48 protein-coding genes and 1 riboswitch (2 of these 49 cut by a window edge) are annotated in these 57,671 nt (G+C 59.6%); of the genes, 25 read left to right on the plus strand and 23 right to left on the minus strand.

What is annotated here, in order from left to right; translation table 11 throughout:
• Positions 1-705: the final stretch of an energy-dependent translational throttle protein EttA gene (gene ettA, locus AAAX35_RS07025; RefSeq protein WP_349117174.1), read on the plus strand. Its footprint begins 975 nt before the window's first position; the window shows 705 of its 1,680 coding nt (coding positions 976-1,680); the start codon falls outside the window, past its left edge; the stop codon is at positions 703-705.
• 214 nt (positions 706-919) lie between these two features.
• On the opposite strand, the gene AAAX35_RS07030 is transcribed toward ettA, so the two are convergent.
• Entirely contained in the window at positions 920-2,227 is a 1,308-nt protein-coding gene (locus AAAX35_RS07030; protein ID WP_349117175.1) for a hypothetical protein, read from the minus strand.
• Positions 2,228-2,367: 140 nt separating this feature from the next.
• The gene (locus tag AAAX35_RS07035) at positions 2,368-3,321 is read right to left on the minus strand and encodes a hypothetical protein (protein ID WP_349117176.1); all 954 of its coding nucleotides are present in this window, start codon (positions 3,319-3,321) and stop codon (positions 2,368-2,370) included.
• A 203-nt stretch (positions 3,322-3,524) separates the two neighbouring features.
• Here AAAX35_RS07035 and AAAX35_RS07040 point away from each other — a divergent pair, with 203 nt between their 5' ends.
• The 5 genes from AAAX35_RS07040 to AAAX35_RS07060 all read left to right on the plus strand — a co-directional run bounded on the left by AAAX35_RS07040 (position 3,525) and on the right by AAAX35_RS07060 (position 10,340).
• The gene (locus AAAX35_RS07040) at positions 3,525-5,504 is read left to right on the plus strand and encodes an NAD(+) synthase (protein ID WP_349117177.1); all 1,980 of its coding nucleotides are present in this window, start codon (positions 3,525-3,527) and stop codon (positions 5,502-5,504) included.
• A gap of 118 nt (positions 5,505-5,622) precedes the next feature.
• The gene (locus tag AAAX35_RS07045) at positions 5,623-6,786 is read left to right on the plus strand and encodes an aminotransferase class I/II-fold pyridoxal phosphate-dependent enzyme (RefSeq protein WP_349117178.1); all 1,164 of its coding nucleotides are present in this window, start codon (positions 5,623-5,625) and stop codon (positions 6,784-6,786) included.
• 200 nt (positions 6,787-6,986) lie between these two features.
• The gene (locus AAAX35_RS07050; protein ID WP_022094138.1) at positions 6,987-7,937 is read left to right on the plus strand and encodes an L-lactate dehydrogenase; all 951 of its coding nucleotides are present in this window, start codon (positions 6,987-6,989) and stop codon (positions 7,935-7,937) included.
• A gap of 126 nt (positions 7,938-8,063) precedes the next feature.
• Positions 8,064-9,224 carry an Mbeg1-like protein gene (locus AAAX35_RS07055; protein WP_349117179.1) on the plus strand — a complete coding sequence of 387 codons (1,161 nt, stop codon included), beginning with the start codon at positions 8,064-8,066 and terminating at the stop codon, positions 9,222-9,224.
• Between the two features lie 111 nt (positions 9,225-9,335).
• Positions 9,336-10,340, plus strand: a complete 1,005-nt coding sequence (locus AAAX35_RS07060; RefSeq protein ID WP_022094136.1) for a nucleoid-associated protein — start codon at positions 9,336-9,338, stop codon at positions 10,338-10,340.
• A gap of 255 nt (positions 10,341-10,595) precedes the next feature.
• On the opposite strand, the gene dapD is transcribed toward AAAX35_RS07060, so the two are convergent.
• The 3 genes from dapD to dapA are packed head-to-tail and all read right to left on the minus strand — an operon-like array spanning position 10,596 to position 14,397.
• The gene (gene dapD, locus AAAX35_RS07065; RefSeq protein WP_082437754.1) at positions 10,596-11,315 is read right to left on the minus strand and encodes a 2,3,4,5-tetrahydropyridine-2,6-dicarboxylate N-acetyltransferase; all 720 of its coding nucleotides are present in this window, start codon (positions 11,313-11,315) and stop codon (positions 10,596-10,598) included.
• Between the two features lie 39 nt (positions 11,316-11,354).
• Positions 11,355-12,095 (minus strand): 4-hydroxy-tetrahydrodipicolinate reductase, encoded by a 741-nt coding sequence (gene dapB / locus AAAX35_RS07070; RefSeq protein ID WP_349117180.1) that lies wholly within the window; start codon positions 12,093-12,095, stop codon positions 11,355-11,357.
• Positions 12,088-14,397 (minus strand): 4-hydroxy-tetrahydrodipicolinate synthase, encoded by a 2,310-nt coding sequence (gene dapA, locus AAAX35_RS07075; protein WP_349117181.1) that lies wholly within the window; start codon positions 14,395-14,397, stop codon positions 12,088-12,090. The genes dapB and dapA overlap by 8 nt, the downstream gene beginning before the upstream one ends.
• Before the next feature lie 65 nt (positions 14,398-14,462).
• Positions 14,463-14,631, minus strand: a riboswitch (Lysine riboswitch).
• 144 nt (positions 14,632-14,775) lie between these two features.
• On the opposite strand from dapA, the gene AAAX35_RS07080 reads away from it, so the two are divergent.
• Positions 14,776-15,963, plus strand: coding sequence for an N-acetyldiaminopimelate deacetylase (locus AAAX35_RS07080; protein ID WP_229090624.1), 1,188 nt, complete (start codon positions 14,776-14,778; stop codon positions 15,961-15,963).
• 2 nt (positions 15,964-15,965) lie between these two features.
• Positions 15,966-16,289, plus strand: a complete 324-nt coding sequence (locus tag AAAX35_RS07085; protein ID WP_195544160.1) for a hypothetical protein — start codon at positions 15,966-15,968, stop codon at positions 16,287-16,289.
• Between the two features lie 93 nt (positions 16,290-16,382).
• Here AAAX35_RS07085 and AAAX35_RS07090 read toward each other — a convergent pair whose 3' ends face one another.
• The 5 genes from AAAX35_RS07090 to AAAX35_RS07110 form a co-directional block, all read right to left on the minus strand.
• Complete coding sequence (locus AAAX35_RS07090; RefSeq protein WP_349117182.1) at positions 16,383-17,702, minus strand: MFS transporter; 1,320 nt, start codon at positions 17,700-17,702, stop codon at positions 16,383-16,385.
• Between the two features lie 50 nt (positions 17,703-17,752).
• A complete protein-coding gene (locus tag AAAX35_RS07095; RefSeq protein WP_195544162.1) occupies positions 17,753-19,174 on the minus strand; it encodes a M20/M25/M40 family metallo-hydrolase in 1,422 nt (473 codons plus the stop codon).
• A gap of 110 nt (positions 19,175-19,284) precedes the next feature.
• Positions 19,285-19,728 (minus strand): DUF126 domain-containing protein, encoded by a 444-nt coding sequence (locus AAAX35_RS07100; RefSeq protein ID WP_195544163.1) that lies wholly within the window; start codon positions 19,726-19,728, stop codon positions 19,285-19,287.
• 14 nt (positions 19,729-19,742) lie between these two features.
• Entirely contained in the window at positions 19,743-21,020 is a 1,278-nt protein-coding gene (locus AAAX35_RS07105; protein ID WP_195544164.1) for an aconitase X, read from the minus strand.
• Between the two features lie 21 nt (positions 21,021-21,041).
• The gene (locus tag AAAX35_RS07110) at positions 21,042-23,363 is read right to left on the minus strand and encodes an NAD(P)/FAD-dependent oxidoreductase (protein ID WP_349117183.1); all 2,322 of its coding nucleotides are present in this window, start codon (positions 23,361-23,363) and stop codon (positions 21,042-21,044) included.
• A 222-nt stretch (positions 23,364-23,585) separates the two neighbouring features.
• Here AAAX35_RS07110 and AAAX35_RS07115 point away from each other — a divergent pair, with 222 nt between their 5' ends.
• The 3 genes from AAAX35_RS07115 (at position 23,586) to AAAX35_RS07125 (ending at position 25,968) form a co-directional block, all read left to right on the plus strand.
• Positions 23,586-24,029, plus strand: a complete 444-nt coding sequence (locus tag AAAX35_RS07115) for a DUF3426 domain-containing protein (protein WP_195544165.1) — start codon at positions 23,586-23,588, stop codon at positions 24,027-24,029.
• Positions 24,030-24,076: 47 nt separating this feature from the next.
• Positions 24,077-24,499 carry an XRE family transcriptional regulator gene (locus AAAX35_RS07120; RefSeq protein WP_118081799.1) on the plus strand — a complete coding sequence of 141 codons (423 nt, stop codon included), beginning with the start codon at positions 24,077-24,079 and terminating at the stop codon, positions 24,497-24,499.
• Positions 24,500-24,570: 71 nt separating this feature from the next.
• On the plus strand, positions 24,571-25,968 hold the full coding sequence (locus AAAX35_RS07125; protein ID WP_195544166.1) for a serine/threonine-protein kinase: 1,398 nt from the start codon (positions 24,571-24,573) through the stop codon (positions 25,966-25,968).
• 39 nt (positions 25,969-26,007) lie between these two features.
• On the opposite strand, the gene AAAX35_RS07130 is transcribed toward AAAX35_RS07125, so the two are convergent.
• Together AAAX35_RS07130 and AAAX35_RS07135 are read right to left on the minus strand one after the other, a co-directional pair.
• Positions 26,008-27,141, minus strand: coding sequence for a hypothetical protein (locus tag AAAX35_RS07130; RefSeq protein WP_349117184.1), 1,134 nt, complete (start codon positions 27,139-27,141; stop codon positions 26,008-26,010).
• A gap of 234 nt (positions 27,142-27,375) precedes the next feature.
• The gene (locus tag AAAX35_RS07135) at positions 27,376-28,008 is read right to left on the minus strand and encodes an MOSC domain-containing protein (protein WP_349117185.1); all 633 of its coding nucleotides are present in this window, start codon (positions 28,006-28,008) and stop codon (positions 27,376-27,378) included.
• Between the two features lie 234 nt (positions 28,009-28,242).
• Between AAAX35_RS07135 and AAAX35_RS07140 the strand changes: the two genes are divergently transcribed.
• Together AAAX35_RS07140 and AAAX35_RS07145 are read left to right on the plus strand one after the other, a co-directional pair.
• Entirely contained in the window at positions 28,243-29,499 is a 1,257-nt protein-coding gene (locus tag AAAX35_RS07140; RefSeq protein WP_349117186.1) for an ATP-grasp domain-containing protein, read from the plus strand.
• An 84-nt stretch (positions 29,500-29,583) separates the two neighbouring features.
• Entirely contained in the window at positions 29,584-30,330 is a 747-nt protein-coding gene (locus AAAX35_RS07145) for an aspartate/glutamate racemase family protein (protein ID WP_040358337.1), read from the plus strand.
• Positions 30,331-30,453: 123 nt separating this feature from the next.
• Here the strand turns inward: AAAX35_RS07145 and AAAX35_RS07150 are convergent, their stop codons facing one another.
• From AAAX35_RS07150 to AAAX35_RS07170, 5 genes are all read right to left on the minus strand, one after another.
• Entirely contained in the window at positions 30,454-31,200 is a 747-nt protein-coding gene (locus tag AAAX35_RS07150; protein ID WP_349117187.1) for an energy-coupling factor transporter transmembrane component T, read from the minus strand.
• Complete coding sequence (locus AAAX35_RS07155; RefSeq protein ID WP_349117188.1) at positions 31,193-32,944, minus strand: energy-coupling factor transporter ATPase; 1,752 nt, start codon at positions 32,942-32,944, stop codon at positions 31,193-31,195. The genes AAAX35_RS07150 and AAAX35_RS07155 overlap by 8 nt, the downstream gene beginning before the upstream one ends.
• Before the next feature lie 107 nt (positions 32,945-33,051).
• The gene (locus AAAX35_RS07160) at positions 33,052-33,624 is read right to left on the minus strand and encodes a hypothetical protein (RefSeq protein WP_117840202.1); all 573 of its coding nucleotides are present in this window, start codon (positions 33,622-33,624) and stop codon (positions 33,052-33,054) included.
• A gap of 400 nt (positions 33,625-34,024) precedes the next feature.
• Entirely contained in the window at positions 34,025-36,001 is a 1,977-nt protein-coding gene (locus tag AAAX35_RS07165; RefSeq protein WP_349117189.1) for a C69 family dipeptidase, read from the minus strand.
• A gap of 408 nt (positions 36,002-36,409) precedes the next feature.
• On the minus strand, positions 36,410-37,327 hold the full coding sequence (locus tag AAAX35_RS07170) for a diacylglycerol kinase family protein (protein WP_055309791.1): 918 nt from the start codon (positions 37,325-37,327) through the stop codon (positions 36,410-36,412).
• Positions 37,328-37,425: 98 nt separating this feature from the next.
• Between AAAX35_RS07170 and rnd the strand changes: the two genes are divergently transcribed.
• The 9 genes from rnd to AAAX35_RS07215 all read left to right on the plus strand — a co-directional run bounded on the left by rnd (position 37,426) and on the right by AAAX35_RS07215 (position 46,443).
• Positions 37,426-38,559, plus strand: coding sequence for a ribonuclease D (rnd, locus tag AAAX35_RS07175; RefSeq protein ID WP_006234315.1), 1,134 nt, complete (start codon positions 37,426-37,428; stop codon positions 38,557-38,559).
• A gap of 64 nt (positions 38,560-38,623) precedes the next feature.
• Complete coding sequence (locus tag AAAX35_RS07180) at positions 38,624-39,328, plus strand: zinc metallopeptidase (RefSeq protein ID WP_349117190.1); 705 nt, start codon at positions 38,624-38,626, stop codon at positions 39,326-39,328.
• Between the two features lie 130 nt (positions 39,329-39,458).
• Positions 39,459-40,895, plus strand: a complete 1,437-nt coding sequence (gene xseA / locus AAAX35_RS07185; protein WP_349117201.1) for an exodeoxyribonuclease VII large subunit — start codon at positions 39,459-39,461, stop codon at positions 40,893-40,895.
• A gap of 42 nt (positions 40,896-40,937) precedes the next feature.
• Positions 40,938-41,204, plus strand: coding sequence for an exodeoxyribonuclease VII small subunit (gene xseB, locus AAAX35_RS07190; RefSeq protein ID WP_006234311.1), 267 nt, complete (start codon positions 40,938-40,940; stop codon positions 41,202-41,204).
• A 49-nt stretch (positions 41,205-41,253) separates the two neighbouring features.
• The gene (locus tag AAAX35_RS07195) at positions 41,254-41,589 is read left to right on the plus strand and encodes a histidine triad nucleotide-binding protein (protein WP_117820684.1); all 336 of its coding nucleotides are present in this window, start codon (positions 41,254-41,256) and stop codon (positions 41,587-41,589) included.
• A 41-nt stretch (positions 41,590-41,630) separates the two neighbouring features.
• On the plus strand, positions 41,631-41,984 hold the full coding sequence (locus AAAX35_RS07200) for a LysR family transcriptional regulator (RefSeq protein WP_349117191.1): 354 nt from the start codon (positions 41,631-41,633) through the stop codon (positions 41,982-41,984).
• 657 nt (positions 41,985-42,641) lie between these two features.
• Entirely contained in the window at positions 42,642-43,802 is a 1,161-nt protein-coding gene (locus AAAX35_RS07205) for an MFS transporter (protein WP_349117192.1), read from the plus strand.
• Between the two features lie 120 nt (positions 43,803-43,922).
• Positions 43,923-45,101 (plus strand): acetate kinase, encoded by a 1,179-nt coding sequence (locus AAAX35_RS07210; protein ID WP_006234305.1) that lies wholly within the window; start codon positions 43,923-43,925, stop codon positions 45,099-45,101.
• 163 nt (positions 45,102-45,264) lie between these two features.
• On the plus strand, positions 45,265-46,443 hold the full coding sequence (locus tag AAAX35_RS07215; protein ID WP_349117193.1) for an acetate kinase: 1,179 nt from the start codon (positions 45,265-45,267) through the stop codon (positions 46,441-46,443).
• 353 nt (positions 46,444-46,796) lie between these two features.
• On the opposite strand, the gene pta is transcribed toward AAAX35_RS07215, so the two are convergent.
• Positions 46,797-47,777: a phosphate acetyltransferase gene (gene pta, locus AAAX35_RS07220; RefSeq protein ID WP_055309798.1), complete on the minus strand. Its 981-nt coding sequence runs from the start codon at positions 47,775-47,777 to the stop codon at positions 46,797-46,799.
• A gap of 231 nt (positions 47,778-48,008) precedes the next feature.
• On the opposite strand from pta, the gene glf reads away from it, so the two are divergent.
• Both glf and AAAX35_RS07230 read left to right on the plus strand, forming a co-directional pair.
• Positions 48,009-49,211: a UDP-galactopyranose mutase gene (gene glf / locus AAAX35_RS07225; RefSeq protein ID WP_349117194.1), complete on the plus strand. Its 1,203-nt coding sequence runs from the start codon at positions 48,009-48,011 to the stop codon at positions 49,209-49,211.
• Entirely contained in the window at positions 49,204-50,235 is a 1,032-nt protein-coding gene (locus AAAX35_RS07230) for a glycosyltransferase family 2 protein (protein ID WP_022094096.1), read from the plus strand. Before glf ends, AAAX35_RS07230 begins: the two co-directional genes overlap by 8 nt.
• Positions 50,236-50,611: 376 nt before the next feature.
• On the opposite strand, the gene AAAX35_RS07235 is transcribed toward AAAX35_RS07230, so the two are convergent.
• The 5 genes from AAAX35_RS07235 to ppk1 form a co-directional block, all read right to left on the minus strand.
• A complete protein-coding gene (locus tag AAAX35_RS07235; protein WP_349117195.1) occupies positions 50,612-51,613 on the minus strand; it encodes a P1 family peptidase in 1,002 nt (333 codons plus the stop codon).
• A 101-nt stretch (positions 51,614-51,714) separates the two neighbouring features.
• The gene (locus AAAX35_RS07240; RefSeq protein WP_349117196.1) at positions 51,715-52,296 is read right to left on the minus strand and encodes a Maf family protein; all 582 of its coding nucleotides are present in this window, start codon (positions 52,294-52,296) and stop codon (positions 51,715-51,717) included.
• Positions 52,293-52,835, minus strand: coding sequence for a DJ-1 family glyoxalase III (locus AAAX35_RS07245; RefSeq protein WP_055287259.1), 543 nt, complete (start codon positions 52,833-52,835; stop codon positions 52,293-52,295). Before AAAX35_RS07245 ends, AAAX35_RS07240 begins: the two co-directional genes overlap by 4 nt.
• A 179-nt stretch (positions 52,836-53,014) precedes the next feature.
• On the minus strand, positions 53,015-54,343 hold the full coding sequence (gene rlmD / locus AAAX35_RS07250; RefSeq protein WP_349117197.1) for a 23S rRNA (uracil(1939)-C(5))-methyltransferase RlmD: 1,329 nt from the start codon (positions 54,341-54,343) through the stop codon (positions 53,015-53,017).
• A gap of 98 nt (positions 54,344-54,441) precedes the next feature.
• A complete protein-coding gene (gene ppk1 / locus AAAX35_RS07255) occupies positions 54,442-56,847 on the minus strand; it encodes a polyphosphate kinase 1 (RefSeq protein WP_349117198.1) in 2,406 nt (801 codons plus the stop codon).
• 555 nt (positions 56,848-57,402) lie between these two features.
• Here ppk1 and AAAX35_RS07260 point away from each other — a divergent pair.
• Positions 57,403-57,671, plus strand: part of the annotated coding region (locus AAAX35_RS07260) for an arginine deiminase family protein (RefSeq protein ID WP_349117199.1) (this coding region is incomplete at its 3' end). 62 nt of the annotated region lie beyond the right edge of the window; 269 of its 331 annotated nt are in view.

Below are 57,671 nucleotides of genomic sequence, written 5' to 3' on the forward strand. Positions count from 1 at the left end.
GCCCATCATCTGCACAAGGAGTTCGATGGCCGCGTGCTCATCGATGACCTTTCGTTCACCCTGCCGCGCAACGGCATCGTGGGCGTCATCGGCCCCAACGGTGTCGGTAAGACCACGCTGTTCAAGACGATTGTGGGTCTGGAGCCGCTGACTTCGGGCGAGCTTGAGGTGGGCGAGACCGTCAAGATCTCCTATGTCGACCAGAACCGCTCCGGCATCGACCCCGATAAGAACCTATGGGAGGTCGTCTCGGACGGCCTGGACCACATGATGGTCGGCGAGACCGAGGTTCCGAGCCGCGCTTATGTGGCGAGCTTTGGCTTTAAGGGCCAGGACCAGCAGAAGCGCGCTGGCGTACTTTCCGGTGGCGAGCGCAACCGTCTGAACCTGGCGCTCACGCTCAAGCAGGGCGGCAACCTGCTGCTCCTCGACGAGCCTACGAACGACCTCGACGTCGAGACGCTGTCCTCGCTCGAAGCGGCGCTGCTCGAGTTCCCGGGCTGCTCGGTGGTCATTAGCCATGACCGTATGTTCCTGGACCGCGTCGCCACGCACATTCTGGCGTGGGAAGGCACCGACGAGAACCCGGGCAACTGGTATTGGTTCGAGGGCAACTTCGAGGCCTATCAGGCCAACCGCATCGAGCGCCTGGGCGAGGACGCGGCCCAGCCGCATCGTATCCACCGTAAGCTGACGCGCGACTAGATCGTTACGCGGTTTTCCAAACCGCGTAACTGCTCGACGCTGCGCGGGTCGCAAGCACCCCATCTTGCCGTTCAAGCCGTCGCTCGCGTACCGAAGTACGCGTCGCTCCTCTTTCACGGCAACCTGGGGCACTTGCGGCCCGCTCGCTGTTGGTTACGCAACATCAACAAATAAAAACGGCTCAAATCCTGATTTGGATTTGAGCCGTTTGTCGTTACTGCTCGGGTTCTTCGACTTTATCGATGGCCCAGGTGGATCCGAGGCCACCGGTGGTGTTGCGGCGAATGCGCACGGTGACTTCGTGGCGCTCGCCGGCCTGCGTATAGTGCAGGGGGAAGCTTGCACGGTTTCGCGCGGCCTCGATGGTACCGAGCTCGCGGGCGATCCAGTAGTACTCGCCGATGATGCCGAGCGTGTCGGCGCCGTAGGGGAGATAGGTCGACAACTGGTGCAGAAGCGGGCCGGGGCAGAAGACCTCGGTTGCGAAATCGACGGGGAAGTCCTCGGGGATGGCGGGCGCTGCAGGTGCGGGGGTTGGGGCCGCTGCGGGTGCCGGAGCCGGTGCCGGTGCGGGAATTTGGTCGCAAGCAGAGGTGGGCACGGATTCGATGACGGGTGCGGGCTCCGGCGTCGTTTCCGGCTTGATTGTGGAATCTGCGGGCTTCACGGTGACGGGCGCGTCTGCAGCTGCAGTTTCAATCTCAACCTGCGTTGCGTTCTCGTTCTCGATGCTCGGCTTTGTCTCGACCGGCGTGGATGCCATGGTGGTGATGCCGGCGTTGGCGTTCTCGGGGTCATAGACGACCGTGAGCGAGATGGCGGGCTGCGGCGTCTCGGGCTCCGGCGCCGACTCGGTAGCGTCTTGATCTGCGGGCTCGTCGGACTGATCGTCCTCGGCCTCGTTGCCAAAGACATCGCTGTTTTGGAACGTAGGCGTCTCGGGTTGGTCAGCAGCTTCTTTGGTTGTCGACTTGGGCGCTTCATTGAGCTCCACAGTGGCTTCCTGCTCGGATATGACTTTGGGATCGGTCGTGGCGGCGATTTCGGTTTCGGCTTCTGCCGTTACCTCAATAGCGACTTCGATCTCTGTCTCGGGCTCGGGTTCCGGCGCGGCTTCAACCATGGTTTCTGGCTTGGGACGTTTAACGTGCTTGGGACGCACGGCCTTGAGGTCCTTCTCACCGCGCTTTTTCTTTTTGTAGGACTGCTTAGCGCCCTTGGCTGCCTTGGGCTTGTCCTCGCCCTTGGCAAGGGCGGCATCCCAAGCCTCGTTGGCGATGACGGTGGCATACAGGCGGCCGCCCTTAAAGACGGTCAGCTTAATGCAGTCGTCGAGCTCCTCGAGCAGCTCGCGCGTGGACTCGAAGCCCAGGTCATAAGCGGTCATGTCGCCAGCGGCGAGTGCCTCCTCGACCTGCGTCATAAACGTTTGCTTGCCGCATCCAATCGCATCGCGCAGCAGGCGATACAGATAGATGTGGTTGCCCAGCGAAAGCGTGGGCCTAACTATTGTCTTGCTCATGGCAAATCTCCTCTTTACACATGTAAAGCATCTTACCATCGCATGGCGTTCGCCATGGCGGCGCCCAAGGCAAACGGGCGCGAACCGCTTTCGATTCGCGCCCGTTGTACAGGTCGGTTATCTATGAGAGGCAAATGTGCTTAGTTGCCCGATGCCGTACCTTGGCTCGAGTTGTCAGATGCCGTGCCGGACGCAGTTCCGCTCGAGCTGTTGGTGTTGCTACTGTCTGCTGCACCCGTTCCCGACGTGGTGTCGCTCGTCTGGTCGCCCGTGCTCGGCTGAGAGCCGTCAGTCGTTTGGCTTGAGTCGGTCGTGCCGGACGGCGTGCCACTGTTGGCCGTGGAGGAGTCGGTGCCCTGCGATTGGTTTTGGGTGTTCGAGGACGAATTGGCAGAGGTGGAACTGTCTTGCGTGTCGTCCGCCTGTGCCTGCTGATCTTGCGACTGGGTGTCGCCATTTGCATCGCTCTCGGTCGTGCGCGACGACAGGATTGGCTCGGGACGCTCACCCAGACCCTCACCGGCAGTGGTGATAAGGATGGCGCCGGCGCAGGCGATGACCGCGACGATGGCGATGGCGATCGAGAAGACGATGACCTTCTTTTGCGTCTGGCTGCGCTCGGCTGCCGCCTTGGCGCGCAGGCTGTTGGGGGCGACGCGCGCCGTGGTCGCGCGTCCCGCAACCTGGCGCATCTCCTGCGTGGTCGCGGCGCCACCTAGGTGCTCCTCGACATCGGGCTCAACGGGCTCGTAGGCGCCGGCAGGGTAGTCGACAGCGGCATGCGTGCCCTTGATTGCTTCGGCGCTGGCAGAGATAAAGTGGCGGTAGACCTGCGAGGACACAACAGTGATGACTGAGCTCACAGCGGCACCAATCACCGAGCCGGCAATGCCGATCTTTGAAGCAAGCGCCACGCTCGTGGCGGCGGCTGCGGCGCCGGCGACGATCTGGGGAATGGAAATGTCGTCGAACAGGCCCTTTTTGGGCGCGATGGCCATGGTCTGTCCGATGGAATGGTTTTCGTGAACGCCGTTGTTGAGCGCGGCCGGTGTCATGACGCGCGTGCGCGGCGCGTCGGTGTACTTGGTTGTCATACGGGGCCCTCCCGGTGTAAATCTGCTTCGTTTCATTCAGCCATCAGGGTACCCACCAGATGTGAATCGTACGTGACATTTAACAGATACCATCAACTCATCAATAGCTCACCAAGTTGGTGGGATGCGGTTACACTCGGCGGTTGAACTACAATAGGGCTAGCTAATTGTTGTGAATGGCGTCTACGCACAGGAGCATTCTTATGAATCTTCACCTTTCTCAGTCTGATGGCTTTTTGCGTGTGGCGGCGGCGTCGCCGCGGATTCGCGTGGCCGATGTCGAGGACAATGCCGAGGTTGCGCTGGCGGCTGTTCGCGATGCTGCCGAGCGCGGCGTTCGCGCGCTGGTACTGCCCGAGCTTAACCTGACCGGCTATACCGCGGCCGACCTGTTCCATAACCGCACATTACTGCATGCCTGCGAGACCGCACTGGCACATATTCTCGATGAAACCCGCGAGCTGCCGATTGTCTTTACCATCGGTCTTCCCGTTGCAGTTGCCGAGAATATCTACAACTGCGCCGCCGTGTGCTGCGCGGGCGAGCTTTTGGGCCTCACGGCTAAGAAGTATCTGCCCAACTATGGCGAGTTCTATGAGCGTCGCTGGTTTGCTCCGTCGCCTGCGGATCCCGTGTGGGTTGAATTTGCCGGTCAGGGTCCGGTTCCGCTGGGTTCGGGGCTTGTCTACCGCTGCTGTGATGAGGGTGCCGAGGATATGGTGCTGGGCGTTGAGGTTTGCGAGGACCTGTGGGTACCGGCGCCGCCTTCGACCGAGATGGCGCTTGCCGGTGCGACGGTGATCCTCAATCCGTCGGCTTCGGACGAGATTATCGGCAAGGCGGATTACCGCCGCAGCCTCATTTCCAACCAGAGCGCGCGCCTGTATTGCGCCTATGCCTACGCGGACGCGAGCGAGGGCGAGTCCACGACCGACATGGTCTTTGCGGGCGAGAACCTCGTCTACGAAAACGGCTCCAAGCTCGCCGCGACCAAACTGCTTACCTGCGATATGGCCATCGCCAACGTTGACCTTGACCGCCTGGTTGCTGAACGCCGTCGCTCGACGACATGGACGCGCGTGGACGATGCGCCGGAGGCCGTGACCGTCGAGTTCTCGTTTGAGGGCTCGCTCGCCGAAGAGCCTGTCCTGCGCGATGCGCTCGGCATAGACCGTGTCTTCCCCCGCGCGCCCTTCGTGCCTGCCGACCATGGTGACCTGGCTGAGCGCTGCGAGACCATCCTCGACCTGCAGACCGCGGGCCTCAAGACCCGCCTCGCCCACACAGGTACCAAGGCTGCAGTCATTGGTCTTTCGGGCGGCCTGGACTCCACGCTGGCCCTGCTTGTGACCGTGCGTGCCTTCGATGCACTGGGGCTGCCGCGCACAGGCATCACTGCCGTGTCCATGCCCGGCTTCGGCACGACGCATCGCACCAAGTCGAATGCCGAGTCGCTCGCCCGCGACCTGGGCGTGAGCTTCCGCGAGGTTTCGATCCACGCGGCCGTGGAGCAGCACTTCAAGGACATTGAGCATGATCCGGCTGTCCAAGACGTGACCTACGAGAACAGCCAGGCCCGCGAGCGTACGCAGATTCTGATGGATCTGGCCAACCAGGCTGGCGGTTTTGTCATTGGCACGGGCGACCTGTCGGAGCTGGCGCTCGGCTGGGCTACCTATAACGGCGACCACATGAGCATGTACGCCGTCAACGCGAGCGTGCCCAAGACGCTTGTGCGCCATCTGGTACGCTATGCGGCCGATGTGTTTGGCGGGCGCATTGCCGAGGTCTTGCTCGATATCCTCGATACGCCGGTGTCCCCCGAGCTTCTGCCGCCCACGGGCGACGGCGAGATTGCGCAGAAGACCGAGGATTTGGTGGGCCCGTATGAGCTTCACGATTACTTCCTCTATTACCTGCTGCGTTTTGGCTTTGAGCCGGGCAAGATCTACCGCATGGCGCTCAAGAGCTTCGAGGGCGTCTACGACGCCAAGACCGTCCACACGTGGCTACGTACGTTCTATCGTCGCTTCTTTGCCCAGCAGTTTAAGCGCAGCTGCCTGCCCGATGGTCCCAAGGTGGGCTCGGTGACGCTCAGCCCGCGCGGCGATTGGCGTATGCCAAGTGACGCCAGCTCACGTTTGTGGCTTGCGCAGATCGACGCGCTCAATGCAATTGACTAAGGTTGGCTAAATTGAACCAATACGGGGGTTGCAAGCGTTACACTTTTGCAATCTGATGGCCCGTATCGCGCGGCGCTCTTGTCGGAGCGCCGCGTTTTTCATATCGAAAGGTGGCACCATGCAGGCATCGCAGCGTCTCGACCGCTTTGGCGCGGAGGTCTTCGCCTCGCTCAACAACAAACTGCTCGCGCTGAAGGCTCAGGGCAAGACCATTTACAACATGAGCGTGGGCACGCCCGACTTTAAGCCGTACGACCACGTGGTCGAGGCGCTCACGCAGGCAGCCCAAGATCCCGAGATGTGGAAGTACGCCCTGCGCGACCTGCCCGAACTCAAGCAGGCCGTGTGCGATTACTATGAGCGTCGCTTTGGTGTCTCCGGCATTACGCCGTCCATGGTGCAGTCGTGCAACGGCACGCAGGAGGGCGTGGGCCATTTGGGCCTGGCCCTGCTCGATCCGGGTGACACTATTTTGGTTCCCGATCCGTGCTACCCGGTCTTTGAGGCGGGTGCCAAGATCGCCGATGCCAAGCTCGAGTACTATCCGCTGGTTGCCGAGCACAATTACCTGCCCTATGTGGCGGGCATCGATCCCGAGGTGGCCGACCGTGCCAAGTACATGATCGTGTCGCTGCCCGCCAACCCGGTGGGCTCGGTGGGCACGCCCGAGATCTACGAGGAGATCATCGCTTTCGCCCGCGAGCACGACCTGTTGATCGTTCACGATAACGCATACTCGGACATCGTGTTCGACGGCGAGCCGGGCGGCAGCTTCTTGCAGTATCCCGGCGCGCTCGAGGTGGGCGTCGAGTTCTTCTCGCTCTCCAAGTCGTTTAACGTCACCGGTGCGCGCATCGGCTTTTTGGTCGGCCGAGAGGACGTGGTCTCTGCCTTTGCCAAGCTGCGCGGCCAGATTGACTTTGGTATGTTCTTTCCGATCCAGAAGGCCGCCATCGCGTGCCTGAACGGTCCGCGCGATGAGGTCGAGGCGCAGCGTCTGAAGTACCAGGAGCGCCGCGATGCCCTGTGCGACGGTCTTGAGGGCCTGGGCTGGGAGCGACCCAACGCGCATGGCTCTATGTTTGTGTGGGCCAAGCTCCCCGGTGGTCGCACCGATTCCATGGCGTTTTGCGAGGAGCTTATGGAGAAGGCCGGCGTTGTGGTGACGCCGGGCGCGAGCTTTGGTCCTTCGGGCGAGGGGCATGTGCGCATGGCGCTGGTCCTGCCGCCCGATCAGATTGCTTTGGCTGTCGAGGCCATTCGCGAGGCGGGCCTGTATTAGAAAGCTTTTCGGCTCGTCAATAGTTCGAAACCGATTTCGTGCAGTTATTTTACGAATTCTGCAAACAATTTCGGTAAACGGTCGATTTTTGGCTGCGAATAGGGGCATAATCAAAGTCCCGATTGGATGTATTGGGATTACGACAAGCCGCTCGGGTCGTTCCCGGGCGGCTTGTTTGTGGAGAGAGATGGGAGTTTCTAATGGTTAACGAGAAGAAGGTCGCTATTGTCGGCTGCGGTTTCGTCGGTTCGTCTTCGGCGTTCGCACTGATGCAGAGTGGTCTGTTCTCCGAGATGGTCCTCATCGACGTGGACAAGAACCGTGCCGAGGGTGAGGCCCTGGATATCGCGCACGGCATGACGTTTGCCGAGCCGATGAAGATCTACGCCGGCGATTATTCCGATGTCGCCGACGCCGCCATGATCGTCGTCACTGCTGGCGCTGCCCAGAAGCCCGGTGAGACCCGCCTGGACCTGGTCAACAAGAACGTCAGCATCTTCAAGTCCATTATTCCCGAGATTAAGAAGTCCGGCTTCGACGGCATTCTGTTAATCGTCTCCAACCCGGTCGATGTTCTGACCTACGCCGCCATCAAGATGTCCGGCCTGCCCGAGGGCCACGTCATCGGTTCCGGCACCGTGCTCGACACCGGCCGCCTGCAGCAGATGCTTGGTGCCCACGTCGAGGTTGACCCGCGCGATGTCCAGGCCTATGTCATGGGCGAGCACGGTGACTCCGAGTTTGTCGCTTGGTCCAGCGCTCAGGTTGCCGGCGTTCCGCTGAACACCTTCTGTGAGCTTCACGGCCACCTGGAGCATGAGGCTGCCGAGAAGCGCATCGCCGAGGACGTCAAGAACTCCGCCTACACCATCATCGAGAAGAAGCACGCCACCTACTATGGCGTCGCCATGGCCGTCAAGCGCATCTGCACCGCCGTTATGCGCGATGAGCAGACCGTTCTGCCTGTCTCCTCGCTCATGGTGGGCGAGTATGGCCTGTCCGATCTTGCCATCTCCATGCCGACCGTCGTTGGCCGCGACGGCGTTGTCTGCCGCGTCCCCGTGCCGCTGAACGATGACGAGCAGCATGAGCTCACCGTCTCCGCCAAGGCCCTCAAGGACATCATCGACAGCGTCGATTTCTCCTGCTAAATCAAGCTCGCTAGAGCGAAAAGCTACAATGAAGGCGTCCGGGTCCACACGGCCCGGGCGCCTTTTGGTGCAAAGTAACCTGACCCCAATGCACCATCCCAATACACCATAGTTGATGGGAGGGCCATGTCGGATTCGCCTAATTTTTTGACCTATGCTCAGACGGCGTTTGATCCGTTTGAGGAGCGGCCGTTCTGCGCGGTGGACAGCCTGGTCTTTGCGTGGTTGTCCTATTTGCGTTTGCCGGGTGATATGGCGGAGCTGACGAACTGGCAGGGCCTAGACGTACGCGAGCTGCTGCGTGCCGAGTGCTATCGGGACATGATTGACGACTTGTGGGATCCAGAGGGGAGCAGGGCCTTGTTGGAGGCCGTGGCAGCAAATCCCAGATACCGCGGCGTGCACGTTTGCGGCTATCGTGCCGTGAGCGATGTGGTGGCGACGGAGCAGTTTGCAGCCATGGCGTTCCGGTTTCCGGCGGGGTTTAGCTATCTTTCCTTCCGGGGGACCGACAGCACGATTGTGGGCTGGAAAGAGGACTTTAACATGGCGTTCCGGTGTCCTGTGCCGGCCCAGGAATCCGCGGCGCGTTATGTGGACGAGGCGGCGGATGCGATCGACGGGCCGCTTTTGTGCGGAGGTCATTCCAAGGGTGGAAACCTTGCGGTGTACGGTGCGGCGATGTGCTCCGATGTCGCTCGTGAGCGAATTGAACGGGCATATTCCCATGATGGTCCGGGCTTCGTCGAGGAGTTTCTGAACGGCGACGCTTTTGCCGATCTTTCCGGTCGAATCGACAAGACGCTACCTCGGTCGTCGATCTTTGGCATGATGTTCGAGACACAAGAGGACTATGCCATCGTTGAGAGCACCGAGTTCAGCCTGCTGCAGCACAATCCCTTTAGCTGGGTGGTTGATGGTCGCGACTTCGTGTACTGTGAGCGCCTGTCCGCCGGTGCTCGATATGTTGATGGCTCCATTCGCGAGATGCTGCTTGCAGTGTCGCCTGGCGAGCGTGAGCGTTTTGTAGATGCGTTGTTCTCCGTGTTTGAGGCAACGGGTGCTGAGCGGTTTGCGGATATCGCTGGGAATCTGCGCGAGAGCCTGCCCGTGATGCTCCAGGCTGCGCAAGGCTTTGACAAGGATACGCGACGCTTTGTCTCGCAGACCATCGCGGCAATCCTAAAATGTGCGCTTCTGCCCAAACGTCCCCAGATCGACATGCCCGCTGCCGGCAAGAGCTTGGCAGAACAGCTCGAGGCTTGGCAGTCCGAGCTCCTGCGCTAGCCATTGGTGCAAAGCAACCTGTCCCCGATGCACCAATCTTCGATACGCTTGGGGCAGGCTCGACCGCTATACTGGTTCGTGCTCAATTCGATCTAGAACGGAATGCCGTATATGAAAATCAATCACGCAATCCTGCATATCCTGGACTTTGACTCGGCCGTCAACGTTATGAGCCAGCGCGAGCTCGATATCGAAAGCCGTACCGTGCGCAATTTTGTAACCACGCATCTGCGCCGCGCACGCACCTCGGCCGACAATAAACGCGCCACGTTTGCCGAGAACTCCGCATTCGGCGGCGAGCTCAAGGGCTATTTCTTTGGCGAGCGCGAGTTCGTGGACCTGTCGCAGCAGATTGCGGAGTTTATCTCCTCCGAGCTCACCAAAGCCGAGAAAGCCGAGTCTACCGATGTGCTCGTGGCTGATTTTGACGACGATGAGGATGCCCGCTGGTTTGCCGTGATGCTGCTGGGCTCCAAGCAGGCTTTTATGCACGAGGTGGGCCGCGAGGAGGGGGAGGTGCGCAACGACATCGCGCGCCACTACGCTATTCTGCCAAACCCCTCGCAAAAGGTTCCAAGCTATGCCATCGTGCGTGCGAGCACCATGGAGATCGGCTACGTGGACAAGAAGCGCAAGATTGCCGGCGAGGACCGTATGCTTATCCCCGATGGCCTGCTGCAGTGCGACACGGGCGTATCGGGCAAGGAGGTCATCGACACCGTGACGCGTGTGGTCGAGGAAGTCGCCGAGGAGCACGGTGCCAATACGGCCGTGGCGCTCGCCAAGGTTAAGGCTGCCGTTGCCGAGAAAGTCGAGGATGACGAGGAGCTGCCGCCTTGGGATATCGTCGATGAGGTCTTTGAGGACGAGCCGGTCATCAAGGAGAGCGTGCGCGCGGCACTGACCGAGGAGAAGGTGCCTGAGCGTGTGCCCGTGGAGCGCAAGCAGGTCGAACGCGCGGCGGTGCGCAATCATAAGATCCGTACCGACACGGGTATCGAGATCAGCTTCCCGGCCGAGATGGGTTCCAACTCCGAGTACATCGAGTTCGTCAATGAGCCTAACGGCCTCATCTCCATCGAGCTCAAAAATATCGGTAGCATCGAGAATCGATAAGTTGCGTTGCGCCTACAGCGAGAAAGCAAAGGCCGAAGCCCTTCGGGACTTCGGCCTTTTTTGTTTTCGGCTTGGTTGCTGACATTGCGCCGCAGGTTGGGCATACGTCAGCGAAAACGCCCCAGAGCGAGCAAGGTGACGTGAAAGAGGAGGGCATTGACCTTTTGGTCATGCCCGACGATTGAACGTCAGATTGCCGCTCTGGGGCGTTTGCAGCGTCGACTAGTTACGCGGTTTGGTGAAAACCGCGTAACCCTAGAGTTGACGTAAGCCCTCTTCCAGGCCGGTCTTGCTGTCGGTCTTCTCGTCGCGCATCTTGATGACGCGGGCGGGGACACCGGCCACGACGGCGCCGGCGGGGACGTCCTCGACGCACACGGCACCGGCAGCCACGACGGCGCCCTTGCCCACGCGCACGCCCTCCAAGACCACGGCGTTGGCGCCGATCATGACATCGTCTTCGATGATGACGGGCGTGGCGCTGGCGGGCTCCACAACGCCTGCCAGCACGGTGCCGGCGCCGATATGGCAGTTCTTGCCCACGGTGGCGCGGCCGCCCAGCACGGCGCCCATATCGATCATGGAACCCTCGCCGATAACGGAGCCGATGTTGATGATGGCGCCCATCATGATGACGGCACGGTCGCCAATCTCGACGCGGTCGCGGATGATCGCGCCCGGCTCGATGCGGGCGTTGATGCCCTTAAGGTCGAGCATGGGCACGGCGGAGTTGCGACAGTCGTTCTCCACATCGTAGTAATCGATGGAATCGGCGTTGGCGTCCAAGATGGCTTTAAGCTCATCCCAGTCACCAAAGACGGTCTTGCCACGACGACCGCCGTAGACATGTGCGTCGCCCCAGGCAACCTTCATGCCCGGCTTCTCGCGCACGTACAGCTTGACGGGCGTCTTTTTGGGCGCGGTGGCGATGTAGTTGATAATCTCCTGTGCATCCATCTCGGCTGCGTTGCTCATTTGCTATCTCTCCTTTGGGTGGATTCGGTTGATACCTGGTTAGGCAAACATGACCTGGTCGAACGTATAGAAGCCGGGTTCGCGGACGACGAGCTTCTGCGCGGCTGCCAGGGCGCCGTTGACAAAGATCTGACGGCTCGTGGCGCGGTGGGTGAGCGTGACTTCCTCGTCCTGGCCAAAGAAACCCACCTCGTGTACGCCAGCTACGGTGCCGCCGCGCATCGAGTGCATGCCGATCTCCTTGGGGTCGCGCGCTCCGCACATGCCCTCGCGGCCATAGACGGGGTGGTAGCCTGCCTCGGGTTCAGCTTCGACGACGGCGTCGAGCAGCAGCTTGGCGGTGCCACTGGGGGCGTCGACCTTTTGGTTGTGGTGAGCCTCGACAATTTCGCAGTCAAAGCCGGGCAGCTCACGCGTGGCCTGGGCCACTAGATGACGCAGGGCTGCGATGCCGATGGAATAATTGCCCGCGTGCATAACGCGGGTGTTCTGGCCCAGCTCGCGCAGACGATCCATCTGCTCGGGGGTGTAGCCTGTGGTGCCCGAGACCAGCGCCGCGCCCGTGCGCTCGACATAGGCGACGACGGCTTCGAAGGTCACGACGTTCGAGAAGTCGATAATCACATCGGCAGCCGGTGCGTTCTCGAGTTCGCTCAAATCGAAGCCAATCTGGGCCACGATATCAAAAACGGGTTGACCGGCGGCGTCGACAACGCCCTCGGCGGTGGTGCGGATGAGCGAGCCCATGCGGCCCGTTCCCATAATGACAGTCTTAATCAAGCAGACCAGCTCCCTTCAGGGCATCGGTAAGTGCAGAGCGCGTGTCGTCTGCCATGGGGCACAGCGGCATGCGGTAGTTTGCCTCGATCATATCCATCTGAGCGAGCGCCTCTTTGACGGGGATGGGGTTGACCTCACTAAAGAGGGCATTGATGAGCGGCTGGCCGGCAATTTGGATATCGCGGGCACGTGCCACGTCACCGTCCAAATAGGCGCGGCACATGTCATGCACGAGCTGCGGCTGAACGTCTGCCCACACGCTGATGGTGCCCGAGGCGCCCAGGCTCATGAGCGGCACGGTAAGCGCGTCCTCGCCCGAGTACATGCGGAAGTCGTCTGACAGCAGGTGGGCGATCTTGGCCGCGTAGGCGACGTTGCCCGAGGCCTCCTTGATGCCCATGATGTTGGGGTGCGCGGCCAAGCGCTCTACGTTGCGCTCGCTGATACCGCAGCCGCAGCGGCCGGGGATGTTGTACAGGATGCAGGGGATGTCAACGGCATCGGCGACGGCCTTAAAGTGCTGATAGATACCCTCTTCGTTGGACTTGTTGTAGTAGGGGGTAATGAGCAGCAGGCCGTCGGCTCCCAAGCCCTGGTAAGTAAGCGACTTGGTGAGCATGGTCTGCGTGGAGTTGGAGCCCGAGCCGGCGATGACGGGGACGCGTCCTGCAACATGCTTGACCACGGCGGCGACGACGGAGTTGTCCTCGTCATCGGTCATCGTGGCGCTCTCACCGGTGGTGCCCAGGGTGAGAATGGCGTCGGTGCCATTTTGCAAGTGGAAATCGATAAGGCGCTCGAGCGCGTCAAAGTCGACACTGCTGTCCTTTTTAAACGGCGTAACCAGGGCGACGATTGAGCCCTCGAGATTGCGGATGTCCATGTTCTTCTCCTTCGCCTCCGCGATCTGGACGCGTTTGTTCCATTGGGCGGCGACTGCTAGGCGCTCGTCCTGAGCGCGACGGCGGGCACTTTCGGCGCGCGACTTGGCCAGCAGCTCTCGGCCGCACGGCAGCACGTCGAGCGTGGCAAAGTAATCGCCCGGGCGCTCGGCGCGGCGGATGAGGTCGGCCGCGCCATCGGGGCGCAGCAGGACCTCGGCCGAGCGCAGCCGTCCGTTGTAGTTGTAGCCCATGGAGTAGCCATGCGCACCGGTATCGTGGATTACAAGCAGGTCACCCATGTCGATATGCGGTAGCTTGCGATCGATAGCGAACTTGTCGTTGTTCTCGCATAGGTTGCCCGTGATGTCATAGGTGTCCGTGACGGGCGCCGTGGCCTTGTCGGCGCCGCCCGGCTGACCCATCACTGTAATGTGGTGGTAGGCGCCATACATGGCAGGGCGAATCAAATCGACGGCGCTTGCATCGACACCGATATAGTCCTTGTAGATCTGCTTCTCGTGGATGGCCTTGGTGACCAGACAGCCGTAGGGGCCCATCATAAAGCGGCCCATCTCGGTGCAGATGGCCACATCGCCCATGCCGGCGGGAACCAGGATCTCGTCGTATGCCGCGTGTACTCCCTCGCCGATGGCGTGAATGTCGTTGGCCTGCTGCTCGGGCAGATAGGGGATGCCGACGCCGCCGGACAGATTGATGAAGGCGACATGCGCGTCGGTCTCGCGCTCCAAGCGCACGGCAAGCTCAAAGAGGATGCGCGCGAGCTTGGGGTAGTAGTCGTTGGTGACGGTGTTGCTGGCAAGGAATGCGTGGATGCCAAAGTCCTCGGCGCCCTTGGCCTTGAGCATGCGGAACGCCTCGAAGAGCTGCTCGGTGGTCATGCCGTACTTGGAATCGCCGGGGTTATCCATGATGCCATTGGAGAGCTGGAACAGGCCGCCCGGATTAAAGCGGCAGCTGACCGTTTTGGGGATGGGCCCCGCAACACGCTCAAAGAACTCGATGTGGCTGATGTCGTCAAAGTTGACGATGGCGCCCAGCTTGTCGGCGAGCTCAAAGTCGGCAGCTGGCGTGTCGTTGGACGAGAACATGATGTCGTGTCCCGTGATGCCCAGCGAGCGGGCGATCATGAGCTCGGTATAGCTCGAGCAATCGCAGCCGCAGCCGTATTCGTTGAGAATGGAGATGAGCGCCGGGTTGGGGTTGGCCTTGACGGCAAAGTATTCCTTAAAGCCCGGGTTCCATGCAAAGGCGTCGCGCACTTCTTGCATGTTGCGGCGGATGCCCGCCTCGTCGTATAGATGAAACGGCGTGGGGAACTGCTCGACGATATGCTCGAGTGTCTCCTTGTCCACAAACGGCTGCTTGGCCGCATATGCCTCGTTGGGGGTCAATGCCATGTCCCGTAAACCTCGCTATCCAGACGGCGCCATCTGCGCATCGAATCCGCATAGCGTGGACCCAATGTCCGGATAGCGCTCCCGCATTGCTGCAGACAGTCCTGTGGGTGTTTCCCGCAGGCCCACCAGGTTGTTCGTGCCCGAAAAACCCAGTTCGGCGGGTTTCGCCTCCCCACGGGGTCAAAGCCTGCCGGCTCGCCCGCGGCTCTTCGTGCCCGCGCCTCTATCAAGTGGTAACGACCCTATCACGTTGCACTTTACCAAACAAGAGTATTCGTATATAACGTTTAAAAAATGCAGCAATATGCTGGAAACATGTGTGCCACAATCCTGTATCACAATAAGTTGCAACAGATGTGCCTCACGAAGGGATTCTCTATGACCGAGCTCCAAGAACTCCGTCGCTATCGCCGCGATCTCCATCGCATTCCGGAGCTCGATTTCGATCTTCCGCAGACTATCGCCTATATCGAGGGCGTGTTGGCGCCGCTCGCTTGCGAGGTGACCCATCCGTGTCCCAGCTGCGTCTGCGCTTTCTTCGACGCTGGCGTTGGTGCCGCGCGTGCCACGGCGATTCGCGCCGATATGGATGCGCTGCCCATCGCGGAGGCGACGGGAGCGGCCTTTGCCTCGATCCATCCCGGCAAGATGCACGCTTGCGGACATGATGGACACATGGCCATGGCACTTGCCGCCGCGACGTATGTCGACCGTACGATTCGCGAGCAGCCGGGCGCCATGAGGCGCAACGTGCTCTTTGTGTTCCAGCCGGCCGAGGAAACGACCGGTGGCGCCAAGACGGTGTGCGAGAGCGGCGTGTTCGAGCGCTACGGGGCAGATCGCATCTTCGGGTTCCACGTATGGCCCGACCTGCCTGCAAACACTTTGGTGAGCTGCTCCGGTCCATTGCTGGCGCGCTCGAGTGAGACGCACGTGCGCATTCACGGGACAAGTATCCATATCGCCAAGACTTACGGCGTTCCCGTAAACGAATCACACGATGCGGCGCTGGCGGCTGCCAAGTTCTTGGTCGCCGAGCGCGAATTGATGGACGAGTTGGGTGCCGACGAGCCCTGCATTGGTAAGTTCGGCCTGCTGCAGGCCGGCACCGTCTGCAATGCGGTGGCGGGGGAGGCCCATGTTGCCGGCAGCCTGCGTGTGTTTACAGACGACATGTTCGACCGTGCACGCGAGGGCGTGCACCGCGTGCTTGATGAGGCATGCGCTGCAACGGGCTGCACGTACGATCTCGACTTTGCCGAGGGCTATCCGCCGGTTGACAACGACCCCGAGCTATTTGCCAATGTCGCGCCTGCTTTGCCCGAGCTGCAGCTCGTGGATGAGCCTTTGCTGATTGCCGAGGACTTCGCTTTCTATCAGCGCCATCTGCCGGGTGTGTTCTTCTTGCTGGGCACGGGTGTGCCAGAGGGGCAAGAAAACCCGATTGACGCTGATGGCTGCCCAGCCTATGCGATGAGTGCCCTTCACACCGATACCATGCTCTTTGACGAGGAAGTCCTGCTCAAAGGACTCGATGTCTACAAACGATTGCTTGACTTGGAGTGACGATGGAACGACGTCGACAGTCTGCCGTGTATAGTCCGGGTGGGTGCGGGTGCGGCTTGCTGCTGCTCCCGGTTATTGCTGTGAGCATTGGCGTGATGTTTGCGCTTGCTGGACTGGCGGCAGCGGCACTTGTGCTGTTGATTGTGGCCATTGGCGTGACGATTTGGCTCTGCCGCAATCGCGAGCAACGCCGTGCCGACGGTAACACCAATGTCGGCTGGGTCGTCTTCCTGATTATTGCGTACCCGCTGAGCATCAGTTACTTGGCGTTCTTTATCCTGCTGCTCATCAGCACCTTTACTGGGGAATCCATCACGGTGGGGTAGGCTTCGACAAGCTTCTTGAGGATGAAACGAAAAAGGGGTCGGATGGGCGCTTTGCCCATCCGACCCCTTTCGCACGGTAGTTAATTCGGTCTCCTACTTTGCTGCCTCGCGGCGAGCGACCTCGTCGATCAAGATGGCATCGCCGTGCTTGGCGGCGGCAATGCTCGCGGCCATAAACATGCCCATTGCCGTGATGTAGGCGAAGAGCATCGACGGCGCCACGTCCATAACGATGCCGGAGAGAATCGGTGTCGCCACCTGAGCCGCCATGCTCACGGTGTAGTAGTAACCGGAGTAGCGACCCACGCTTTGGGAGCTGCAGCACTCCAGAATCATCGTGTACACGCACAGGTCCACGCCGCCCAGCGCAACGCCCATCAACAAAAAGACGCCGTACAGCACGGGCGAGAAACCGGGTGCCAGCCAAAGAAGCGCGGGGCATAAAACCATGATGACGGCGGTGCCCAGGGCGACCTTTTTACGGCCGATTTTGAGCGAAAGATTTGCCAGGGGTACGTAGCTTAGCAGCGCGCCTGCAATCGTCACGATATTGATGATGGCATAGGAACCGCCCTCCATGCCGTAGAACATATCGGCATAACGGCTGATATTGGTGGTCATGGCGTTATAGCTCATGTAATAGAAAAACGTTGCGGCGAGCAGCATGATGATGGAGCGGCGTACGCCGGCGTCTGCAATGCGATTTTTACCGCCGGCCTCGGGGGAGTCATCTTTGTCAATCTGATCCTCGTCGATGCCCATGGACAGCGATTTCTCGCGCATCTTTTCGACGAGGGCGGGCTCACGGACAAAGACGCCGTAGACAACGGCCGACACGAGGATAAAGACGGCCTGCAAGATAAAGAGCGGGAGATAATCGGGTTTGTCGGCCTTGGGAACCATGACCGAGATGGCGACGAGCATAAGGCCCGTTCCCGCATAGCCGACGATCTTTTCGATTGAGTCCGCCTTGGTTCGAAGTGGGCGAGGCGTAATATCGGCCACAATGGCAACCGTCATGGTGCGGTAGGCGCATATTGCAAAAAGCGTGAGGATAATCGCGCCAATGAGCAGAGGTAGGCTGCCCATGTTGTTGGCGATCGCGATGAGCGGGACGGAGAGCATTGCCACCGCGGAGCCGCCCAAGATAAAGGGCGTTCGACGCCCGAGTTTGCTTGCGCAGCGGTCCGAGAGGATGCCAAAGAGCGGAAGCAGGAACAGGCCAAAGACATTATCGATGGCCATGATCGCGCCGGTGAGCGAGTTGGATAGGCCAAAGGTCCCTGTGAGCATCTTGGGAACGATGCCGTCGTAGACCTGCCAAAAGCTGATCATGCCCATAAAGGGTAGGGAGGCGAGGGCGACGGCCTTGGTGTCGAGCCGGGCCGCCCGCTTAAGATTTGGTTGGGTCATGCTGGTTCTCCTGGTCGGTAAAAGCGGAGAGGGTGCTATCGGCCCCCGTTCTACAGTTGTTCAAGGTTGGCGAGAAACGCCACATAGAATTCGATGCCGCGCTTGTAGACGTCGACGCCGATGCGTTCGTTGGCGGCATGGATGAGCTTGCGCGCCTCGCCCGAGTAGATAAAGCCGCAGAAGCGGTAGACGCGACCGCAGATCTCGTTGAACTCGCGCGAGTCGGTACAGGAGTTCTGCACGTAGGGAGCAAAGCCGGCCTCGGGATAGACACCCGACACGCAGCGATGGATGTAGTTGAAGGCGGCATCGTCTTCGTAAGTCGAGATGGGCGCGGGCTCGGTGTAGGGAATCGCCTCGTTGATTTCGACGGTGACATGGTCGGGGCTTACGCCCGAGGCGCGGCACTGCTGGGCGGCGAGCTTGCGGGCGCGCTCAACGGCATCGGCGATGGTCTCGAACGGAGCGATGCGCACGTTGAAGTTGGCGCGAGCAACTGGTGGCAGCACATTGTGCGCATTGGAGCCTTCGAGCTGCGTGAGCGCATAGGTTGTGCGCAGCATGGCCGAGGTCTCGGGGCTGGCGGCCATAATCTTGGTAACCGCGGGGCGCGTGAGCCACAGGTTGCCAAAGATTGCCTGATACGTCGCGCTGCTACGGGCACCCAACTCGGTCAGTGTGGCCTCGACGGCGGGCGTGAGCTGCGGCTTGCCGGGGTTGGCCGAGATAGTCTCGCATACACGGCAGAGAAGACGGCAGGCATCGTTTGCCGCAGGCGTAGAGGCATGGCCGCCGTCGGCGCGCGCCGTGACGGTAAGGTCGACGTGGCCCTTCTCGGACACGCCTACCATGGCAACGGGTTCGGTGACGCCGAGCGGGGCGTCGGTTGCCACGGCACCACCCTCATCGAGCACCATGTAGGGATGGATGTTATGCTCGCGAAGCCACTGCACTGCATGGGTTGCAGTAGGTGCGGCGATTTCCTCGCCATCGCTCGAGAAGAACCAGACATCGCGCGGGGGAACGAAGCCCTGGGCAATCAAATGCTCGGCGGCCTCGAAGAAAGCCGAGACGATGCACTTGGTGTCGAGTGATCCGCGGGCCCAGATCTCGCCGTCGAAGATCTCGGCTCCAAAGGGATCGTGCTTCCAGTCTTGGCCCTCGACGGGCACGACGTCCTGATGCGCCATCATGACGATGGGGTCCAAGGCGGAATCGGCGCCAGGCCAACGCAGGAGCATGCCAAAGTCGTCGACGCGTGTGAGCTCGGCGACTTTAAAGAAATGCGGATAAAGTCGCTGAAGCGTGGGAATCCACTGGCTGAAGGGCTCATCATCGCGCTCGGCGATGTTCTCACGCGAAACGGTGGGGATGCGCAGCAATTCGCAAAAGCGCTCGACGGCTGCCTCGTCTGCCTTGTAGGTGCCTGCATCAAGAGGCGCGCCCTGTGCGACCGATACCGATGCTCCCATGGTGGGACTCCTTTCGTGTTGTATATCGAATACGTCAAGATTATCGCCCGCACCGCGCGTGGGAAATGGCGAAACACGTTGTTCATTTGCGGGCGGCGGGTCGGATAGCCTTAGCCGACGATGACCGTGCCGTCTTCGGTCACGGTGATGGCGTCTCCCGTCGACACAGCATCGAGAAACTCATCGCCCAGGTTGTCAATGGTGGGCATGGGGGTGTCGGTCCATACACCCGAGAGGATCGCGCCAGCGGCGGCAAGGCTGTCAATGGGTTTGGAAAACAGCAGGCATGCGGGTTGGCGCCCCATTTTGGTGGCGCAGAAGAGCACCATGCCGCCTGTGGTGGAGCCGATAGTCTGCGGAAGACACAAGGCACATCCCGCCAAAGGTTTGCCGTACAAGTCGGGATTGTTTTGGTCGGAACACGTGGCCTTTTTGTCGCCAAACATCAGTGCCTTCTGAAACGATGCGAGTGTGTTGAGCCCTCCGTGAGAGACAAGTGCCTTGGCGTGGGCAGTTCCGGGGACAACGACGCGGCCGTGAAAGATTTTTTCCATGAGGAGTCGCCTTCCTATTTGATTGGTTTTCCGGTGGTGACGTAGGCGAGCACCTCGTCGTCGGTGTAGTAGCGCGATGCCGAGTACGTACGCAACTTGTTGGAGTTGGTGATGATGGGCATGATGCCGCACAGCGGGTTGTTGGTGTACATAAGCGGGCAGATGCTCGAGACGACGGCACCGGTAGTCGAGAGGCGTCTGTATGCCGCAGTCTTGCGGAAGGCGTCTGCCACGGATGGGGCGGCGGTCAGTACGGTGGGTACTTGCACGCGGCACTTGCCGGAGGCGCTCAGCCCATCGCAGATGGCGTCTGCCCAATGGGCGAGTTGTGCAGACGAGAGGTGGGGGCAGCCGATGAAGGCAAGCTTGGGGCGCGCGCCCGGGTTCTTCCACATAACGGGGTAGCTCGAGCGGATGCGTTCCAGCTCGGCGTCGTCAATGCGATAGATTTGGGCGTCTGGTGCTATGAGGTGTTCGCCTTGTTCGACGGCCTCGGGCGTGATGCCGTCCACGTGGTAGAGCCCGACAGCGCCGTTCGATGCGCTGGCGGCGCCCATGTCCTTAAGGTAGTCCTGCGTGCCGGGTGTGAGTTCGCGGCCAAGCCAGCGGTCGAGGCCTTTAATGTAAGGGACGTCTTCCATCACCTTCATGCCAATGGCGCTGCCAAGCACTTGCGCTTCGGGCTTGCGCTTACAGTCGACTTCGATGATCCAGGTCGCCTTGCGGCCCTCATCGGTGAGCAGGCCGAATTCCGGGACAAAGCCGGCAATTGAGCCGAACATCTCGATGATGCCGGAGTTGCGATTGCAGCGAGCGCCCAGCACGGAGTTGGCAAAGACCACGGCGCTGCTTTCTGCCCAGCTTAGGATGTCGCCACGCCGAGGTCGATTGCCAACCTCGGGCTGGTAGCAGGTGCAGGTGAAAGCATCGTTGTCCAATAGACCCATGCTGCGCAGCTGTGCCTCATAATCGTCTTGTTTGGAATACATAATCTTGAACAGCAGCTTTTGCAGCGGGTTGGCCGGGACGGCGGGGTCGAGGGGCCTCGGGTCGACCGAGAATGACTGACCGGACAGGGCGCCGTCTTTCAGCAGCTCATCCATAAGGTCATAGACTGGACCGAGCATGGAGAGGCCAAAACTTGTGACAAGATGACCGTTTGCGCCGGTCACGGGAACCATACGCTCGGCGCCAAAGCATTCGCCGTACATAACGAGGGTCTTGACCACTTTGGCCATGGCGGGGCCCTTGGCGCCATCGAGCAGGGCTTGTTGTTGGGAGGTCAGGTTCATCTGTGAGCCCATCCTTTCGTGTTAGATATTGGTGCCGAGTCGGTATGCCGCACGGACCGCTTCGAGCACACGGCCGGGCGCAAACCCATCGCCGATGTTATGCAGCTCGTCAGCGGCGTGCGTCTGCTGCAGTTTGTAGAACAGCGCGTCGTCGGGGTGTCCGCCGCAGGCAATGATTACCAAGTCGCAGGTTAGCTCGAGTGACTTCCAGTCGTTGCCGATTTTGGGTGCAAGCGGGTTTTCGACGTTCTCGGGCAAGACCGGTGACCACGAGACGTAGGGGTCGGGAACGTTTTTGTGGCAGTTGCGACTCAAGTGGAGACGCGCACACCTCGATGGGGCTCCAGACTCGCGTTTGCCGCCGACTTCCGCGCGCTCGACGCGTGTCATATTGAGGAGCCGCACATTGCGTCCCCTGAGCGTATGGAGTAGGTGGCCGCGATTTGCCGTGCAGGCGCCCTGCATCATGTGAGGCAGCATTTCAATTACGCTGACCTGTGGTATGCCGTGTTCGACGGTGAGCCATTGGGCAACCTCGCAGCCCACGGCCCCTCCGCCAATGATGGTGACGGTTTTGGCGTTGCCAAGCAGCGCGGGTTGGCGCAGTAGCTGCGTTGCCAGCACGGCATGACCCGATGCTGCAAGCTCCGTAAGACCGGGGATGGGCGGTATTGCATTGGAAGTGCCTGTCGCGCACACGATTGCGTCGAAGCCTGCTTTTGCAAGATCTTCGGCGCGTGCTGCCCGTCCAAGTTCGAGTGTCAGGTTCCCGTTGGGTTTTTCTGCCTGCTCGCGCACCTGTCGAACAAGATATGATCGGTAGTTATCGAGGTCGAACTTGATCCGGGCGGCGCTGGCGGAGAGGAGTTTTCCTCCAAGTTCATCTTCGGCATCGATGAGCTTTACGTCGTGGCCACGACGCGCGGCGATTAGCGCACAGACCATCCCAGCGGGTCCGGCTCCTATCACCGCTATGCGTTTGGGTTCTTTGGCGGGAGCGGGTGTCTGGGGCATGAGGTATTCAAAGCTGCAGCGTGGATTGACGGCACACTGCGGATGGCCCCCTTCGACAAACTCGTTGAGGCATCCTTCCTGGCATCCGATGCAGGGGCGAATATCTGTCACGCGACCGGCGTACGCCTTGTTAGGCCACTCGGGATCCGCAAGCAGCGGGCGTCCGAGCATGATCATATCGGCGTCGCCATTGCGAAGGGCGCGTTCGGCAATGTCGGGGTAGCCCAACTTACCCACCGCGACAACGGGTACGGGAAGGCCGGCATTGGAGCGGATATTGTCGGCGGCAAAGCGCTCTCGAACGGCGCGCGCCACGGGAACGAAGCAGCCTGCGGGCATGCTCGCAGGCGGGTGGGGCATCCACCAGTTGTCATAGCAACCAAGGTCGACGTCAAAGATGTCTACTCCCGCCGCCACGAGCTCTTCCATATAACCCAGGGTCTGTTCGACTGTGCGGCCGCCGCGCATGCGTCCCAGATAGGTCGAATTCATGACCTGCTCGTCATAGGTTTCCTCGAGTGCAAGCGAAAGGTCGATGCGGTACATGATGGGGTAGTCGGGCCCAACGCGGCGACGGATTTCTTTGATCATATCGAGGCCAAACTGACGCCAATCGGCATAACGTCCGAGCTTGCGATGGTTAAAGGCGGGGTTTCCGAGCTGCTCGATAAGATAACCCTCGTGCCCGTGCAAATAGACGCCATCGATGCCCATGGCATGAGCATCGGCCGCCGCTTGGCCGATATTGTTTACGATACGGCGCAGCTTTTGGTCCGAGAGGCGCATGCATGGAATGGCGGGGATGTAGTAGTTAGGCAAGAAACTCGCCGAGACCGGAAACTTCTTTTGCGTGATGAGGCATTGCGGGTTGCCCACGCGGCCGAGTCCGGCCGTAAGCTGGACAAAAATGCGCGATCCGAAGGCATGGACACCTTGGGCAAGGTCGCGCCAGCCTGCCATAACGGTTCGGCTTCGATCGATGCGCGGGAAATAGGTGAGCTTGTCCAGCTCGGTGACCGTGGTATCGATGCCGTGGCTTACCGGCACGAGTCCTGTTGTGATGAGGCCGCAGCCGCCTTTGGCGCGGGCGAAAAAGTACTGCAGCATCATGCCACTGGGGCGGCCAGTTTCCTCGCACATGTCGATATTGCCCATCGGTGCCATGACAATGTGGTTTTTGACGGTGAGCTTGTTAATTTTGATGGGAGAGAAGAGCTTGTCAAAAGGATAGAGCTCTTGTGTCATGCGGGACGATCCGCAACCGGAATTTTTGGCGGGCCAGCTGTCGAATGAGTCGACGAGTTGCTGCACCAGTACGTCTTTTCCCAATGAGGTTCCTTTCAGATGTTGACAAGGTAACAAAGCAGTTTACGTCTAAATGTTTAATAGTCAACAACAAAGGTATGAGTTCGGTGAAGGAAAAAAGACTCAATGAGCGTCGGATGGCAAGTTGTGTCGCGACATTAGCTCCCAGCTAATGAATTTGAACTCGCTGCCTCCTACGATGTGCTGTGTGCCGGCACGGTAGCCGGATCGTGGGAAGGATGCATAATGGCAAAAGAGGGAAAGAAGCCGATCGGCAAGATCATTCTGGGTGTCATCGTGGTGCTTGTTGTTGCCGGCGTCGTAGGTTCTATGGGCGGTAACTCGTCTGATTCGTCTACGGGTGATGCAGCAAAGCCTGCCGAACAGACTCAGCAAGTCGAGGAGCAAAAAGAGGCACAAGAACCCTATACGGTTTCGGATGAGGCCGGGGATGCGTCTAATCAGTTCGCGTATAAGATCACTGGCACATTGACCAATAATACGGATAAAGAGCAAAGCTACATTCAGATTGAGTATGTTCTGTATGACGCAGACGGCAATCAGGTGGGAACGGCTCTTGCGAACACCAACCATCTCAAAGCGGGCGGCACCTGGAAGTTCGAAGCGATGAGCACGGTATCTCCCGACCAGGTTGCCAGCTGGGAACGTTCTGACGTGAGCGGTTTTTAACTAGAATTAAAAACATGGTTACTATGCGAGCTGGGGGGTGAGGCCATATGCCCGATAAGAAGCTAACCGAAGAGTTGCTCAACGAGCTGCTCGATGCTCCGAGTATCGAGGGCTATATCAAAGAGCACGACTTTACCGCCCCGTCGCTTTCGGGGTATCTGAAACAGCTTTTGGAAGAAAAGGGGCTGGAGCGTTCGCGCGTGGTGCGTATGGCCGACCTCAACGAGACGTTTGGCTATCAGATCTTTACCGGTGCGCGGCATCCGAGCCGCAATAAGGTGCTGCAGATTGCCTTTGCCATGGCGCTGACGCTCAAGGAGACCAACCGCGCCTTGACGGCGGCGGGCGTCAATGTCCTCAACTGCAAGGACCGCCGTGACGCCATCATCATTTTCTGTATCGATCGTGGCTGCAGCCTGCAAAAGGTGAACGAGGAGCTGTATCGCTTTGGTGAAGAGACGGTGAGCTAACAGCTAGCTGCCGGCGGAAGCGGTGTTCACGATATTTAGAACGTGCAGGGCACGGGCGTCATGGGGCGTCCGTGCCCTGCGTTATTATGGACGCTATGGATACTCAGAGCCCAACATATTCCGATGATGAGCTGACTGCTGCGCTCGCCGGACACCTGGCGTCACTTGAGCGTGATGACAGTTATCGCGTAGACCGTGTGCTCAAGCACTCCGACGTCGAGACGACCGAGCTCGTGTACTTTGAGGGCTCCGGCGGAGGATCTCTTGGCCCCTTTGTTCGCAAGCGCATCGACGCGTCGGCCCAGATTGGCGGGGCGTATGAACGCCTGTTTGCGGCCCAGCATGCTGGGCGACGTTACGAGCACTTGCCTCGGATTGTCGATTGCCGCCGCGTGGGCGACGAGCTTTGCGTGGTCATGGAATACATCGAAGGCGAAACGCTCGGGGCCCTGGTGGGGCGTTTGGGTGCGACGCCCGATTATGCTTGTGAGCTGTTTGGCGCCCTTTGTGATGCAGTTGCGGAGCTCCATGCCGGCTTTGCGTCGGCGGGGGAGATGGCCGCTCCGGTGATCCATCGCGACCTAAAGCCCTCGAATATCATCGTGTCGGGCGCAAACTATACGCCCGATACAGGCATGACGTTTTCATCGCTGGTGATTATCGATTTGGGAATCGCTCGCGTGTGGCGCGAGGGAGCCGATGCCGATACCGTTAAGTTTGGCACGCGTCCCTATGCGCCGCCCGAGCAGTATGGTTTTGGCCAGACGAGCGTGCGCAGCGATGTCTATGCGCTCGGTGCCCTGCTGTTCTTTTGTCTGACGGGGGCCGATCCCAAGCCAGGTCGGAACATACGCGAGCAATGCGAGGCACGTGACGTCCCCGCCTCGCTTGCCGATGTTATTTGCATGGCGATGGCGCTCGATCCGGACAAGCGCTTTGCAAGCGCGAAGGCGCTAGGGCACGCTGCACGCGCATCGTATGCGTCGTCCGCGCCGAATGCTGCTTCCTTTCAAGAGCCTCCGGAGCGGCGAGCCGTGTGCCCTGCGCCCGTGCTCCCCACGGATCAGTCTCAGGGTGGATTGCCGTTGGTGCCTGAGCGCCCGAATTTACTCTCCCGCATTCCCGACACCGTTGGGCGCATTTGGAACGCATTCGTCTATCTTTCGCTACTTGTTTTCTTTGCCGGAAGCCATTTTGCCGTTTTTCATCCTACGGGCGCCAACCAAAACTACCCGATGTGGTTTCTCGCGATTGAGTATTTTATCTTCGTCGACGGTCTCGTAGTGCTCATCCATTTTGTGATGCTCGACAAACGCCGCCTTCGCCGGCGGTTTGAGCTACTCGATAGATACCGCGGTAAAAAGCTTGCAAAGCTTTGGCTCAAGGCTATGGGTGTGCTCTTGTTGGCAATGATTATCATTGTTGCCATTGCAAACGCGACTGGCGTCGTCGATACCTCCGTCGCGTAAAAGAAAAAGGGCCCCAATTGGGGCCCTTTGACGTTGATCTTAGATGCGGTTCATCTGGGTTGCAACCTTGTTGTACCAGTCCTGCCACGTGGGCGGGCAGTACTTTTTGGCTGCTGCCGGGGTAAGGGTGGAGCCGTAGTTGGCGCCCAGATAGGCAACGTGAGCGGAGATGCCCTCGCTCCAGCTGCCAAAGCTGCGCCAACCGCCGCCACGGGCACTCCAGCCCCAGGCGTTGTAAGAATTGGCGCAATAAGCACCCTTGGTGCTCTCGATGCAGGCGATGGCGGGGGACCAACGGGGGTCGACACCGGTATTCCAAGCGGCGACGGCAAAGTTATAGCCCTGGCCTGCCATGGGGGAGCCGGCGAGATAATTGTCGATGCGGCTCGTCCACTCATTAATGAACGAATCGTAATCGGAGCTACCGGTATTGGCGTTGTTCACCGTGGTGTCGATGGTGGTGTTGGTGTTGGTGGCCTGGCTGCTGGAATTGCTGCCGCTTACGCCCTCGCCCGAGAGCTTCTCGGCGGCAGCGGCCTTATCGGCCTCAAGCTTGGCAAGCTCGGCGGAATTTTCCTGCTCGGCTTTTGCCTGTGCCTCGCTGCGGAGCTGCTGGGCCTGTGCCAGCGCATCCTCGGCGTTTTTCTGCTCTGCCTCAAGCTGAGACTTGGCTTGCTGGAGCTCGGCTTTGTTCTGCTCGAGTTCGGTTTGCATGTTATTGAGCTGTTCGATCTCGTCGACGCTCGAGCTCGTGATCTGGTTGGTGTATTTGCAGGTCGTGATGAACTCACCCAGGCTCTGCGCGTTGACCAGGAAGCTCACGATGGGATTGGTGCCCTTCTGATACTTGTACAGATCGCGCATGGCGGAGCTTGCCTTGGCCTGCTGCTCGGGAAGCTTGGCCTCGATTTCCTCGATGCTTGCCTCATTGGAGTCAATCTGCTTTTGCAGGTCATCGAGTTTGGTGCGGGCGTCGTTGTAGGCGCTCGTGGCGGCTTCGATCTTCTGCTGGGCTGCGGAAAGCTGGTCCTGCGTTGCCTGCGAGGCGGCATACGCCGCAACGGGGGAGAGCATCGGCGTGGCCGTCAGCGCAACGGCGAGCACGGCGCTCGTGATGATACGAGCCGGCTTCGACGCAATGAACGCTGCGGTGCGATGATTCGAATGCTGCATCCAGTCCCTCTGCAATCAATCGTAGGTTATGGTTCGAACGGTATTCTACTACTGCTTTCGACCTCAACTTGAACCTTAAAGGTTCCAAAGGGTCAAGTTGAACTTGAGGCTTTGGCTTTGACCTGCAGTTATGATGAATTGTTGAGAAACCATAGAGTTCAACTTTAACGTTACAGAGCTCTGTTTGAGAGGAGTTTTGGGCTGTAAAAGCCATCTCAACGTGGGGTTTTATAACTACAGCGTGCCCTTCTGGCGAGCCTGCTCAATCTCTTCGAGGGCCTCGGCGGGGGTGAACGAACAGGTGCCGTCGCCGAGCTTGACTACCTGGATTTCGTCACCGGCGTTGACCTCTCCGCCCTTTAGTACCACGCCGAAAACGCCCTCGTGGGGAAAGATGCAGTCGCCGGCGAGATAGTAGATGGCGCAACGGGTGTGGCAGACCTTGCCGATTTGGCTGATTTCGACGAGCACGTCGCTTCCAAGCTTGAGCTGTGTGCCCAAAGGGAGCGAGAGCAGGTTGATGCCCCGGGTTGTGAAGTTCTCCCCAAAGTCACCCTCGTGTACGTCGAGCCCGCGTGCCTGCGCCGTCTGGATGGACTCCGCGGCTAAAAAGGAAACCTGACGGTGCCAATGTCCGGCGTGCGCATCGGAGGCGAGGCCAAATTGCTCTATAACGGTGTCGCGTCCATCGGCGACGGGCGACTTGCGAGTGCCCTTGTGTACCGACGTGTTGATCGAGACGATGTGGGCGGGTCCGTTGTAGGCGTCGTTTGCCGTGCACAGGGGAGCGGTCGCTTTCGCACGTTTCGCCAGCTCGCGCCTCGCGGCATTGAGGATGGGATTATCGGTCGGATGGTCTTGGGGCACGTGCGCGCCTTTCGCTCGAGGATGTCAATACACTGAATCCTACAACAATGGTAGGTTCATTGCCCATTGTCATACAACGGTGAGCGCCGTCTTCGTGCTGGCCTTCGTGCTGGACAATTACGTTGATTGCCATAGATACGGTGGAGCTTTGGGCGCCGGCGGCTTGGCACGCTAGAATAAATCAGTTGCGCAAAGACCGCCCGTTGTGTGGGCAGTTCATGATAGGAAGTTTCCATGGCATTGCAATTTACAGAGCGCGAGTTCATTCCCGTGCTGCTTGGTGGCGACATCAACGCCTATTCGGTGGCGCGCGCCTTCTACGAAGAGTACCAGGTCAAGAGTCTGGTCTTTGGCAAGTATCAGACGGGTCCTGCGTACCGCAGCCAGATTATCGACTACACGCCCAACGTGGGTATCGACACCATGCCCGTGATGCTCAAAACCGTCAACGGCATTGCCCAAGCGCATGCCGACAAGACTATTGTCCTTGTGGGCTGTGGCGACAACTATGTCGCTCTCGTGGCTCAAGCCAAGGATGCTCATGAGCTGGCGGATAACATCGTCGCTCCCTACGCGCCCTACAGCATGCTCGAGCAGTGCCAGAAGAAGGAGATCTTCTACGAGCTGTGCGAGAAGCATGGCGTGCCCTATCCGCACACGTTTACCTTTACCAAGGCGATGCTCAATGCCCAGGGTGAGGCGCCTGCCGAAGTGCTCGACCAGATCGATTTTCCTTACCCGATGATTCTGAAGCCTTCTGATGGCATCATGTGGTGGCAGCACGAGTTCGAGGGCCAGAAGAAGGCCTATGAGATTGCCGACCGCGCCGAGCTGGAACAGGTCATTCGCGATTCGTATGCCAGCGGCTACACTGACGACCTGATCTTGCAGGATCGCGTGCCCGGCAACGACGAGTACATGCGCGTGCTCACCAGCTATTCCGACCGCAACGGCAAGGTGCGCATGATGTGCCTGGGCCATGTGCTGCTCGAGGAGCATCAGCCCCACGGTGTCGGCAACCATGCCTGTATCATTACCGAGCCCAACGACGAGCTCATGGACGGCGTGCGCAAGTTGCTCGAGGACCTTCACTTTGTGGGCTATTCCAACTTTGACGTTAAGTACGACGAGCGCGACGGCTCGTTTAAGTTCTTCGATTTCAACACGCGCCAGGGCCGCAGTAACTACTACGTCACCAACAGTGGCTTTAACGTTGCCAAGTATGTGGTGGACGAGTATGTGTTCAACCGCCCGTTTGAGCCGGAGTTTGTGACGGCGCAGGACGAGGCCCTGTGGATGGTCGTCCCCATGGGCGTCGTCGACAAGTACGTCAAGGATCCCGAGCTGCGCGCTAAGGTGCATCGCCTGGACAAGGAAGGCAAGGGCGCCGACCCTTCGTTTATGAAGGGCGACTTTGTCTTTAACCGCTGGCTGCGCATGTGGCACACCAAGCTGCGCCACTTTAAGCTGTTCAAGACGTATTACAAGTAGATGAGCGCGGCGCCCGTCCGGTTTGCATCGGGCGGGCGCGGGTATGATACGCGCAATTGCGCAAGCGTCACCAAGGAGGCGGCGATGGAAAAGCTGGGAGTTATCGGCGGCATGGGCGCCGAGGCCACGTCGTATTACTACGACCAGGTGGTGCGTCATACGGCTGCTGCCTGCGATCAGGAACATATCGACATGGTGGTACTCTCCAAGTCGACCATGCCCGACCGCACGCTGGCCATTAAGACCGGCGAGCATGCCAAACTGCTGGCGACCATGAAAGAGTGCGCCCAGGCACTCGAGTCGCTGGGCTGTGCACACATTGCCATTCCCTGCAACACGTCACACTACTTCTATGACCAGATCCAGTCGTTTACGAAGGTGCCGATTATCCACATGCCGCGTGAGTCGGTGCGCTATGCTCTGGCCGGTGCGGTGATGGGGGAGTGTGAGTTCGACCCCAACCTGAGTATGCCGGCCGAGCCGGTGCATAAGATCGGCATCATGGGCACCGATGGCACCGTGGGCGCGGGCGTCTACGGCCGCGAATGTAAGGCTGCGGGTGTTGAGGTCGTCTATCCCAGCGAGAAACGTCAGAACGATGTGATGTCGCTTATCTACGATGATGTGAAGGCCGGACGTGAGCCCGATATGGATAAGTTCGACCGCGTGATGTGGGAGTTCGCCCGTAGCGGCTGCGACCGCGTCATTCTGGCCTGCACCGAGCTCTCGGTGTTGCAAAAGTACCGAGAGATGCCCGAGATCACCCTCGACGCCATGGATGTCCTGGTGCGCGAATCCATCATCCGTAGCGGCGCTCCCTACCGCCTCTAGCTTCCGACCTGTCAAAAGGGACAGGTTAATTTTGGTAGGTTTTATCTGGTGAAACAGTAAGGCCTCGGCTCGTTTGGTGCGAGCCGAGGCCTTTTGCGTTGGGCGGTTGCTGTCAGTGGTGAACTAGAACAGGAAGCCGATGGCGATGAGGGCGATGCTGACGATGAGCACGGCGATGTCCAGGCCCTTGATGGGGTAGCGCTTGTACGAGCTGGCGCGCGTACGCAGGTAGAAGCCGCGCTGTTCTGCCGCCAAGGCTGTGGCATCGGTCTTGCCCACGCTCGAGATGAGCAGTGGCACGCACAGTGGCAGCATGAGCTTAAGCTTCTTGATGGGGTTCTTGGTGTCGTACTCGACGCCGCGTGCGGTCTGCGCCTCCATGATGGCGTTCATCTCTTGACCAAACACCGGCACGAAGCGCAGCGCCGTGGTAAAAGTGAAAGCATAGCGATACGGCACGTGCAGCACCTCGACGCAGGCGTTGGCAAGGTCGCTGAGCTTGGTCACCGTGAGCATGAGGATGAGTGGTAACGCCACACCCAGCAGGCGCAGACAGGCCTTCGATCCCGTGATGAGGCCCGTGTCGGTGATAAAGCTCCACACCACGTTGCCATCGCGCATAAAGGCCAGCTGGAGCACCAGCATGATAAGCGCGAGCGGAATCAGCAACTTGAGCAGCGAGAACAGGCGGTTGACGACGCCCGCATAGGCACCCAGGGCAAGGGTGAGCGCCAAAAAGCCCAGCAGCGCCACGTAGGTGTCGGACAAGAAGATGCCGACGATGATGGCGGCGGCAAGGCCCAGTTTGACGACGGGGTTCAGGCGATGCAGCAGCGTGTCACCCGGCATGTAGTCGATGTCGTTAACCACGGTGGACCATCTCCTTGGTAATTCGAACGACATCGGAGACCTCGCTCACCTGCGCAAAAGCGGTCGAGACGGAAGATGCCAGACGGCGCGAGAGCTCAATAACCTGGGGAGGCTCCACGTAGGCACGCCGCATGAGATCGATGTTCGAGAATAGCTCGTGCGTGCGGCCGCGGTCGAGGATGCGACCGTCGGCCATTACCACAATGCGCTCGGCAAAATCCGAGACGACTTCCATATCGTGGCAGACCATGATAACGGCGCAACCGCGCTCGGCCATGGTGCGCACCGTTTCCATGACGGTCATGCACTCGCGGTAATCAAGGCCGCTCGTGGGCTCGTCGAGCACCACGATTTTGGGCTCTACGACCACGACGGAGGCGAGTGCCACCATCTGGCGCTGGCCGCGCGACAGCGAGAAGGGCGCCTCGTCGGCCGGCAAGCCAAAGCGGTCGATGACGAGCTGGGCGCGACGCAGCGCCTCGGCACGGTCGATGCCGGCAAGCTCCAGGCCAAAGGCGACCTCGCCGAGCACGGTGTCCTTGCAGATCTGACGGTCGGGGTTTTGGAAGAGGGTTGCGACTTCGCGGGCGATACGGCTCGTGGGAACGGCTGCGGTATCCAGTCCCGTGACGCGCACGCTGCCCGAGGCGGGCTTAAGCAGGCCTGTGAGCAGTTTGGTGAGCGTGGTCTTGCCGGCGCCGTTCTGGCCGACGATGCCCACGAGCTCGCCAGGATAGAGCGTCAGGCTAAGGTCGTGTACGGCGGCGCCGCCATTGGGATAGGCAAACTCAACATGGTCGAAGGTGAGTACGGGTTCGGCGTCCTTGGCATGAGGACGCAACGACGGTGCATGCGGGGAACCGGCGGGTGCCTGGGCTTCGATGGCCGCGTGTGCGGGGTCGACGATGCCCGAAATCATGTGCTCGGCCTCATCGACATCCAAGCAGGGGGTACCGCTTACCAGGCCATCGGCCTCGAGGCTATTGAAGATACGCGTGACGCGAGGGCAGTCGACGCCGATGGCACGGAGCTCGTCGGTATGCGCGAAGACCTCGTGTGGCTCGCCCTGCAGCGCAATTTCGCCATGATTGAGCACGAGCACGCGGTTGCAGTACTCCGAGAGCAGGGCGACCTTTTGCTCAACGACGACGATGGTGATTCCAAGTGCGCGGTTTGCCTCACGCAGCGTCTCGAAGACCAACGTGGAGCTGGCGGGGTCGAGTGCCGCGGTGGGCTCGTCGAGAACCAAGACGCGCGGGCGCATGGCGAGGATGGCGGCGATGGCTACCTTTTGCTTCTGTCCGCCCGAGAGCGTGGCGATCTCGCGGTCGCGCAGGTCGCTGATGCCGACGGTCTCGAGCGTTTCGCTCACGCGCTGCTCGATCTGGTCGTGGGGAACGCCAAAGTTCTCGAGGCCAAAGAGCATCTCGTCCTCGACGACCGAAGCGACCATCTGCGTGTCGATATCCTGCAGCACACTGCCGACGATTTGCGACACGTCGGTGAGCGAGACTTCGCAGGTGTCGTGGCCGTCGACCATGACGGACCCAAAGAACGTGCCGGTGTAGTGGTGGGGCACGGCACCTGACAGGCAGGCGGCAAGCGTGGACTTGCCGGCGCCCGAGGGCCCGATGATGCCGATGAAATCTCCCTTGTTCACGCTGAGCGAGATGTGGCTGAGCGCCTGCTCGGTCTGCGTGCCATAGGAGAACGAGACATCGTCGACGTTGATGATCGTTTCCATGGATACCTTTCATAGTCATTGGGGACGTTCTTGCATGACCAGTCGTTTAAGAACGTCCCCAAAAGCTAGTCGTTTGGGACAGTCTTTGCTGGTGGGGCAGCGATGAGTTAGTTGAGCTTCAGGGCCTTCTGGATGGGCAAGTAGAGGGCGCCGACCAGAATGGCGTTAAAGACGGCGGTCATGGCAACGACGGGCAGCATGGCGGCGGCGAGCTCGCCTACCACGCCGAGCATGGCCATCTTGATGACCATGAAGATGACGCCGGAGACAAAGGTGGTCAGGAAGGTTGCGACAATGGCGATGGCGGGCTTGACTTGACCGTTCTTGCCGGCGGCGTTGACGATGCCGGCCATGAGCATGGCGGCGATGCCCTCGGCGGCAAAATCAACGAACGGCGAAGTGGTGGTGATCTGGATCACGGCAGCCGAGATAAGGCCAATGACGAGCGCCTGGCCGATGTTGGGGCGAACGACCAGGATGGTGAGGCAGAAGGCCGAGATGATGAACTCGGGGCTGATCATGCCGCCCGAGATGCCCGAGATGGCCTTGCCGACGGTGAAGTTGAGGATGAAGCCGGCGGCGAGCAGGATGGCAAGCAGGACGAGGGCGCGGACATCGAGTTTGCCACGGTCGGCGGTCTGGACGGTGCGGGGCTGGGTGGCGGTTGTGTTCTGAGACATGGTGAAAATCCTTTCGGAATGGGAGTGCAAGAGAAAAGCGGAGGCGCGTGATGCGAATGCGATCGGGCTCGAGATAGAAAAAGGCCCCCGGTCGAAACCGGAGGCCTTCCAATCACCTAGAGCGCAAAAACAGGCGTGAGGGACTCACTGTCGACCGATCGTATTCGCATCACGCCACCACCAGTTGTTGAGAGACTTCATCGTGTTCTTCATGTTGGTGGCTCCTTTCGTGATGCCGTGGCGCGGTCGCACCTAGTTGCTGTTGCGCTGCACTATAGCACAGCAAAGTGTGTGCGGGGAAATCTTTTTTGAAAAGATTTCAGGCGGGTTTCCCGTCGGTCAAAAAGGCGGGTTAAGCGGGCGAGGCTGCCATTGCTGCCTCGCCCGCTCAGCTAAGACGTTACTCCTTATTGCGACGGTAGAGGAAGTAACCGCCCGCGGAGATGACGGCAACGCCAGCGATGGCGAATGCAGCCACCACGCGGCCATCAAAACGATCACCGGTGGTGGGCAGGCCGCCCTTGGTGTTCGTCTTGTTGGTGGTTACCGTGGTCGTGGTGTCCGACTTGCCAGGCTTCTCGGGCTTGGTGGTGGGCTGCTCGGGCTTAACGGGCTGCTCGGGGGTACCGGGCTGCTCAGGAGTACCAGGCTGCTCGGGAGTGCCAGGCTGATCCGGGGTTACCGGGTCGGTGGCAAGAGCGTCCTTGGCGTAGGTGATGGACACCTTGAGGCCGTTGGTCTCGGTGTTCAGGTCGCTCGGGGTGAAGGGCTGGTCGAAGTTTTCGGCCTTCTGATAGGCGCGCATCTCCTGGAGCAGTGCCTTGCACTTCTTGTAGGTGTTCTCGGTAGCAGCCTTGCCGGCCTTGTTGGCCAGGGCAGTGCGGCCCTCGGTGGTCGTCTCGGCCAGCATGGCGGCGTCAACTTCCTTGTTCTGCTCGATGAGCTCGTTCTGGAGCGCATCGAGGTAGGCGCGGACGCTGGTGGCGAATTGTGCGCGGTTCGCGAAGCAAAGCGAGTTGATGTCCATCAGGACGTAGTTAATGGAGTTCTCGGGCTCTTCGTTGTTCACGATGTCCGTCTCGCTGCAGTGACCATAATCAACGGTCTGGTCGCTGAAGTAGGGGCTGACTTCGGTCATCAGAGCGGAGTATAGCGGGATAGCGACGGAGAACTCGGCGCAGGAGAGCATCTCCCACTGGATGGTTGCTACCTCGGGGTCATGGCCCTTTCGAATCTGGAAGAGGTTGGCCTCGGCGTTGCGGTCGGAACCGATGCTGCTGACACCGTCAGTATTGGCATTAAGGCCGGGGACTTTTTCACCGCGGTTGCCGAAGGCGCGAATCAGCTCAAACGTGTTCCAGTCGGACTTGCTGGGCTGGAAGAACAGCGGCTGCATCTCGTGAACCATGGCACCGAGAGTGACGTCATTCTTGTCCTTGTCCTTGATGATCTCGTAGTCGGTGCCCTCGGTCAGCGGAGCCATAAAGTAGTCGCGGCCCTGGATATAACGCGCCCAAGAGCCCATGCCCGTATTGTTGATAGATGCACCGTAGGTCTGGGCAACATCGAACTGTCCGTCTTCAAAGTACTTGGCGAAGCCCTTCTCTTCGGGCATAGTCTTGATCCCCTCAGAGTGGAGGCAGTTCTCAGGATCGTCAAGATTGACCTGGAAATTGAGGTTACTAATGTTGGGGTTGACCGAAGCGACGTCGTCGGTCAGCTTCATAGCGATCCACTGGTGGCCGGAAAGCGCGGCGAACAGCCAAGTCTCGGTGTTGTCGGCGATGATGATCTGGTCGTTGGAGTAGACACCCTGCTCGTCGATCAGGGTGCCGATGAGCTCGACGCCCTCGCGGGCCGTTGCGCTCTCGCCCAAGATGACGCCCGCGTAGCTGTACTCGCCGATGCCGGTATTTTTGACCTCGGGATTTGCTTTGTGGGCATGCCTGGTCGTGGGATCCGCCGCCTTGGCATCGTCGTTGTAGGAGGTGCTCAGCGTTGCGGAGCAGGAGACGCCCTTCTCATTGATGCCGGCCTCGGAGTAGGCATCCCAGCGTCCATCCCACTCAGCAGGATGGTCGCGCACGTAGCTGTAACGATACGTAGTCTTGGTCGAGGTGTAGGAGAATTCGGACTCGTTCGAGCTGTAGGTATGACCAGGGCCATGAGAGGGCTCGATGCCATAGTGTTTGAGGTAACGAGTGCCAATGTCCTCGGTGCGGCCATAGTACGTGTTGCCGTCGGCCGTAAGGTTCTTGCCCATGTACATCTGCGTGCAGGCGAGCGCAGACGTCGGCATAGACATGATGGTTGCAGCTCCAAAGGCGAGGCCTATGCCTAGCTTCTTGAGCGCGTTGACGGGGTGAGTTTTCCTCATTTTCCCTCCCAGCGTGCGAAAGCCCTCTGTCGCCAGAGGGCTTCAGCCAATAAAGACACCCCATTAGCGTAACGAACTGGAAACAATATTCATCTATGAAAGAAACTTACTCGATAAGCGTAATGAAATATGCGATGAGTGGTTAATTATACTCAGTTTGTAGCTTTACTTTAATAAAGACGCCCTGTGATTACTGTAGCCGAATAAAGTAGCTGGAATGCCCGAAATGAAAATCCCCCCGCTGTTTGACAAATGCATAAACAGCAGGGGAGACGATAATTGGATGAATATCATACCAATGTGGAATTACTTCTTCCGGCGGTGGATCACGTTGATCGCATAGCCGACGAGCATGGCCAAAACGATGATGATAAAGCCGAGCAGGGGATTGTCGTTCATAGGGTCCTCCTATTTTCCGAGCGGGGAGAATTCGTCGACGATGAGGTCGAGGCATTGTGGAAGCGCGCGGGCTCCAAAGACGCCCGAATTACTGGAGATAATCTCGCCATCGAACTGCATGCCCAGTGACGGGGTGCAGGTGATCTTGGCTTCCTTGGTCTGGATGATCTTGAACTGCGGGCGCCCGAGTACCTTGCCGGCGGGGTCAAGCGCAGCGGTGATCACGGTAGGCAGCAGCTGCACGGTGCGCACGGGTTCGATGACCGCAATGTCGACCATGCCATCGTTCATGCGGCAGTCGGGGAACAGGTTGATGTCGTTTTGGATGACCGAGGTGTTGCCGGCCATGCAGCAGATGCCATCGAGCTCCTCGACAATGCCGTCATGCTCAATCGTAAAGTGCGCCACCGTGGGGTTGGGTGTGGCGAGCGCCGACAGGAAATAGGCGATCTCGCCGATATCGTTTTTGGTGGGGGCGGCCTTCATCATGATCTCGGCGTCGAAGCCCGAGCCGGCGATGATGATAAAGCCGTGGCGCTTCTCGTTGCCGTTCTCGTCGAGCCAAAAGAGCTCGCCCATGTCGACTTTGACCGTGCGACCGGCGCGGCAGGCCTTGGCAAGCGCCGCTGCCTCGGGGGCATTGCCGATGTTGTTGAAGAACAGGCAGGCCGTACCGGAGGGGAAGACGAGCGTGGGGACACCGCATCCGCGCATCTGGTCGAGCACGTTGGAGACGGTGCCGTCGCCGCCCGAGACCACCACGCGATCGAATTCGCGCACGTCCGCCACGGCGTCCTCGGGTTCCATGCCATCGCCGATAAAGCGCATCACGACCTCGTCGCCGCCCTGCGCGAGGGCGTGCGTGAATGCGTAGATTTCATCTGAGCTGGGGCCCGATGCCGGGTTGTGGATGATAAGGCAGCGCATACTTACGTTCCCGTTCTGTGACTAACCGAGTATAGTTGTAAGGCAATGCCGATATCCTACCCGTGTTTTTCGGGCCTAACCTTATTCGATGGGTTGATATGTACATTTCCACACATCAGGCTCTACTCGACTTTTGCCAGCGCGCCCGTGAGTTCGACGCGATTGCCGTCGATACCGAGTTTTTGCGCGAGCGCACGTTCCATCCGCGTCTGTGCTTGGTTCAGATTGCCACCCCTGCCGAGAGCGTCGCGGTCGATCCCCTGGTAATCGACGACCTATCGCCGCTGGCCGAGCTTATGGCCGACGAGAGTGTGACCAAGGTCTTCCACGCGTGCTCGCAGGATATGGAGGTCATGCTCCATACCGTGGGCGTGCTGCCACGACCGATTTTCGATACGCAGGTCGCCGCCGCCTTTTTGGGCGAGCGCCAGCAGATTTCGTATGGCGCGCTTGTTCAGACGTTCTGCGGCGTATCGCTGCCCAAGACCGAGTCACTGACCGACTGGTCGCGCCGCCCGCTGACCGATAAGCAGATTGAGTACGCGATCGATGACGTCAAGTACCTGATTGTCGCCTATACCGAGATGATGAGCCGCCTGCGCGAGCTGGGCCGGGTGGACTGGGTGCTCGACGAGCTGCGCCCGCTGGCCGACGAGTCGCACTATCGCGCCGATCGCCATGAGGCGTTTCGCAAGGTCAAGCGCATCAACTCCTGCAGCCGTCACCAGCTGGGTATCGCGCGCGAGCTCGCCGCCTGGCGCGAGGACCGCGCCGAGCGCCGTAACATCCCGCGCAAGTGGGTCATGTCCGACGACACGCTGCTTGCGCTCGTCAAGCGCAATCCCGTGCGCGTTGAGGAGTTCCGCAGCATCCGCGGCACCGATCAGTTGGGGGAGCGCGACGTGGATGGTGCGCTCATGGCCATCAAGCGCGGCGCAAGCTGTCCGCACGATCGCCTGCCGCTCATGGTGCGCGGGCACCGTCAGATTTCGCCGGAGTTGGAGAGCGTGACGGACCTGATGTATGCGCTCATTCGCCTAGTTGCCGAGCGCTCGGGCGTGGCGACCTCGGTCATTGCCTCGCGCGATGACCTGGCCGACTATATTGAGCATCCCGAGCAGAGCCCCCTGCGCGAAGGCTGGCGCTTTGAGCTTGTGGGCTCGCGCCTGGACGATCTGCTTTCCGGCAATATGGGGTTGACGGTGAAGGACGGCAAAATCGAGCTCCTGTAGGGAAGCCTAGCCGGTTGAGTGGGTAGAATGCCTCCGACGTGTAACTCGATTCGGAGGAATTCGCATGCCTTATTACTATGGTTACGGCTTTGGCATCGACCCGCTGTACCTGCTGGTTGTTCTTGTCTGCACAGTGCTTGGCCTTGCTGCGCAGAGCTATATCAATTCGACGTACAAGACCTGGTCCAAGGTTCGCTCGGACGGCGACATGGGCGCCACGGTTGCTCGCCGCATGCTTGACGCCAACGGTTGCAATGCCGTGGGTATCAAGGGTGTCGCCGGTGAGCTCACCGACCATTACAACCCGCAGGATAACAACCTGTATCTGTCGGATGCCAACCGTTCGGGCGGTTCGGTCGCAAGCGTTGCCGTCGCCTGCCACGAGGCGGGCCATGCCGCCCAGCGTCAAAGCGGCTATGCCATGATGAAAGTACGTACCGCCCTCGTGCCGGTCGTCAACTTTACCCAGAACACCTGGACCATCGTGTTGCTCTTGGGCCTGTTTATGAACATTGCCGGGCTCACATCCCTCGCGTTGATCTTCTTCTCGTTTAGTGTACTGTTCCAACTCGTTACGCTGCCTGTCGAGATTGACGCCAGCCGACGCGCCGTGGCGTACATCGAGCAGTCGGGTATGAGTTCCAAGCAGGTCAACGGTGCCAAGAAGGTACTGACGGCCGCCGCGCTTACCTATGTTGCCGCTGCGCTCACCTCGATTATTCAGCTGCTCTATCTTATGGCTCGCTACAACAGAAACTCCAACCGATAACAAATTGGGTCGCTGGGCGCCGCGGGGATTCGTGTCCCCGCGACGCTGTACTATGTGTTGGACTTAAATTTGCGCAGGGCCGGAGCCCATGTGCACGATGACGAAAGGAGGCTGCGTGGCAGGCTGGAATCTGACCGGCAATAGCGTTTCCGCCGAGTTCGACGGATCGGACGAGCAGGAGCGCAAAGAGCTCAGCGTGAGCCAAGCGGTAGAAATCGCCGCCGGTGCGCTCGATGCCATTCCGCAGCTGAGTGTCCTGGGCGAGGTCACGGGTTTTCGTGGTCCTAACGCTCGAAGCGGCCACTGCTACTTCCAGATTAAGGACGATTCGGCCGCCGTTGACTGCATCATTTGGAAGGGCGCCTATCTCAAGCGCATGTTCGATCTGCGCGACGGCATGCAGGTGAGCTTTAAGGGCAGCTTCAACCTCTATAAGCCCACGGGTCGTATGAGCTTTGTCGCTCGCTCGTTTTCGCTGGCGGGGGAGGGTCTGCTGCGTCAACAAGTGGCGCAACTGGCCGAAAAGCTACGCCGCGAGGGCCTGATGGACGAAGCACGTAAGCGCCGCATCCCGGTGTTTTGCTCGCGCGTGGCGGTCGTCACCTCGCTTTCGGGTGCCGTAATCGATGACGTCAAGCGCACATTGCGTCGTCGCAATCCGCTCGTCGAGCTCGTCTGCGTGGGCGCAAAGGTCCAGGGCGAGGGTGCGCCGGTCGAGCTAATCGAGGGGCTGCGCCGTGCCGCCGCCATTACGCCGGCGCCGGATTGCATTTTGCTTGTGCGCGGCGGCGGCTCCTTTGAGGACCTCATGACCTTTAATGACGAGGAGCTTGCCCGCGCGGTGGCGGCTTGTCCCGTGCCCGTGGTGACCGGCATTGGCCATGAGCCCGATACCTCGATCTGCGATATGGTGAGCGACCGCCGCGCCTCCACGCCCACGGCGGCGGCCGAATCGGTGGCGCCGGCTATGACGGAGTTGGCCGATGTGCTCGAGGCGCGCCATCAGCGCCTGGGTGCCGCGATGGCATCGATGATCGGGTCGGCCCAGGTCGATCTGGAAATGCTCGACCAACGCGGTCGTCGTGCCTGGGACACCTATACGGCTCGCTTGGGCGATGCGCTCGATGCGGCCGCATGCCGCCCGTGCCTCAACGACCCAACGTTTATGGTTGAGCGTCGCGAGTCTGAGCTTGCCCTGACGGCCGATCGTTTGTCCGGCGCCATAACGCGTTCGGTTGGGGCATTCCGCTCCAACTTTGAGCGTCTGCCCGAGCGCTTGATCGCAAGCACCTCAGGACTCGATGGCAAGCGCCATGCGCTCACGCTCGCAAGCTCCCGCCTGGAGCATCAGGGGCGCACGATGCTCAACAAGCCAGCGTCCGACCTGGGCCGTGCGGCAGCCTCGCTCGATGCCCTGTCGCCGCTCAAGGTGCTTGCTCGTGGTTATTCCATCGCGTACAGCGATGATGGGGTGGCCACGAGCGCCAAGACCTTTAAGCCCGGCGACGCCATCCGCGTGCGCATGGCAGACGGCAACGTGGCGGCAACGGTCGATACGGTCGAGTAGGCCGCGTTTCATAGCGATAAACCTTTAGGAAAGGAAACAGATATGGCAGAGAAAACCCCGGTCGAGCAGCTTACGTACAAGCAGGCTTCGCAGGAGTTGGAGCTCATCATCCGCAGCTTGGAGTCGGGCGATATGGAGCTCGAGGAGTCGCTCGAGAGCTATACCCGCGGCGTCGAGCTCCTCAAGAGCCTGCGCACCCGCCTGTCCGATGCCGAGCAGAAGGTCTCGGTGCTTCTTAAGGACGTCGACGGCAACGACGTGCTCGCCGACGGCGAAGCCGCCAACACCGACGACAACCTCTCGTTCTAACCATCCCGACCAAATATAATTACCTTGGTCTGTGAGAAAGGAACCAGCCATGTGCGATTGCATCTTCTGCAAAATTGCCAACCACGAGATCCCCTCGACCGTTGTCTATGAGGACGACCAGGTCATCGCCTTCGACGACCTCAATCCCCAGGCGCCGGTCCATACGCTCGTGATCCCCAAGAAGCACTACAGTGACATCGCCGACAACGTACCTGCCGAGACCATGGGCGCCATGGCTCACGCCATCCAAGAGGTCGCCAAGGCCAAGGGTCTGGAGGACGGTTTCCGCGTCATCTCCAACAAGGGCGTTAACGCCGGCCAGACCGTCATGCACTTCCACATGCACGTCCTCGGCGGCAAAAGCCTGGGCGAGAACCTCATCTGAGGGCGCGTAGGCCGTCGACTTGGCTGCCTTTGGAGTAATCTATGCAGCTTTCTCAACTCGAATACCTTCAAGCTGTAGCGAACTATGGCGGCGTGCGCAAAGCAGCTCGCGCCGTTCACGTGAGTCCGCAGGCCGTTTCGTCGGCAATAAAAAAGTTGGAATCTGAGTATCAGATCGTTTTGCTCAACCGATCGGCGGGGGAGGCTGTTTTGTCTCCGGCGGGCAGAGAATTTGCGCGTCGTGCACGCGTGATCCTGGCGCAAGTCGACGATCTCAAAAAGTACGCTCAATCGGGGAACGGCGGCGTTTCGCCCGACGGCCATTTCCGTCTTTACGCCCCCCTGTCTTCACGGGCGGGGGCGCCTTTTTTCCGAAAACTGGTACGACTCGTTTGAAAGCTCGCACCCTCAGATTCATCTTGATGTGTGGCATCAGCCAACGGCAACATGCTTTGAATCACTTATACTTGGAATTTCGGACGCGGCTATCTCGTTCGAGGAGCCACGGGACAGCGTCCTTTCTTCAAAATATATGGGTGAAAAGGAGCTCAGGGTTCTTTCATGTCCAGCTGGTCATCAATCTGTTGACGCTATGACCATTCGTGAGTTACTGGGCGGCAGGCTCGCTGTTCCCATTAATTTGTCACCCTGTCTCAATGCAATTAATCAATGTCCCGAAGCTCAGCTGGTTAATTTCCGCTTTCGCGATGTCGAATACGGAAGCAGAGCGCAGGCTGAGTTTCTTCAAGCCGGGGGATTGATATTGAGTTTTTCTGGCTCTTCTCTCGCATCGGATGGATCGGAAGTGAGCGAGTGCTCCATTGAAGCCTCACATGACGTAGCCTTGCCCATCTACTTTTGCTATCGACAAAATGCCTGGACCGATCGACACCAGACGGTATTTCTTCACCTATTGCGTCATCTCGCTTCGTGAGGCCATTTGGCCTCGTGTCGTTAAGTGAATGTTGACGCCCTGCAACACATAGCTGACAGCTTTGCCCTCATGCTTTTCCAAGATTTCGATTTAGATTGCTGACTCTTGGAGGGCGGAGCATGAAAAACCGTACGGTTTTGCTTTATATGACGTTCGTTTTTTTGTCGAACTTCAGCACCATTTTGTATTTTCTGACGGTTTACCTTGAATTCGTCGGATTCTCGATGGTGGCGATTTCTAGCATGATGATTGCATATCAAGTGAGCAAGTTCATCCTTGAAGTTCCCACTGGCTATATTGCTGATAGGTTTGGACGAAAGACAAGCGGTCTCGTTGGCGTCGTGGGAATGCTTGGATACTACGCCGCCCTGCTTTTCGTCCGTTCTCCTCTGCTTTTAATCGGCGCGTTTGCTCTCAAAGGTTTTGCCGTTGCATGTGTGAGCGGATCCATAGAAGCGATTTACATTGACAGCGTTTCTCAGGACCAGCTCGTAAGACTTAATGTCGTTGAGCGATTTGTTTTCTATGCCTCTTTTGCCATCTCCGCTTGCGTGGGCGGTTTCATTTCGTCTGTCGGTGCATATCTCATTGGTCTTTCGGCAGATATCATCGCAATGGTGTTGACGCTGGTTGTCGTTGTCTGCATTCCTGAGATGCGAAGAGGGGGCACTGCGGGGACACCTGAGCGTGGAATTAGCCCGAAGATGATCGGTGCCGCTATTGCGTGTAACGGCATTCTCCGTTCAGCGTTCATCATGGACTGTTCTCAAGCATTTGCTTTTGTCGCCCTGGAAGACTTTTTCTCACTGTTGCTTGCGGGTCGCGGAATGAATGCCGTCGCTTCGGGTGTGATCATTGCGGTCCAGCTCCTTGCCTCGGCCTCCATGGGGCTTATTGTGCCCAGTGTGATTGCTCGTGTCGACAAGGGCCGTTTTGCGCGTATTTGCGGCATCGTGCGCCTTTCCCTGGCTGCTCTGTTTTTGATTCCCTTTACTCCGGTCTATTTGCTGCCCGTGTTCTATGTACTGCAGACGGTCGCGTACTCGTTATTTGCTCCAATTAAATACTCAATTTTTCAAAATGCTGTCGATTCTTCGATGCGCTGTTCACTGATTTCGGTCCAAAGCCAGATGGTGGCGGTGGGTGCCATCCTTTCCTATCTGTTCAATGCTGCGTTGAGCAGCATCGCGGGCATTCGAGTCGTATTGCTTGTTGCGCTCGGGATTTCTTCCCTGGTGTATATCCCCGCGCTATTTCGTCTTACAAGTCAAAGGCCATGAGTATTTAGGCACCGATAACTTATATATCAACGCAATAAACCCGAGCGCGAGGGCGTTTGGGTTTATTATTGAAGCGTATGTAACCTGGCGGCGCCACACCGCCTGTTAGTAGGGAGACACATGAACGTTCTGGTCGTCAACGCGGGATCTTCGACCCTTAAGTATCAGGTCATCGACACCAAGTCCCATAAGGTGTCCGCAAAGGGCTCCTGCGAGCGCGTCTGCTTTACCGGTGGTACCTTCACCCATGCTGCCAATGGCTCCAAGAAGGTGACCGAGAACATCGAGTTCCCCGACCACAAGGTCGCCATCGAGGTCGTCCTGAAGGACCTTGAGGCCAACGGCGTCAAGATCGAGGGCATCGGCCACCGTATCGTTCAGGGCGGTTGGTACTTTGGTGATTCCTCCCTCGTCGACGAGGACGTCCTCGCCAAGATTCGCGAGGTCGCCCCGCTGGCGCCGCTGCACAACAACCCCGAGGCCAACGTTATCGAGTACTGCCTGGAGCAGTATCCCGATCTGCCCAACGTCACGGTCTACGACACCGCTTTCCACTTCAACATGCCCGAGGTCGCCAAGACCTACGCCCTTCCCAAGGATGTTTGCGACAAGCTGCACATCCGTAAGTACGGCGCCCACGGCACCAGCTATCGCTACATCTCCAAGAAGGTCGCCGAGATGACCAACGGCGAGGCCCGCAAGGTCGTCGTGTGCCATATCGGCTCCGGCGCTTCCCTGTGCGCCATCGAGGACGGCAAGTGCATGGACACCACCATGGGCTTGACGCCGCTCGACGGCGTCATGATGGGCACCCGCTGCGGCTCCATCGACCCGGCTACCGTGTGCTACCTGCAGCGCGAGGGTGGCTACACCTTCGACGAGGTCGACGAGATGATGAACAAGAAGTCTGGCCTTTTGGCTGTGACCGGTGGCAAGACCAATGACTGCCGCAACGTTGAGGAGCTCGCCGCTGCTGGTGACCCCGAGGCTCAGCTCGCCTTCGATATGTTCGTCTACAAGATTGCCGCTAAGGCCGCCGAGATGGCCACCTCCATGTGCGGCATGGACACCCTGGTCTTTACCGCCGGCATCGGCGAGCACGCTCCGGCCGTTCGCGCTGGCGTGGCCGATCGTCTGGCCTTTATGGGCGTCAAGATGGATCACGCCCGTAATGCCCTGCGTGGCGACGGCGCTTGGTGCCTGTCCGCCAAGGATTCCAAGGTCAAGATTTTCGTCATCCCCACGGACGAGGAGTTTATGATTGCTTCCGACGTCGAGCGTATCGTCAACGGCAAGTAATTGCAAGAGGGGAGGGGCTGGACGACCGAGCGCCGTTCGGCCCCTCTTTTGCGCTCGTTGGGCGATATACTGATAGCTATTTATCAAGATATGATAACTTCTTATTAAAATGCGGCCGCCTTAAGGGGTCTGCGTCGACCGTATTGCACTGCAAAGGAGTCTCATGAACGTACTTGTTGTCAACGCCGGCAGCTCAAGCCTTAAATATCAGCTTTTGGATACCGATACCCGAGAGGTTTTCGCCAAGGGCAACTGCGAACGTATCGGTTCGGACATGGGTATCTTTGGCCACTCCGAGAACGGTGGCGCTAAGCAGACCGAGGAGGTCCCTTTCCCCGATCATCGCTCTGCTATCGCTCGCGTGCTCGAGGAGCTCGAGAAGACCGACTTTACGATTGATGGCATTGGGCATCGTATCGTTCAGGGCGGCTGGCACTTCGATGATTCCGCGGTTGTCGACGACGAGGTTATGGCCAAGATTCTTGAGGTGGCACCGCTTGCTCCGCTGCACAACTACGGCGAGGCCGCAGCGATTGAGTATTGCCGTGAGAAGTATCCGGAGCTGCCCAACGTGGCGGTCTTCGACACCTCGTTCCACATGACCATGCCCGAGGTTGCCTACACCTACGCGCTGCCCAAGGACGTTTGCGACAAGTACCACGTGCGCAAGTACGGCGCCCACGGCACGAGCCACCGCTATGAGTGGATGATGGCCAAGGAGATCCTGGGTTCGCGCTGCCACCGCCTGCTTTCGTGCCATCTGGGCAACGGTGCTTCGCTTGCTGCCATTGAGGACGGCGTGTGCCGCGACACCACGATGGGCCTCACGCCGCTTGACGGCCTGATGATGGGCACCCGTTGCGGTTCCATCGACCCGGCCACCGTGTGCTACCTCCAGCGCGAGGGCGGCTACAGCTACCAGGAAGTCGACGACATGATGAACAAGCAGTCTGGTCTGCTTGCCATCTCGGGCATCTCCAACGACGCCCGCGACATCCGCACGCGCGCCTCCGAGGGCGACGAGCTCTGCCTGCTCGCCTTCGATATGTTCGCCTACAAGGCCATGCAGCAGGCCGGTTCCATGATCGCTTCCATGGCGGGCGTGGACACCATCACCTTTACCGCCGGCATCGGCGAGAACGACTGGTCGATCCGCAAGGCCTTCTGTGACTGCTTTGAGTGGCTGGGCGTGCGCATCGACAACAACAAGAACCGCGAGGCCGTGGGCAACGGGCCGCAGGTCATCAGCGCCGCCGGTTCCGCCGTCACGGTCATGGTCATCCCCACCGACGAGGAATACATGATCGCCCACGACGTCGAACGCCTGACCAAGAACAACTAACGCACCCGTTTGCATGTAAACGAAAGGCCTCCTGAGCAACAGCTCGGGAGGCCTTTTTGCTGGCATACGGAAATTCCAGTTCCAAAGTGATCATCGCCGGCAACGCCTGCACTTTCAGCAACGACACCCATCCGTTCAGATTTTTCAGACCCAGCTCGTAGCCAAGCCGCCGTCCACCCCAGATACCCTGATTACTACGTAGCGGTAGAAGGCCGTACGGGCTAACCCCTGAAAACACTCCGCAGACCAGAAACGCCCCCGTTCGTAGCTCCGAAGGAGCAGAACGGGGGCGTTTCATTGGTCGAGGACGTTTTCAGGGGTTAGCCCGTACGGCCTTCGGGCGAGTACGTCCGCTACTCAGCCATCTGAGCCTGGACGGCGGTGATGGCCACGACGCCCACGATGTCGTCGGCAGAGCAGCCGCGCGAAAGGTCGTTGACCGGTTTAGCGATGCCCTGCAGGATGGGGCCGTAGGCGTCAGCACCGGCGAAGCGCTGGACCAGCTTGTAGCCGATGTTGCCGGCCTCGAGGTCGGGGAACACGAGCACGTTGGCCTTACCGGCGACGGAGGAGCCGGGAGCCTTGAGCTGGGCGACGGTGGGGACGATAGCGGCGTCGAGCTGCAGGTCGCCGTCGATGGCGAGCTCGGGAGCCTTCTCCTTGCAGAACTTCACGGCCTCTTGGACCTTCTTGGCGACTTCGCCGCCGGCGGAGCCCATGGTGGAGTAGGAGAGCATGGCCACGTGCGGCTCAACGTTGCCCATGAAGGTGGACCAGGAGTGAGCGGAGGCGATGGCGATCTCGGAGAGCTCGTCGGAGGACGGGTTGATGTTGAGGCCGCAGTCGGCGAAGATCAGCGTGCCATCGGTGCCGAACTGCGGGGTGTCGGTGCACATCACGAAGAAGGCCGAGACCAGCTTGGTGCCCGGGGCGGTCTTGAGGATCTGAAGCGCAGGGCGCAGGGTGTCGGCGGTGGAGTGGCAGGCGCCGGAGACCAGGCCGTCGGCATCGCCCATCTTGACCATCATGGTGCCAAAGTAGGTGGCGTCCATCACCTGGGCGCGAGCCTGCTCGATGGTAACGCCCTTCTTGGCGCGGAGCTCGGCAAACTTCTGCGCGTACTCCTCGTGCTTCTCGGCATTGCGCGGGTCGATGACGGTGGCGCCGGGAACGTCGATCTCGTCGGGGTTGCCCAGGATGACGATCTTTGCCAGGCCCTCCTCGATGATCTTGGTGGCCGCGACGATGGTGCGCGGATCCTCGCCCTCGGGCAGGACGATCGTCTTAAGGTCGGCCTTGGCGGCAGACTTCATACGGTTAAGGAAATCGCTCATGTTACTCCTTACAAGCGTTTCGCTAAGCTCCAGGCGCCCGGCTGTTCACGAATAAACCCGCTGCTAGCGGGTTTACCTTTCAATTATGTACGCCGCGGTGCTTGAGCTTTCCTTGTGTGGCAAGCTCATTATAGGACGCATTAGCGCTATAATCGCTCTGATAAATATGTCTCGAAGAATGTTCGAGAAAAGCCCAGCTAACGAGCCCGTGGCTTTTGACAAGGAGTATCGATGCAGATTACCTCAGGCCTGCCTGAAGGCTTTAACGCCGGCGCGTACGACATGATTGTCGTCGGTGCTGGATGTGCCGGTGCCGTTTGCGCCCGCCGTCTCGCCGAGACTATCGGCTATCGTGTTGCCGTTTTGGAGCGCCGTAGCCACATTGCGGGCAATGCCTATGACTGCACTGACGAGGCCGGAATCCTGATCCACGAGTACGGTCCGCATATCTATCACACCTTTAACGAGCGCGTGCACAATTTCCTGTCGCGCTTTACCAAGTGGACGGATTATCAGCACAAGGTGCTCGCCAACATCAACGGTACCCTTATGCCCGTGCCCTTCAACCATGCGAGTCTCAAGCTCGCCTTTGGTGACGAGCGCGGCGAGGAGCTGTATCAGAAGCTCGTGGAGACCTTTGGCAAGGATGTCAAGGTGCCCATTATGGAGCTGCGTAAGAAGAACGACCCCGACTTGGCCGAGGTCGCCGATTACGTCTACGAGAACGTCTTTTTGCATTACACCATGAAGCAGTGGGGCCAGACGCCCGATCAGATCGACCCCTCGATCACCGGACGCGTTCCCGTCTTTGTGGGCGATGATGACCGCTACTTCCCGCAAGCTCCCTTCCAGGGCATGCCGCAGGAGGGCTACACGGCGCTCTTTGAGCACATGCTCGACCACGATCTGATCGACGTGTTCTGCGACGTGGACGCCCGCGATCTCTTTGAGATCGACGAGACCACCGTCAAGATCGATGGCAAGGTCTACGGCGGCGAGATTGTCTATACCGGTCCTCTCGATGAGCTGTTCAACCTCGACTTGGGTGCGTTGCCGTACCGCACGCTCGATATGAAGTTCGAGACGCTCGATATGGACCAGTTCCAGCCCGTGGGCACCGTCAACTACACCACGAGCGAGGACTACACGCGTATCACCGAGTTCAAGAACATGACCGGTCAGGTCCTGCCCGGCAAGACCACCATCATGAAAGAGTACTCCAAGGCCTATACGCCCGGCTCGGGCGAGACGCCGTACTACGCCATTCTTGAGCCCGAGAACCGTGAGCTCTATGAGCGCTATCTTGAGCGCGTCCAGAACCTGACGAACTTCCACCCGGTGGGTCGTCTGGCCGAGTATCGTTACTACGATATGGACGCCGTGACCAATTCCGCCCTCGATCTTTCGGATGAGATTATCGCCTGCCATGCATAAAGTCATAACATTCGGTATTCCCTCGTATAACGCCGCCAAGGACATGGACCATTGCATCACCTCCATCTTGGAGGGGAGCAATTACGCCACCGATATCGAGATTATCGTGGTGGACGACGGCTCCAAGGACGAGACGGCCGCCAAGGCCGACGAGTGGGAGGCCCGTTATCCTGGAATCATCCGCGCGGTGCACCAAGAGAATGGCGGCCACGGTATTGCCGTCCTTTCGGGTCTGCGCGAGGCACAGGGCACCTACTACAAGGTTGTTGATTCGGACGACTGGCTTGACGGCGCTGCCCTTTCGACCATGCTGTCGATTCTGCGTGGCTTTGAGGAGCGCGACCAGCGCGTTGACCTGTTTATCTCGAACTACGTGTACGAGAAGGTTTACGAGGGCACGCATACCGCTATTGGCTACAAATTTGCCCTGCCGCGCAAGAAGATCTTTTCCTGGGATCAGATCGGTCATTTCCGCCTGGACCAGAACCTACTCATGCACAGCCTGTGCTATCGCACGGATGTGCTGCGCGAGTCCAACCTTCCCATGCCGCCGCACACGTTCTATGTGGACAACATCTACGCCTACGTGCCGCTGCCGCGTTGCAAGACCATGTACTACGCCGACATCGACCTCTATCGCTACTTTATCGGTCGCGAGGGCCAGAGTGTCAACGAGGCCACGATGGTCAAGCGTCTGGACCAGCAGTTCCGTGTGACGCGCATCATGATGGAGTCGTACCACCTGTACAGCGATGTTGAGTCGTCGCGTCTGCGCTCGTACATGATGGGCTATTTCACCATGATGATGGCGATCTGCTCGGTGCTCACCAAGCTTTCCGAGGAAGATTGCGCCGACGAGCGCCTAAAGACGCTGTGGAATGATTTGAAGGCCTACGACGAGCGCATGTATCGTCGTGCCCGCTACGGCGTGGTCGGGTTCTTCACCAATCTGCGCGGACGGGCCGGAGACAAAACCACACTCGGCCTATACCGTCTTGCCTCAAAGATCTTCAAATTCAACTAGCTGCCGAGTAATCGCTGCTGATAGGTTGACTGGGCCCCTTGGCCTTTAGTTTGCTACTGCGAACAGTCCTGCTCGCACGGAAAGCACATTAAGTGCTTTCCGGCTCGTGCGGAACTTGTATCAAACTAAAGGCCAAGGGGCCTCTGCTATAAGAATCGATTGTCAGGTTATTTGAATTTGAAGATCTTCGACGCGCGGTACACAGGGGCCTGGGCTGAAAAAATATTAGTTGGTAGTCGGTCGGAGGCGGGCGGGCATTACGTTTGTCGCGAGTTCCGCATGCAAAGAAGGCCACTTAATGTGGCCTTCGTCTTGCATAGGACTGTAGAGCAGCAAACGTAATGCCCGCCCGCCTCCGACCGACGGTCGAGTGAGATTACTTCGCAGCACCTGGGATTCCGTGGGAGGTTTTGGCGGTTTTGGCTCCGTTTACGATGGCGGTCTGTAGGGCCCTTACGGCGAGCATGCCCAGCAGGTCTAGGGGAACGGCGGCGCTTGCCTGGGCGCCCAGTTTGCCGCTGGCGAGGGTGTAGATGGTGTCGCCGTCGTTGGTGGTGTGTGTGGGGCGGATGGCGTGTGCGTAGGCGTCTGCGGCCATCTGGGAGACCTTGGTGGCTTGTGCCTTAGTGAGTTCCACGTTGGTGACGATGCAGCTGATGGTGGTGTTGGTGCGGTCGAGCGGCATCTGCATGGATCCGGCGGCGGCAAAGGCTGCGAGTTCCATGTCGACGATCTGGTCGCTATCGGCTGCGGCGCGCATGCCGGCGACCCACTCGCCGGTGAAGGGGTCGACAACGTTGCCGCAGGCGTTGACCGAGACCACGGCGCCCACCTTGATGGGGCCGAGTGCCACGGCGGCAGCTCCAAGGCCGGCCTTCATGCAGGTGGCAGGCCCCATGAGCTTACCCACGGTAGCGCCCGTGCCGGCGCCTACGTTGCCCTGTTCGAGCTTGGTGGGGGTGTGGTCGAGTGCTTCGCGCACGGCGGCGATGCCGGCCTCAATGTCGGGGCGCACGGTGGGGTTACCAAAGGCGATGTCGAAGATACAGCTGGAGCACACGATAGGCACCTGCGTGGGGCCGACGGGAAGGCCGATGCCGCGGCTCTCAAGCTCGCGAGCGACGCCGCTTGCAGCCTCGAGGCCAAAGGCCGATCCACCCGAAAGGCAGACGGCGTGGACCTTGTCGACGGTGTTCTCGGGTCGCAGCAGGTCGGTTTCGCGCGATGCTGGAGCACCGCCGCGAACGTCAACGCCGCCGGTGGCGCCCTCGGGTGCCACGATTACGGTGCAACCGGTGCCGGCCTCCTCGTCCGTATAGTTGCCATAGCAAAAGCCATCGACATCGCAGACGTCAATGGCCTCGAGCAGTGTATCCATGTTTAACTCCTATCGGTTTTCCGCCGCGCCTTGTGCCCGGTCGGGATCCGTACGGTACGCCAAAATTGTAGGCGCCGGGGGATACCCAGCGCCAGATGCAATTACGAGAGTTTTTGAATCGCGCGCGCGACGCGGGCGATGGGTAGGCCCACCACGTTGTAGAAGTCGCCCGAAATATCGTGCACGAGCATGCGTCCTCCTGTGCCCTGAATGCCGTAGGCGCCGGCCTTGTCCATGGGCTCACCCGAGGCGACGTAGTGCTCGATCTGCTCGTCGGTGAGCTCGTAGAACGTCACGTCGGTCACATCGACAAAGGACAGGCTTTCGGCGGCATGCGGGGCGGCCGTATTGCCTGCCTTAACGATGCAGACGCCGGTTGCGACCTGGTGCGTGCGGCCCGAAAGCTCACGGAGCATAGTGCGCGCCTCGTCCTCGGTTGCCGGCTTGCCCAGAATCTTGCCGTCAAAGGTGACGATGGTGTCGGCCGCGACCGTCAGCTCATTGGGCTCGGCATACTCGGCAGCAACGGCAGCCGCCTTGGCGCGTGCCAAGCGCTCGACAAGCGTGAGCGGGGCCTCGCCATCAAAGGGCGTTTCGTCGATATCCGCGGGAATCACGCGAATGTTGTAGCCTGCCTCGCGCATCAGCTCTATGCGGCGCGGCGATTGCGAAGCCAAAATCATAGTTGGATGCCCTCGGCGACCTTCTCGACGGCCTTGTCGCCGGCGAGCGTGCGCAGCAGCTCCAATGCAAAGGGGAGGGACTGTGCCATGCCGCTGGCAGTGATGATGTTGCCGTCTTGCGTGACCTTCTCGCCGGTATAGGCGCCTTCGGGGAAGCTTTTCTCAAAGCCAGGGAAGCACGTGGCGTGGCGCCCCTCGAGCAGGTCGAGCTCACCCAGGATAAACGGGGCGGCGCAGATGGCGGCGACGTGCTTGGTTGCGGCGAACTCGCAGACTACGTCGCAGACGCGTTGATCTGCGCGCAGGTTGGTGGCACCTGGCAGGCCGCCGGGCAGCACGACGCAGTCGTACTCGTCAAAGTTGATCTCATCAAAGAGCGCATCGCAGGTCACGGGGATCTGCAGCGAGCTTACGACCTCGCGCGTGGGCATGATCGAGACGAGCGTGGCACGCACGCCGCCGCGACGCATGACATCGACCATGGTCAAGCATTCAATAGTTTCAAAGCCATCGGCGGCGAGAACGGCAACGCTGGGCATGAGGGTTCCTTTCGTAAGACGGCATACAATTAGCCGTCTTATACCCCGAAGACATACGCTTGCCACGCTCGATTTCCCAATGTTTAAAAAGGCACGGGGATTAAATAATCATTCGGTACAAATTGATTATTTAATCTCCGTGCCAGAAAAATCATCGGGCGCGGCCTTGGGCAAACAGTCTAGTTGCGCTTGAGGTGGACGACGGTTTCGCAGTGGAAGGTTTGCGGGAACAGATCGACCGGTGTGATCTTGACGGGGGAGAAGGTGCCTTCCCCGACAAAGCGCTTGAGATCGCGCGCCAGGGTGGCAGGGTCGCAGCTCACATAGGCGACATCGCGCGCACTCGTGCTGGCGATGAGGTCGATGGCCTCGGGCGCCAAGCCCGCGCGTGGTGGGTCGACCACCAGGACATCGGCGTCCTGGTCGGGGAACTCGCGCACGGCATCGCCGCCGATGACGTCGACGTTATCGAGCTTGTTGATCTCCAGGTTACGGCGCAGGTCGCGCACAGCGGGGCCGTAGGCCTCGACGGCGGCGACAAAGTCGCAGCGGCGGGCGAGCGGCAGGGTAAAGGTGCCGGCACCGCAGTACAGGTCCACGGCAAGCTCGTCTTCCTGCGGGTCGAGCGCTTCCATGACAAGATCGATCAAAATCTCGGCACCCTTGGTGTTGACCTGGAAAAAAGACGGGGCAGACAAGCGCATCTGACCCTCGGCGATATTCTCGGTCCATGAGCCCTCTCCGGCGAGCATTTCGACCTTGGAGACACGGCGGGCCTTCTTTTCGCCCTTGCTCATCACGCGCACGATGCTCGTGGGATGAGCGGCGTCCGCCAGCACGCGGGAGACCTGCGAGCGCGGAAAAGAGCCTGTGGGCGTCCAGAGTGCGACCTCGAGTGCCTTGGTGCGGCGCGATGCGCGAATGCCCACGCGTTCGAGCCCCAAGTCATGGCTGCCGCTTAGATAGTTGAGTGCGCCGACGACCGATTTGAGTGCCTTGGGGAAGCGTTTGTCGAACAACGGGCACGAATCGACGGTCACGATCTTGCGAGGATCGACACCGTGCATGCCAAGGCGCACGCGACCGTTGACGACGGTCGGTTCGAGCTCGATTTTATTGCGGTAGCCCCAGTCGTCCTTGGTGTGGCAGATGGGCTGTACCAACTCATCGACCTGCTCAGGAGCGAACTTGCCGATGCGCTCGAGCGTGGAGCGCAGGTTTTGCTCCTTGGCGGCGAGCTGTGCCGTGCGTGAGAGATTGCCCCACGAGCAGCCGCCGCAGATGCCCACGAAGGGGCAGGGAGGCTGAATGCGATCGGGGCTTGGCTCCAGAATCTCGGTGGTGCGGGCACGCATGAACGACTTGCCGTCCTGTACGACCTCGGCCTCGACGGTGTCGCCTGCCACGGCGCCCTGCACAAAGACGGCCTTGCCGTTGTCGGCGTGCGCCAGCCCGTCGGCGCCGTAGGTCATCGATTCTATAGTGAGCTTCATATTCCTGCCTGTCATTCGCGTTGTTGTTCGCACCATGGTAGCAGGGAAAAGCGCCCCGCATCCGAGGCTTTCCTCAAATGCGGGGCGCTTCTACAAACTGCTTCTACAAACGACTATTTCGTCTTGCCGGTAATGAGCGTCTTAAGACCCAGGCCGATCAGACCCAGGCCCATGCGCACGCGACCGGGGCGATGGCGCTCGATGGCCTTGGTCTTGCCGGCGGGCTTATCGCGACGGGCGCTCGTCTCGGGTGCGGGCTTGGTGACCTGCGGCTCGGGCTGAGGTGCAGGTGCGGGCTCGGGCTCAATGACGGTCGCCTGGACCTCTTGGACCTTGGGTGCTGCTGGCTGCGACTCGGCCTCGGGGGCAGGTTCCGCCTCAATGACGGGCTCGGGCGCGGCGGCCTCGGCGTTGCGATAGGCACGCTCCAGCAGGGCTTCCTGCGAGTTGAAGGGTTTCTCACCCTCTGCACGCTCCACGGGGACCCAGGTGCCGTCGCTCGTGAGGCTGCGGGCCTTCACGTTGTCGCGCAGCTGCATGCCCATGTACTCGTGCACCAGGGCGCGGCAGGTGGGGTCGAGCACGGGGAAGGCAATCTCCACGCGGTGCTCGGTGTTGCGCGTCATCATGTCTGCCGAGCTCAGGTAAATCATGTCCGAGTCCACGCCAAAGGCGTAAACGCGCGCGTGCTCCAAAAAGCGTCCGACGATGGAGCGGACATGCACGTTCTCGGTCTTGCCCGGAACACCGGGCTTGAGGCACGAGATGCCGCGGATGATCATGTCTACGCGCACGCCGGCACACGATGCCTCGGCGATCTTGTCGATAACCTCGCGGTCGGTCAGCGAGTTGAGCTTAAAGAACACGCGGGCGGGCTCGCCGGCAAGGGCGCGCTGGATCTCGCGGTCAAGCCCGCGCATGATGAGCGGTTTCAGTCCGACGGGCGCCACACCCAGGAAGCGGTAGTCGCCGCGCAGGTTGCCCAGCGACAGATTGCGGAAGAACAGGTTGGCGTCCTCGCCGATGCCGGGATGGGCTGTCATGAGCATAAAGTCGCTGTAGAGTTTGGCCGTCTTCTCGTTAAAGTTGCCGGTGCCCAAAAGCGTGAGGCGCGTTAGCGCCATGCCCTCGCGATAGGTGAGCTGGCAGATCTTTGAGTGGCATTTAAAGCCCTCGGAACCATAGATGACGGTGCAGCCGGCCTCTTCCAGGCGCTCGGCCCACTCGATGTTGTTCTGCTCGTCAAAGCGGGCACGAAGTTCCATGAGCACCGTGACCTCTTTGCCGTTCTCGGCAGCATCGATCAGCGACTCGCACAGGCGGCTCTGCTTGGCCACGCGGTAGAGCGTGATGCGCAGCGAGATGCACTCGGGGTCGTAGGCGGCCTCGTGCACCAGATCCAGGAAGGGGTTCATGGCCTCGTAGGGATAAAAGAGCAGCTTGTCGTGCTGCAGCACCTGCTCGCGGATGGAGCGGGTCATGTCGATGGTGGGATTGGGCTGCGGCCTAAACGGCGTAAAGAGCAGCTCGTTGCGCAGGCGCTCGGGAATCTTGCCCTCAATGCCAAAGACGTAGCCCAGGTCGAGCGGGATATCGCAGGTAAAGACAGAGCGGCGCGAAAGCTCGAGCGCCTTGCGGATGGTCTTGAGCGTTGCCTTCTCGAGCGACCCCGAGACCGCGAGCACTACCGGCTGCAGACGCAGGCGCTTCTTGAGGATGCGCTTCATGTGCTGGCGGTAGTCCTCTTCCTCTTCGACGCCCTCGCCGTCCGGATCGATGTCGGCGTTGCGGGTGACGCGGATCAGCGCACGATCCAGCGGCTTATAGGAGCCAAAGCAGCTGTCCAGGCAGGCGAGGATGACGTCCTCGAGCAAGATGTAGGAGTAGGTGCCGGTGGGCGAGGGGATCTCGACCACGCGGTTCATCGAGGCGGGAATCTCGATAAGGCCCAGCAGGCTCTCCTCGTCGGTGGCGCCGTCCAGACCACAGGCCAGATAGAGCGCGCCATTGCGTAGGTTGGGGAAGGGGTGGCGAGGATCGATGACCAGCGGCGAGATGACCGGCGACACGTAGGCCTGGAAGTAGCGGGTTACAAAGGTGCGCTCCTCGGGCGTAAGCGAATCGATGCGGGCGCGGTGAACGCCCAAGGTGTCGAGCTTGCCCTCGATGCTCTTAAAGATGGACTCCCAACGGGTAAGGAGCCCGGGCATTTCGGCCATGACAGCATCGACCTGTTCGGAGGCGGTCATATTGCTCTTGTTGTCGACAGGTTGCTTTTTGAGCTCTGCCAGATCGGACAGGCCGCCCACGCGCACCATGAGAAACTCGTCGAGGTTAGACTCGAAAATCGACACGAACTTTAGACGCTCGAACAGCGGAACGGTCTCATCGAAGGCTTCGTCAAGCACACGGTTGTCAAAGCGTAGCCAGCTGAGCTCTCGGTTCTGCGTGTACGAGAAGTCGCGAGGCGGTTTGCGCAGCTTTGCGGCGGCTTGCTTTTTTTCGATTTTGCTCGGCATATGCATCTGTCCGTTCAGTCCCCGCAGGGGACGGTAGCCTAACCCTATTCACTATTGTCTCAATTTAGTCGACTTGTGGCACGGACGTATTGTGCGAACGGTATCTTTACCTACTTCTTACGCTGACAAGTCATAGGACTGACGCCCTGCTCGTCTGCAAGCGGTCTATATCCTCACTCAACTGGTACGTAAGTGTGAATAAGAATGATGGATAGCTGAATATCATTGAATGCAGGCGGAAACGTAAACAAACATCATTTATATACATAAAACCGATTTAGCTATGCAATTCTGAATCAAAAGTTTAGAGACGCAATCGCAAATGGTTTTTAAGAAAAAAGAGCGTTTACCTTAGAAAAGTTACTTTAGAACGCCGAAGTACATCATGGGGGAATCACATGCGATATACCGTTCATCGCACTTTGTTGACCGTTCGGGGGCGAGGTGGAATTGCGGGTGGAATTTGGATATAACTAGAGCTGTCAGCAAGCAGTGCCCGTTACGGAAGGGCGCTGAGAGATTCGGCCGAAAGGCCCGAAAGAAAGGTAGGAGGCCATGACGAAAGGTCTGCACGTGCCTTCCGAGATCGGCAAGCTCAGGAAGGTCTGCCTGCACCGTCCCGGCGACGAGCTCCTCAACCTGCCGCCCGACGAGCTCGAGCGACTCCTGTTCGACGACGTCCCGTTCCTGGAGGTCGCGCAGCAGGAGCACGACACCTTCGCCCAGATCCTGAGGGACCAGGGCGTGGAGGTCCTCTATCTCGAGAACCTCGTCGCCGAGGTGTTCGACCAGGTCCCCGGCGCCCGCGCCGAGTTCACCGACCA

The organism is Collinsella sp. CLA-ER-H11, assembly GCF_040092445.1.
Lineage (GTDB): Bacteria > Actinomycetota > Coriobacteriia > Coriobacteriales > Coriobacteriaceae > Collinsella.

Bases quoted from the DNA above. Each gene is read 5' to 3' on its own strand.
- AAAX35_RS07030 (WP_349117175.1), bottom strand. From the start codon at position 2,227: ATGAGCAAGACAATAGTTAGGCCCACGCTTTCGCTGGGCAACCACATC.
- AAAX35_RS07035 (WP_349117176.1), bottom strand. From the start codon at position 3,321: ATGACAACCAAGTACACCGACGCGCCGCGCACGCGCGTCATGACACCG.
- AAAX35_RS07040 (WP_349117177.1), top strand. From the start codon at position 3,525: ATGAATCTTCACCTTTCTCAGTCTGATGGCTTTTTGCGTGTGGCGGCG.
- AAAX35_RS07045 (WP_349117178.1), top strand. From the start codon at position 5,623: ATGCAGGCATCGCAGCGTCTCGACCGCTTTGGCGCGGAGGTCTTCGCC.
- AAAX35_RS07050 (WP_022094138.1), top strand. From the start codon at position 6,987: ATGGTTAACGAGAAGAAGGTCGCTATTGTCGGCTGCGGTTTCGTCGGT.
- AAAX35_RS07055 (WP_349117179.1), top strand. From the start codon at position 8,064: ATGTCGGATTCGCCTAATTTTTTGACCTATGCTCAGACGGCGTTTGAT.
- AAAX35_RS07060 (WP_022094136.1), top strand. From the start codon at position 9,336: ATGAAAATCAATCACGCAATCCTGCATATCCTGGACTTTGACTCGGCC.
- dapD (WP_082437754.1), bottom strand. From the start codon at position 11,315: ATGAGCAACGCAGCCGAGATGGATGCACAGGAGATTATCAACTACATC.
- dapA (WP_349117181.1), bottom strand. From the start codon at position 14,397: ATGGCATTGACCCCCAACGAGGCATATGCGGCCAAGCAGCCGTTTGTG.
- AAAX35_RS07080 (WP_229090624.1), top strand. From the start codon at position 14,776: ATGACCGAGCTCCAAGAACTCCGTCGCTATCGCCGCGATCTCCATCGC.
- AAAX35_RS07085 (WP_195544160.1), top strand. From the start codon at position 15,966: ATGGAACGACGTCGACAGTCTGCCGTGTATAGTCCGGGTGGGTGCGGG.
- AAAX35_RS07090 (WP_349117182.1), bottom strand. From the start codon at position 17,702: ATGACCCAACCAAATCTTAAGCGGGCGGCCCGGCTCGACACCAAGGCC.
- AAAX35_RS07095 (WP_195544162.1), bottom strand. From the start codon at position 19,174: ATGGGAGCATCGGTATCGGTCGCACAGGGCGCGCCTCTTGATGCAGGC.
- AAAX35_RS07100 (WP_195544163.1), bottom strand. From the start codon at position 19,728: ATGGAAAAAATCTTTCACGGCCGCGTCGTTGTCCCCGGAACTGCCCAC.
- AAAX35_RS07105 (WP_195544164.1), bottom strand. From the start codon at position 21,020: ATGAACCTGACCTCCCAACAACAAGCCCTGCTCGATGGCGCCAAGGGC.
- AAAX35_RS07115 (WP_195544165.1), top strand. From the start codon at position 23,586: ATGGCAAAAGAGGGAAAGAAGCCGATCGGCAAGATCATTCTGGGTGTC.
- AAAX35_RS07120 (WP_118081799.1), top strand. From the start codon at position 24,077: ATGCCCGATAAGAAGCTAACCGAAGAGTTGCTCAACGAGCTGCTCGAT.
- AAAX35_RS07130 (WP_349117184.1), bottom strand. From the start codon at position 27,141: ATGCAGCATTCGAATCATCGCACCGCAGCGTTCATTGCGTCGAAGCCG.
- AAAX35_RS07140 (WP_349117186.1), top strand. From the start codon at position 28,243: ATGGCATTGCAATTTACAGAGCGCGAGTTCATTCCCGTGCTGCTTGGT.
- AAAX35_RS07145 (WP_040358337.1), top strand. From the start codon at position 29,584: ATGGAAAAGCTGGGAGTTATCGGCGGCATGGGCGCCGAGGCCACGTCG.
- AAAX35_RS07155 (WP_349117188.1), bottom strand. From the start codon at position 32,944: ATGGAAACGATCATCAACGTCGACGATGTCTCGTTCTCCTATGGCACG.
- AAAX35_RS07160 (WP_117840202.1), bottom strand. From the start codon at position 33,624: ATGTCTCAGAACACAACCGCCACCCAGCCCCGCACCGTCCAGACCGCC.
- AAAX35_RS07165 (WP_349117189.1), bottom strand. From the start codon at position 36,001: ATGAGGAAAACTCACCCCGTCAACGCGCTCAAGAAGCTAGGCATAGGC.
- AAAX35_RS07170 (WP_055309791.1), bottom strand. From the start codon at position 37,327: ATGCGCTGCCTTATCATCCACAACCCGGCATCGGGCCCCAGCTCAGAT.
- rnd (WP_006234315.1), top strand. From the start codon at position 37,426: ATGTACATTTCCACACATCAGGCTCTACTCGACTTTTGCCAGCGCGCC.
- AAAX35_RS07180 (WP_349117190.1), top strand. From the start codon at position 38,624: ATGCCTTATTACTATGGTTACGGCTTTGGCATCGACCCGCTGTACCTG.
- xseB (WP_006234311.1), top strand. From the start codon at position 40,938: ATGGCAGAGAAAACCCCGGTCGAGCAGCTTACGTACAAGCAGGCTTCG.
- AAAX35_RS07195 (WP_117820684.1), top strand. From the start codon at position 41,254: ATGTGCGATTGCATCTTCTGCAAAATTGCCAACCACGAGATCCCCTCG.
- AAAX35_RS07200 (WP_349117191.1), top strand. From the start codon at position 41,631: ATGCAGCTTTCTCAACTCGAATACCTTCAAGCTGTAGCGAACTATGGC.
- AAAX35_RS07205 (WP_349117192.1), top strand. From the start codon at position 42,642: ATGAAAAACCGTACGGTTTTGCTTTATATGACGTTCGTTTTTTTGTCG.
- AAAX35_RS07210 (WP_006234305.1), top strand. From the start codon at position 43,923: ATGAACGTTCTGGTCGTCAACGCGGGATCTTCGACCCTTAAGTATCAG.
- AAAX35_RS07215 (WP_349117193.1), top strand. From the start codon at position 45,265: ATGAACGTACTTGTTGTCAACGCCGGCAGCTCAAGCCTTAAATATCAG.
- pta (WP_055309798.1), bottom strand. From the start codon at position 47,777: ATGAGCGATTTCCTTAACCGTATGAAGTCTGCCGCCAAGGCCGACCTT.
- glf (WP_349117194.1), top strand. From the start codon at position 48,009: ATGCAGATTACCTCAGGCCTGCCTGAAGGCTTTAACGCCGGCGCGTAC.
- AAAX35_RS07230 (WP_022094096.1), top strand. From the start codon at position 49,204: ATGCATAAAGTCATAACATTCGGTATTCCCTCGTATAACGCCGCCAAG.
- AAAX35_RS07235 (WP_349117195.1), bottom strand. From the start codon at position 51,613: ATGGATACACTGCTCGAGGCCATTGACGTCTGCGATGTCGATGGCTTT.
- AAAX35_RS07240 (WP_349117196.1), bottom strand. From the start codon at position 52,296: ATGATTTTGGCTTCGCAATCGCCGCGCCGCATAGAGCTGATGCGCGAG.
- AAAX35_RS07245 (WP_055287259.1), bottom strand. From the start codon at position 52,835: ATGCCCAGCGTTGCCGTTCTCGCCGCCGATGGCTTTGAAACTATTGAA.
- rlmD (WP_349117197.1), bottom strand. From the start codon at position 54,343: ATGACAGGCAGGAATATGAAGCTCACTATAGAATCGATGACCTACGGC.
- ppk1 (WP_349117198.1), bottom strand. From the start codon at position 56,847: ATGCCGAGCAAAATCGAAAAAAAGCAAGCCGCCGCAAAGCTGCGCAAA.